Origin of the sequence: Furfurilactobacillus milii, assembly GCF_009864005.1 — a bacterium.
Classification (GTDB): Bacteria; Bacillota; Bacilli; order Lactobacillales; family Lactobacillaceae; genus Furfurilactobacillus; species Furfurilactobacillus rossiae_B.
Map to the genome: position 1 here is coordinate 182,079 of NZ_WEZQ01000005.1, position 57,671 is coordinate 239,749.

Sequence of the window (57,671 nt, forward strand, 5' to 3'; positions counted from 1 at the left end):
GTTGGTTGATAGCATTGCTGGACGATGAGGTTTTGCCGTTCAGTATTCTCGACATCAGCACAGGTCGAACTAGTCAAGGTCATCGTTTCCTTGGGCACGAGGTGGAAATTGCACGGCCGGCAGATTATGAAGAAGCCCTGACAAGTCAGTTTGTTATCGCAGACGCCGCCAAACGTAAGGCTAAAATTCGTCAACAAATTCAAGCGCTTGCGACGGAACATAACTGGACGATTGATATTGATGAGGACTTACTGGAAGAAGTTAACAACTTAGTTGAATGGCCAACGGCGTTTGCTGGTCACTTTGATGCTAAATACCTCACAATCCCGGATGAGGTTTTGATTACTTCAATGAAGGATCATCAACGTTTCTTCTACGTGCGTGACGAGAATGGCAAGTTGTTGCCAAACTTTGTTTCGGTACGTAACGGGAATGATCAGCACTTGGACAACGTGATTGCTGGGAATGAAAAAGTGCTAACTGCCCGTTTGGAAGATGCGATGTTCTTCTATGAGGAAGATCAAAAGCATGACATCGACTTTTATGTGAATAAGCTGAAGTCGGTTAGTTTCCACGACAAGATTGGTTCCATGACTGAACACATGAAGCGGACTGGCATTATTGCTAATTTGATTGGGCAACGTGTTGGCCTTAGCGAAACCGAGTTAGCAGATCTACAGCGAGCAAGTGAAATTTACAAGTTTGATTTGGTAACTGGTATGGTGGGCGAATTTGCCGAGTTACAGGGTGTTATGGGCGAAAAGTATGCCTTGTTGTTTGGCGAAAAACCAGCAGTTGCACAAGCTATTCGTGAACATTACATGCCTGTTTCAGCTGACGGTAGTTTGCCACAATCTAACGTTGGCGCAGCTTTGGCAATCGCCGACAAGTATGATAGTATCACCGCGTTCTTTGCAGCTGACATGATTCCTAATGGTTCTAACGACCCGTACGCTTTACGGCGTCAGGCGTTTGGTATTGTACGGATCCTGCGTGATCGGAAATGGCACTTACCGTTGTTGAAGATGGGGCAAGACTTTGAAATTGCGTTGTCCAATAAGCATGTTGAATTCAATCCAGAGCTAACGGCCAACTTAGCGTCTAGCCGCAAACGGATTCAGGAATTCATGAACGACCGGGTTCGTCAATGGTTTGCTGGCCAGCATGTTCGTCATGATATTGTGGATGCTGTCACGAACGCTGACACCACAGATGTTGTGAACATGTTGGATGATGCGGCTGCATTAGTGGCGCACGTGGATGACAGCAATTTCAAGGATGCTATTGAAGCCTTAACGCGGGTTGCACGATTAACGAAACAAGATCTGTTGGACGCACCATCACTACCGGTTGATCCTAAATTGTTTGAAAACGATGCAGAACAAAAACTGTATGACGGTGTTAATGATGTTAAGGCTCATTTCGATGACCGGACGCCAGAGCAAAACTACCAAGCATTGGCTAATTTGCAACCAGTTATCGATGCGTACTTTGAAGCCAATATGGTTATGGATGATAACGAAGCCATTCGGCGTAACCGTTTGAATCAACTCGCTCAACTTACGAAACTTACCATTCACCTTGGTGATCTTAAGCAATTGATCGTTAAATAAGTGGTTGTATGCATAGTGCGGATGTCCACGCTTCCGGTTGTCCACATTGATACGCTCGCCGTGGGACCGGTTCGAGCCTCCTGAAAACCGGAGTCTTTCACCTCGCCGCCAAGCCTCGTGAGACCTCGAGTCTCGGCGACCGTCCGTGATGTAAATTCGAGAAAACCATTCGAATTAACATCACTTTCACGGCTCGGTATCAATGTTGACGCCCTCCAGCTCACATAGCAGTTTCTGTTAGCGCTCAACTGACTAGCTATAAGACTCTTTGAGTAGGTAGTGAAGGCGAGCAGAGACAAAGTTTCGTGTCGGCAACACTTAATGGGGTGGGTTTACCCATTTAGTGTTGCGGGATGACTTATGAGACGAGGGTTTTCGGCTCATAATCAAGGTTGAAAACCGTGTCTTGTGCGGGTTGAGACCGGTCCCACGGAAACGGCGTCTCTGGTCGACGTAACGACATTCAGCACATTGACTTATGGTAATGAATTAGAGTTAACTGTTGTTTGATAATTTGAATAGTAGTTGATTGAACCGGAAAGAAATCGTCCTGTCAATCAGCTGCTATTTTTATTTAGAACGCTATTCGCGCTATACTAAACGTGAAAAATATTTAGTTTGAACAGTTTGATTGCGATTTGGGAGTGGTAAGCAATGGCATTACAGCTGAAACGAATTTACGAAGCACCATCTGCCAGCGATGGGCAACGAATTTTTGTCGATCGGTTGTGGGCACGTGGCATCAGTAAGGAACGGGCGGCATTAACCGACTGGGACAAGGAGATTGCGCCATCCGCAGAACTGCGTAAACAGTTTGGTCATGACCCTGAAAAGTTTCCGGCTTTTAAACGTGAATATGAACGGGAACTTGCAACTAATGAGATGACGAATGCCTTTATTGAAAAGATTCGGGCAGGATTAGCAGCCGGCAACGTGACGCTGTTGTTTGGTGCTAAGGATGAGGAGCATAATAATGCGGTCGTGCTCAAGGAATTCATTGAAGCGTACTTGACAAAATAATTTAATAACCGGGCACTAAAATACACGAATTCAAATATTGTACATTGCTGGCAAAGCGTGTATAATACTCATTGTGTGTAATTGGGCTCAATTTTAGTCGCATTTTTTGTCTCGCGAAACTTAACGTTCACGATGTCGGAAGGTGCGTCTTTTTACGCTCAACAGGCTAGGCTTCAGCACTGGAGGTGATGTTGTGGCAATGAGAATTCCAGAGGATGTCATCGAAAACGTTCGCAGTTCAGTGAATATTGCGGACGTAGTAGGTCAGTATGTACAGTTAAAGAAATCCGGTAAAAATTTGTTTGGCTTGTGTCCATTTCATGAAGAAAAGACACCGTCATTTTCGGTTAACGAAGAAAAGCAAATTTTCCACTGTTTTAGTTGTGGCCGTGGCGGTAACGTGTTTAAGTTCTTAATGGAACTGAATAACATCATTTTTCCCGAAGCAGTCCTTCAAGTAGCTGATGATGCCAACATCACCATTGCTGACGAGTATAAGCAGACAGAAAATAGCCCGGTTAATTCTGAGTTTGGACAGTTAATAGGTTTATACGAGGATGCTGCTAAACTTTATCATCATGTGTTAATGAACACGCAGGTTGGTGAAGAAGCACTGGATTATTTGCATAAACGTGGACTGGACGATGATACAATCAACACGTTTGACATTGGCTTTGCACCTGCTGAAGGACTATTGAAACCCTTCTTTGAAGAGCGGAACGTTGATTATCAAACGTTGCGTAGTTCTGGATTGTTCATTGAGAACCAGGACGGGCAATTGCGTGATCGTTTTAGTAATCGAGTGATGTTTACGATTCGTAACGCTAGTGGTAAGGTGATTGCATTTTCCGGTCGTTTGTTGCATAAGGATCCAGATGCGCCAAAATATTTGAATAGTCCAGAAACGAAGATCTTCCATAAGAGTGATACGTTGTTTAATTTTGACCTAGCTCGTCGTGAGATTCGTAAGGCGGATGCTGTCATTTTGTTTGAAGGGTTCATGGATGTTATTGCAGCTTATTCTGCCGGAGTAAAGAACGGTATTGCTTCCATGGGAACTAGCTTAACCACTGATCAGATTGGTATTTTGCAACGTGTGACTAATACGTTGTATGTGTCATATGACGGTGATGATGCGGGTCAAAACGCAACTCACCGGGCGCTGTCGCTAATTAGTGGTCAAAGCAATATGGATTTAGGTGTTGTGCAAATGCCTGAAGGCCTGGATCCAGATGAATACTTGCGAAAGTATGACGCTGAACACTTCCGGGCGGTGTACGAAGGTGCCAAGGAAACGCCCGTTGGCTTTGCGTTACGCTATTTAGCGCGTGGACGCAATCTTGATAATCAAAGTGATCAGTTGACTTACCTGAATGAAGTGTTGAAGATTGTCGCTGGTGTCCACTCGCCAGTTGAGCAGGATTTATATCTGAATCAACTGGTGGATCGCTTTGGTGTTGATAAGGCTAGTTTAAAAGAGCAACTGGCTGACATTCGTCAAACGCAGACGCCAACCGTTGTTCCTGGCGAACAGCCGGCCACACCGTTGCCGAGTACGCCGACACCAGTGAAGCAGCTAGTGCGTGAACCGGCGCACCTAGATCGCATTGAGCGTGCGGAACGATTATTGCTTCATCGCATGTTAATTGATCAGAGCGTTTGGCTACATGTCACGGCTAATCAGGATTTTCATTTCGTCCATGACCAGTATCAAACACTGTTTTTAATGGCTCAAGGATTCAAACAAACGCATGCTAATGTTCAGATTGCGGCGTTCTTGGATTATGTCAACGATGATGAGTTACAACATACATTGATTGATATCACAGAGCAGCCAAGTGTTGACCGGGAAGATATGACCGATGTTAATGATTGTATGCACATCATCATGAATCAAGCACCTATTGAGGAGCAAATTCGTCAGAAGAACATTGCCATGATTGAGGCCAAACGTTTGAATAATCATGACCTCCAAAATCAGCTGACCTTGGAATTAGTTAATTTGTACAAGCAAAAGCAGGCGATGAAAAATGCTTGATAATTCTATTAATCGGTGTAAACTTATTTATTTGTCGGATTGTGAATACTAAGGGGGACCTTGCATGTCTGAAAAGAAAACAACATCTACAAAAGATTTTGATGAAAAGAAGTACAAAACAGCAGTTAACGCATTAATTAAGAACCGTAAGAAGGCTAAAGAAGTCCGTTATGATGAATTGCAAACGGAACTGGTTAAGCCATTTGCGTTGGACGCCGACAAAATTGATGATTTAATGCAAAAAGTTGAGGATGCTGGTATCAGCATCGTCGATGAAAATGGTGACCCCTCTGAGCACGCCTTAAAGAACAAAAAGAGCAGTGTTACGACTAAGGAATTAAAGGCTAGTGATGCAGCACCATCCGGAGTTAAAATCAATGATCCGGTTCGGATGTACCTGAAGGAAATTGGTCGTGTTTCCCTGTTATCTGCCGATGAAGAAGTTGCCTTGGCTCTGCGAATTGAGCAGGGTGACGAATCAGCTAAGCAAGAGTTGGCTGAAGCTAACTTACGGCTGGTCGTCTCAATTGCTAAGCGATACGTTGGCCGTGGGATGCAGTTCCTTGATTTAATTCAAGAAGGTAATATGGGACTGATGAAGGCCGTTGAAAAGTTTGATTACCGCAAAGGATTTAAATTTTCAACGTATGCCACTTGGTGGATTCGTCAGGCCATTACCCGTGCGATTGCTGACCAGGCACGGACAATTCGGATTCCCGTTCACATGGTTGAAACAATCAACAAATTGATTCGGATTCAACGTCAATTACTTCAAGACTTAGGTCGTGAACCAATTCCTGAAGAAATTGGTGCTGAAATGGATATGCCAACGGAAAAAGTTCGTGAAATCTTGAAGATTGCGCAAGAACCCGTTTCTTTGGAAACACCAATTGGTGAAGAGGATGACTCTCACTTAGGTGATTTCATTGAAGATCAGGATGCAACTTCACCAGCTGACCACGCAGCTTATGAACTGCTGAAGGAACAGCTGGAAAGCGTTTTGGATACGTTAACTGACCGTGAGGAAAATGTGCTTCGTTTGCGTTTTGGTTTGGACGATGGCCGGACCCGAACTTTGGAAGAAGTTGGTAAGGTCTTTGGTGTTACGCGTGAACGAATTCGTCAGATTGAAGCGAAGGCCTTACGTAAGTTACGTCACCCAAGTCGTTCTAAGCAATTGAAAGATTTCTTGGAATAGTCAAGGCATCACTAAAATTAGTAGTATGGGCTAGTTGATTGTAATGAGCCTATTTCGCAAAGTTTGAATATAATTAGATTTGCAATGCATTCATGATCAATTTTTAAATTGACTATGGATGCTTTTTTTATAGTTTGAAAAATAGTCAGTAGGTTATCTGCCGATAAAGTTCTGTAAAAACTCTGCAACTGGCGTGAAGTGATTGGTATACTGGTAGTAAAGATAGCGGATGCACCGGTGACGATTGTTACGTCGTGAATCGCTTTTAGTTCTAATAATCGGTGCACAAGAGGAGGATACATGGACGCGGATCATTTATCAAAACGACTGGCTGCTGTGGCGGCCTACGTGCCTGCTAATTCACGCATGGCTGACATCGGCTCAGATCATGCTTACTTACCAGTTTATCTGGCTAAACGCCAACAAATTTCGTTTGCGGTGGCAGGAGAGGTCGTTGACGGACCGTTTGAAAATGCCAAAACAGAAATTGCCAATCAGAATCTGACCGAGCGGATTGATGCACGTCTGGGAGACGGGGTAACGGTGCTTAAACCCGACGATAACATTGACACGATTGTCATTGCGGGGATGGGTGGCACACTGATCAGTGACATTCTGGAGCGCGGTTGGCAACAACTGACTGGCAACGAATTACTCGTGTTACAGCCAAACGTTGGTGAATATCATTTACGCAAATGGCTGGCCGCCCACGCCTATCAAATTACGGCTGAGCAAATTTTAAAGGACGATGGGCACATTTATGAAATTATGGTGGCTCACAAGGTCAAGGCGCCGTTTTCACTAAACGAACTAGATGCACGCTTTGGACACTTTTTACTTGCTACGCCCAATGCTGCGTTTGTCGAAAAATGGCAACATGAGCAACAGCGGAACGCACACGTATTGGCGTCACTAAATCATGCGGCAAACGTACCCGTTGCTAAGCAACAAGAACTGCAACGTGAACAGCAACTAATTGAGGAGGTCCTACAAGATGCAAGCACAAACCTTAATTGATCAATTCGAAAAGTTTGCACCACTTCGTTATCGCGAAGCCGGTGATCCAACTGGTTTTCAAATCGGTAGTCGACAGGCAGAAATTCATAAAGTTTTGGTGACTTTAGATGTTCGGCCCGAGGTTGTTGATGAAGCGATTGCCGAGCACGCTGATTTCATTTTTGCCCATCATCCAGTTATGTTTCGACCTGCTAAAAATTTGGATTTTGATGCCGATCCACAGTTAGCGATGTACGGCAAAATTATTGCTAACCACATTACTGTGTACGCCGCTCATACCAACTTGGATAATGCTCCAGGCGGTATGAATGATTGGCTTGCTGAGCAATTGCAGCTGGAGCACGTTCAGTCATGGCTGCCTAATCCTGACGCGCCTGAGGTATCAATGGGTCGGGTCGGTGAGCTAGCAGAGCCGATGTCAATGCAAACATTCGCTGAGTATTGCAAAACGCAATTTAAAATCGGTGGGTTGCGGTTGATTTCACATGAACCAACCAAACAGGTTAGCAAAGTTGCCATTTTAGGTGGTGACGGTGGCAAGTTCTTCCGTGAGGCGCAGGCAACGGGAGCCGATGTCTATGTTACGGGCGATGTTTACTACCATACTGGGCATGACATGCTGGCATCCGGTTTGTCTGTGGTGGACCCAGGACATCACATTGAAGCTGTTTGCATTCCCAAGTTGGCATCCATGTTCCGTCAGTGGTCTACGCAATATCAATGGCATCTCGATGTCTTAGAATCAAAACCTAATACGGATCCCTTTACTTTTGTGTAAGCGCGCCGAATCAGGTAGACTTATTTTGAAACATGTTTGAACTTTATTTTAGAAAATAGGAGCGTGACAGTTGTGGCACAATATGAAACCTTGCTTTCGCGGTTTATCGGTTATGTAAAGGTCAATACGAGATCAGATCCAGATTCGACAACCATTCCTTCTTCGCCTAGGGAAGTAAACTTTTTAAAGTCGATTGCTGAGGAATTAACTGAGCTTGGACTATCGGATATCAAAACGGATCTTAACAGTGGTTATGTAACTGCAGTTCTGCCAGCTAATGATGACGGCAATACAGCACCAATTGGCTTTTTAGCACATATTGATACTGCGGATTTTAATGCAGAAAATATCACACCTAACATTGTTAAGAACTATGATGGTCAATCAGACATTAAACTTAGTGATGATGGTCAGTGGACATTAAAGCCTAGCGAATTTCCAGCATTGCACAATTACACCGGTGACACATTAATTACAACTGACGGTACAACACTTTTGGGCGCCGACGATAAAACTGGTGTGGCTGAAATTATGACGGCCATGGAGTACTTGCTTAATCATCCAGACGTTAAGCATGGTGAAATTCATGTTGGTTTTGGTCCAGATGAAGAAATCGGTACTGGTGCGGATCACTTTGATGCTAAGGGTTTCGGCGTTAAGTATGCCTACACGGTTGATGGCGGTCCATTAGGTGAATTGGAATACGAGACGTTTAATGCTGCACAGGCAGTCGTGACTATTCAAGGGAAGGATGTTCACACGGCTACTGCTAAAGGCGTTATGCAAAACGCACTTCAAATTGGTATTGATTTCCATAATCAATTACCTGCAAGTGACCGTCCAGAAAACACTGAGGGTCGGGAAGGCTTCTTCCACCTGTACAAAATGACTGGGACCGTTGATCAAGCCCAGTTAACCTACATTATTCGTGATCACGATCATCAGAAGTTTGAAGACCGTAAACAACAAATGCAAGATATTGCTGATAAGCTCAATGCTACCCTAGATGAACCGCGGGTTAAATTGGTGCTGACGGACCAGTATTACAATATGCGTGAAGTGCTTGAAAAGGACATGACACCGGTTGAACTGGCTAAAAAGGCCATGACTGATTTAGATATCGAACCTGTTATTTACCCGGTTCGTGGTGGAACAGATGGCTCCAAGATTTCATTCATGGGTGTGCCAACGCCGAACTTGTTTGCTGGTGGTGAGAACATGCACAGCCGTTATGAATATGTTTCTCTGCAGACTATGGAACGCGCTGTTGATGTAATTTTGAAGATTACTGAACTCAATCGGCAGGCTTAACAAGTGGTAGCCATTATTTGTGATACAAAATAAAAACGACCCCAACAGACACATCTGCTAGGATCGTTTTTATTATCTATCGTGTGCGATGCTGGTTAGCAACCTGCGACAACGATTATGATTGACTTGCTTCATCAGCATTAGCCGCTGGTTTGTCGGCCATCATGTGTGTTGCGACTGAAGTCACAAGGCAGACGATGGCGGCAACGATGCCAATTTCAAAAGCGTTATATTGCAGCAATTCTAGTTGCCCACCAATATAACCAATGACCTCGCCCCAGATGAAGCCCCAAAAGATTACAGTTAAGTAACGCATATTGTGACCACCTTTCATATCACTAGTAGTTTAACACTCTGACTACTGATTTCAATAAACTTTCATTCGCGAATACGGATAATTTTGACGGGTTTTGTTATAATATGAAAGACGAACAAACGTTTGAATATGAAACTTAATCGATTATTCAATGAAAGGGGGATGCTTGTGTCTTCGGAGACTGAAATTGAGGCAGCAACGGTACCGTTATCTCGCAAAATAAATGGTCTCGTGCCATTATCCGTTATCAGTAGTTATAGTCTATTGCAAAGCCCAACAAGAGTTACAGAACTCGTGCAAACGGCAAAACAGCGAGGGTATCAGGCAGTTGCACTGACTGACATTAATGTGTTGTATGGCGTTGTTGACTTTTTTAATGCTGCGCAAAAAGCTGGCATCAAACCATTAATTGGGCTGACTATCGAACTAACCAGCGAGGTTACTGAGCCAGCAACCAATGACCAGACGATGCCATCCACAAAGCAGAATGCACTGCCAACATTCCCATTAACTTTGATTGCTAAAAATGAACATGGATATCAAAATCTAATTCAAATTTCCTCAGCAAAGATGACCCGCGAAGAACGTGATCCATTAACAATTGACGACATCAGTGATTGGTTGTCAGACTTGGTCATTATTAATGGATTACAAAGTGAAATTGGCCGACTAGCCAGTACGGGACAACAAACAACGGCGGCCCAACTCATGACACTGTTGCAAAAAATTGCAAATGACACGGTATATCTGGGCGTGAGTGATCAACAATCAAGAGCGACAATCGACACGCTTCAACAATTTGCAGATCAGAATCATTGTCGATTGGTGGCTGTCAATGACGTTCGCTATTTGAATCCCGATGATAGTTTTAAGACTAGTGTGATGACGTCGATTAGCAGTGGTGAACAGATCACTAATTTAGGAGCTGTAAGTCAACAGACAGGTCCTTGGTATCTTCGTGAGTCTGTGCCGTTAGCCAATCACTATCATGAATTGGGACTGGATGAGGCCGTTCGGGAAACGAGTCAAATTGCTAACATCGCAACGGTTGACTTCACGTTTCAAGCCCCACAATTACCACATTTCAAGACGCCCAATCATGAACCAGCGGCAGATTATTTGCGACAACTTTGTGCAGCGGGCTTGACCAAACGTTTAGGCGAAGACAATCCACTGGCGGATCGGTATCAACAAAGATTGAACCACGAGCTGACTGTTATCCATCAGTTAGGCTTTGACGATTATTTTCTAATTGTCTGGGACGTGATGAACTATGCTCATGAACATCACATTACTACCGGTCCTGGCCGTGGCTCGGCGGCTGGGTCCTTGGTGGCTTATGTGCTAGCCATTACGGAAGTTGATCCGTTAACCTATGATCTACTGTTTGAACGATTTTTGAACGATCAGCGAGCTCAGATGCCCGATATTGATTTGGATATTCCAGACGACAAACGTGATGAACTGTTGCTGTATGTGCGTGATCGATATGGCGCCGATAAGGTTGGCCAGATCATTACGTTTGGTACCCTTGGCGCTAAGCAGGTCATTCGTGACGTTGGCCGTGTATTTGGTTTGTCCACTTTCCAAATGGCAGAATGGAGCAGGACGATTCCCGGTGGTTTAGGCGTGACGTTGGCCAGCGCACAACGTGATTCACAGCCATTACGTAACCTAATCGCGGACAGTGGTGTCAACTCGCTACTGTTTGAAACAGCCATGGCGTTGGAAGGCTTGCCACGGCACACGTCGACACATGCTGCCGGTGTTGTCTTAAGTGATCAGCCATTAACGGATATTGTCCCGGTTCAATCAGGTTCTGAAGGCCTGCTTGTAGCCCAGTTCCCTAAAAATACCGTTGAAGCACTTGGGTTGCTTAAGATGGATTTTCTTGGACTCCGCAATTTAACTATTTTAGCAAATACATTAGCAGAGATTGAAACAACGACGGGCAAGAAGCTTCAAGTTAACGATATTCCGTTAAACGATAGTGCCACACTGGCCTTGTTTCAAAAAGGCGATACAAATGGTGTCTTTCAGTTTGAATCAAGCGGCATTAAAAATGTCTTGCGTCAATTGCATCCGGAAACCTTTGAATTAGTCGTCGCGGTTAACGCGCTTTATCGACCCGGACCGATGGAAAACATCGATCACTTCATTGCCCGTAAAAAGGGCAATGAACCAGTCACATATCCGGCCCAGGCGTTGGAACCAATTTTGGGACCAACATTTGGTATCATTGTTTATCAAGAGCAGGTTATGCGAGTCGCCTCAGTTATGGGCGGTTTCTCACTGGGTAAGGCCGATATTCTTCGCCGTGCCATGAGTAAAAAAGATCATCATAAGATTGATGCACTACGTACCGAGTTTATTGAGGGTGCGGTGGCTAATAAATTTACGCAAGCCGTTGCTGTCCAGGTCTATGACTATATTGAAAATTTTGCATCTTATGGTTTTAACCGATCACATGCCGTTGCCTACAGCAAAATGGCGTTTGAACTCGCTTATCTAAAAGTGCATCATCCGGGTGCTTTTTTTACAGCACTACTTAATTCTGTACTGGGTAATCCAACAAAAACGAAATTATATTTGTTAGAGGCAAAACAACATGGCGTCAATGTAGCAGCGCCCAACGTTAACGTCAGTCAGACGGGATTCTCACTGGTAAACGGGCAAATCGTGTTTGGCCTTAGTGACATTAAAGGTGTGCGTCGAGATTTTGTTGGCAATATCTTGGCATTGCGGCAAAAAAACGGTGCATTTAAAGACTTAGAAACATTTGTCAACGCTATTGACCCACAGTTTCGGAAAACGGACGTCTTAACTGCCATGATCTATGCTGGTAGCTTTGACAGTTTTGGCTTAAACAGAGCTGAGCTGTTGGACCTGTTGCCACGTGTGATTTCTGGTGCTCAGGTCAGCATCGATCTGTTCGAATCCAACTTGGGGCTTAAACCTAAGGTTGAGCATCGCCATGATTTGTCTTTGAAAGAAAAATTAAGTCATGAGGCCGAAATACTTGGCGCTTATGTATCTGGTCACCCGGTAGAACAGTACACAGGGCTCAGCCAACAACTGAATGCAACACCAATTGTCGATGTCGCGGTTGGCCAGGTGACAACCGTTATTCTGTACACGAGTCGGATTCGTGAAATAAGAACTAAAAAGGGTGACCGAATGGCGTTTGTCAGCGGGAACGATCCATCTGGCGAATTGTCGATCACCGTCTTCCCACGACTTTATAAGGAAGTTAGCGAATGGTTAGCGCCAGAGCAGGTCGTCGTTGTGACTGGTAAAATTGATACGGGTCGCCAACTGGAGATTGTAGCGGATCGGCTTCAATTGGCCAAAACAGTTCAGGAGCAAGGTGTACATCAGCAATCCCGACAAAATGTGCAGCTGAGTGGTGAATCCAATACGCGGTCGAATCATCCTGCTCAAGCAGCAACGAAGCCACAAGCGCAAGCTGCGCCAATTGGCACTTGGTATTTACAACTGACCGAGGCAAACATTGCTGCTGGTGCAGAGAACAACTTTCGTCAGCAAATGGTCAGCTTACGCGGCAATAATCCGGTAATTTTGCATAATCAAGTTGATAACCGGACAGTCAAGCTGGCGTCAGCATTTAATTTAGCGGCCACGACACAAGCGCGAAATCAATTGATCGGGATTTTTGGTGACGGTAATGTCGTTTTTCGGCGAAATCAGACATAAATGTTTAAACTGTCTTCAACAAAATGAAAAACCGGTGTGGGTTTTCATGAATATTTATGAAAACTCATGAAAAGGGCGACAACGACATTTTAAAAGTGTTAAACTAATATCGTATTTAAGGGAACAATAACGTTCTCAAAAAAGCCACTCTGTGGCACAAACTCAAAGGGAGAGATTTTTGTTATGAAAAAAACTAAAATCGTTAGCACGCTTGGACCAGCCAGCTCAGACGTTGATACGATCGTTAAGCTGATTGAAGCAGGCGCCAACGTTTTCCGTTTTAACTTTTCTCACGGAGATCATGAAGAACACCTTGGCCGTTTAAACAACGTCCATGAAGCTGAAAAGATTACTGGCAAGACTGTTGGTATCATGCTTGATACTAAGGGTGCTGAAATCCGGACAACGGTTCAAAAAGATGGCAAGATCGAATACAAGACTGGTGACAAGGTTCGTATCTCAATGGACGACTCCATTGAAGGTACACACGACAAGATTGCCGTTACCTACCCTGGCTTATACGATGATGTTCATGTTGGTGGTCACGTACTGTTTGACGATGGTTTGATCGACATGAAGATTGACGAAAAAGACGATGCTAACAAAGAATTAGTAACCACTGTTCAAAACAATGGGATGCTTGGTTCTCGTAAGGGTGTTAACGCACCTGGTGTTTCCATCAACTTGCCTGGGATCACTGAAAAGGATTCCTCAGACATTCGTTTTGGTTTGGATCATGAAATCAACTTCATCGCCGCTTCATTCGTACGTAAAGCGCAAGATGTTCTGGACATTCGTGCTCTGCTTGAAGAAAAGAACATGCAACATGTTCAAATCTTCCCTAAGATCGAATCTCAAGAAGGTATCGACAACTTCGACGAAATTCTTGAAGTCTCAGATGGTTTGATGGTTGCCCGTGGTGACATGGGTGTTGAAATTCCTGCTGAAAATGTGCCATTAGTACAGAAGGAATTGATCCGTCGTTGTAACGAATTGGGCAAGCCAGTTATCACTGCTACCCAAATGTTGGATTCAATGCAAGAAAACCCACGTCCTACACGTGCCGAAGCATCTGACGTTGCTAACGCCGTATTTGATGGTACTGACGCAACCATGTTATCTGGTGAATCTGCTAACGGTGACTACCCAGTAGAATCTGTTGCAACGATGAACCGGATCGACATCAAGGCTGAAAATGACTTGAGTGTTGATGGTCATGCTGTTCACAACTTCGATACTTCAGATGTTACAGAAGCTGTTGCTGCTGCTGTTGCCCGTACTGCAAGTAACTTGCACGTGAAGACAATCGTTGCTGCTACTGCTTCAGGTCACACTGCACGGATGATCAGCAAGTACCGTCCAAACGCCGACATTCTTGCCGTTACGTTTGACGAACGCACTCAACGCGGTTTGATGATCAACTGGGGTGTTTACCCAGTTATCGACACTGCCCCAGCAAGCACTGATGACATGTTCGCATTAGCTAAGAAGCGTGTTGTTGAAGAAGGCTTAGCTGAAAAGGGTGACACGATCTTAGTTACTGCCGGTGTACCAGTTGGTACAAAGGGTACAACTAACATCATGCGTGTTATGCGGATCGACTAATTTTAAAAAGAATTCGTTTAAGGCTGCTGACGTTTGTCGGCGGCCTTTTTCTTTCTTAAATTGCAGGTCTTTCTGGGCGGATGTCGCTTGCGATTAAGCTTTCTGCTATAATAGACAAAATGAAATTACCGATTTGGAGGCAGTTATGCACGATTTATTAGGCCGTGTGATTGAAACAAAGGTCACTGATCAAAACGAAGATTACTACATCGTTCAATGTGAGGGATTTTCGTTTCAATTTGATAAAAAAGAAGCAGATCATCAGCTGGGGATAGGTGCTCAGGTTATGGGCTTTGCTTACGAAAATGAGGATCATGATTACCAGATTTCAACAACGATTCCAAAGTCACAGGTTGGTCACTATGCGTTTGGGACAGTTGTTCGGTCCGCACATGGCCTGGGCGTGTTTGTGGACGTTGGCTTGCCTAACAAAGATTTTGTCGTTTCGGTGGACGAATTACCGACGATTGACGGGTTGATGCCTCAAAAGGGTGATCGTTTGATGGTTAGCCTTGTCGTCGATGCTAAAAATCGTTTGTGGGCACACCTAGCTGATTCTGAGATTTTTACTGCTATCAGTCGCCGGGCGACAACTGCAGACAGAAATCATGACTTAACAGCAACAGTATACCGATTAAAATTAGCTGGCACTTTAGTTATAACTGACGATTATTATCTTGGGTTCGTTCATCCTTCAGAGCGTGATCACGAACCACGACTAGGGGAACAAGTACATGGCCGTGTTATTGGTGTGCGCCCTGATGGTGGACTGAACATCTCACTGAAGCCGCGTGCTTATCAGGCAATTAGTGAGGATGCTGCGCAACTATTGGCAACGCTTGGTCATGAAGCAAGTCATACGCTACCCTTTACAGATAAAAGTAACCCTGATGCCATCAAGGCGTATTTTGGGATTAGCAAGGGACAGTTCAAACGGGCCGTGGGTCATTTACTCAAAGCTCGTTACATTGAACAGACTGCAGATGGCATTACGTTAACGGAGACCGGTGTTAAAGCAGCAAATGAGCAATGAAAAAGAAATCCCAACCGCGATTTTGGACCCGATGGATGACTATTTGACCTATATTAAAGTTGAACGTGGTTTGTCCAAGAATAGCATTATTAGTTACAAACAGGATATTCAGGCATTTAGCCAGTTTATTGTGGCGCAAGGACTCACTAGTCTCAAGCAGGTGGATCGTTACGTGATCCTAAATTATCTGCAAATTGAAGATCAAGCTCATAAAGCGCGTAACACGGTTATTCACAGTGTTTCGAGTCTGCGGAAATACTTTTTGTTTTTGACGCGGGACGGGTACGTTGATGAAAATCCGATGTTGAAAATTGATTCACCAAAACGCGCTCGGCATTTGCCACAAGTTTTGACGGTTGAAGAAGTCGACCGGTTATTAGCTGTTCCGGATGTCAGCAAACCACTGGGAATTCGTGATCGTACCTTACTCGAAGTCATGTACGCAACTGGCATGCGAGTCAGTGAAGCGGTTAATCTGACTGGGAATAATTTACATTTAGATCTCGGGTTTATTCAAACTGTTGGTAAGGGTGACAAGGAACGTATCATTCCAATTGGTGATCTTGCGACAGAGTGGCTAACATCGTACATGAACACCGTGCGTCCGAAACTAGTTCATGGACAGCCAACAACGGCGATTTTTGTTAATGCTCACGGCCGCCAACTTACGCGTCAAGGTGTGTGGAAAAACCTAAAAGCGATGGTTAAAAGCGCTGGAATCAAGAAAGATGTGACACCGCATACGTTACGCCATTCGTTTGCCACACACATCTTGGAAAATGGCGCTGATTTAAGGGTGGTTCAGGAACTACTGGGCCATGCGGATATTTCAACGACACAGATTTATACTCATATTTCTAAGCAACGGTTAACAGAGGTTTATAAAAAAGCTCATCCGCGAGCATAACTCAATTAATAGCGGAATAAAGAAATGTTGGAAAGGGGACGAAGTCATGCTAGTTAAATACCGTGATGATTATGAAAAAACAACCATGGGATTGCTGTCCTTCTTGCCGGACTTTCACAACATGAAGCATCTAAAAGCAGAAATGGCTTGGTATACTGATGGCAGTGGTCGGCAAATGTATCTATGGCGAAACGACCACAACCAGTTTACTGGCGTCGTGGGGTTTGAATTGGAAGATCAGTTTGTACTCATTCGATTACTTGTTCTGTCACCTCAAGAACGTAATGATAGTACAAGAAAGGCCATTTTAGATGCCGTTGCAGAACTATTCCCTGAAAAACGGATCATGGGCACCATTGCTACTACGCCAATGATTATGCGGTGGAGGAATATTGATGGGCACTAATGCGACAGACACCCGTAAATCATGGCCTGGACAACGTGCTCACGATCGGGAGGCACAAGTCAATTTAGCGTTAGCAAACCAGCCAACGATTAAAATTGCTGACTTCGAGGGGCCGTTAGATTTATTATTGCATCTGATTCGCAGTTCAGAAATGGATATTTATGACATTCAAATCTCTGCAATCACATCGCAATATCTAAAATATTTACATCAAATGCAAAACATGAAGCTGGATGTCGCAGGCGAATACTTTGTCATGGCGGCGACGCTCATGACGATTAAAAGTAGAATGTTATTGCCTCGGGCGGCTGACGAGGATGAGGATGCTACTGACGATTCAGATCCGCGGTCGGAATTAGTAACTCAATTACTGGAGTATCGTCGTTATCAACAGGCGGCTGATGAATTACGCGATAAGGAGCAAGATCGTAAACAGCAATTTACTCGCGCTGCGAGTGGTGTGCCGGCAGATGTTCAATTGGGTTCTTTGGTTCCAGGGATTACGGTGGCGGATTTGCAAGCCGCATTTAAGCATATGTTGGCACAGCGACAAATTGCCAAACCTGTGTCTCGAACGGTGTCGGGCGACCAATTTACTATTCGCGAACAGATGCGAGTTATGTTAAATAAATTGGATCGTAAGCGACCGACCGCTTTTGAGGACTTGTTTTCTGAGCAACCACAAACTGATGAACTTGTGACAACATTTTTGGCCATGTTGGAACTAGCAAAAATGAATGCCGTCCGGTTCGACCAAAGTGTTGTTAACGGTCCGATTCAGGTCTTTGCTGGTGAACGGAGCAAGGATGATCTAGATAAAGAAGTATTAACGCCATTTGAGGATGAAAAAGAGTCATGACAAATATCGAACAAATTGAAGGACTTCTGTTTATTGCAGGTGACGAAGGCATTTCGGTTGCGGAAATGTCCCATGCAACAGGTTTCATGCGTGCGGCAATCAACACGATGTTGGATCAGATTGCCAAACGTCATGAGGAGAGTGTGGATGATCCACTCTGTTTGCTAGACAACGATGGTATCTACCGACTGGCTACAAAAAAAGAATTAGCCGGTGTGATCAAACGTTATTTTGAGGCACCCTTAGCAACTAATTTATCGCAAGCCTCATTGGAAGTTCTTGCTATCACCGCTTATCGCCAGCCAGTAACACGAATCGATATTGATGAGATTCGTGGGGTGTCCAGCACAGCAACACTGCAAAAATTGGTGCTTCGCAATCTTGTGGAAGCCCACGGGCGAAAAGATGAGCCAGGTCGCCCCATTTTATATAGAACAACAAATTATTTTTTAGACTATTTTGGCCTAAATGACATTAGTCAATTGCCGCCGTTACCGCAAGCAGAAACGTTAGATGAAGCTCAAGCAGAAACAGGAGATCTGTTCTTAGCGGCTTTTCAAGATCAATTGGCTGGTACAACAGAAGACAAAGAAAAACATGAGGATTAATAATGGCAGAAAGATTACAAAAAGTTATGGCTCGGGCCGGTGTCGCATCGCGGCGTAAGTCTGAAACATTGATTTCGACAGGACATGTTCAGGTTAATGGAACGGTTATTCGCGAATTAGGCACAAAAGTGACTGCGGATGATGCAATACAAGTGGATGGTGTTGCAATCCAGCAAGAGCAGTTTGTGTATTATTTGTTGTACAAACCGCGCAGTGTTGTATCCACTGCCCACGATGACAAGGGGCGTCGGACGGTAGTCGATTTATTGGACGATATTGATGAGCGAATTTATCCGGTTGGCCGTTTGGACTACGATACGTCCGGATTGCTGTTAATGACTAATGACGGTGAACTAGCCAATCAGTTAATGCACCCTAAGTTTAAAGTTGATAAAACGTATGTCGCTAAAGTAAAAGGCGTGCCGACAAACGATGCCTTAGAAAAACTGCGTCATGGTCTCGTTGTTGATGGTCATAAGACCTCGCCAGCTAAAAGTAAGCTGATTAGTGTTGATCACCGTAAAAACACAGCTATCGTTCAATTAACAATTCATGAAGGTCATAATCACCAAGTTAAAAACATGTTGACGGCCGTTGGCTTTCCAGTTGAAAAGTTGCGACGCGACAGTTATGGTCCTTTGACTCTTGATGGTCTGACGTCTGGTGATTATCGTGAATTGAAATCTGTTGAACTCGAAGCATTACGTGAATCGATTTCAAACAAGAAGGGTTTTCGCCGCTAACGCTTAGTCACATAATTACACGTGGAGAAGAAGATTATGTTGACCATTTTTGGTTATGTGTTAAACTTCACTTGTAAGTAATTACAAATTTAATACTTGGTTCGTCTTCAGGGCAGGGTGAAATTCCCGACCGGCGGTGATAGCCCGCGACTCTCCATTCAATGGAGATTGATCTTGGTGAAATTCCAAGGCCGACAGTAAAGTCTGGTATAAAGAAGATCGGCAATTATGAGTCTTATTTTGATGGATTCAACATGTCTGATCGTGTTCCCTTGAAGGAATGTGATGAGACTTTTTTTATTGCCATGCCAAAGAAGATGACCCATCTAAAATGGTGCTCAAGATGAAAACTGTGACAGTTCCATCGAGGGTACTTAAGGAGGAGTTTCAGATGGGCAGTACAGCATTACGACGGATGATCAGCGTCGCCGTGTTAGGCGCAGTTGCGGCGGTCATCATGTTTTTAGAGTTTCCGATTTTGCCGGGAGCAACATTTATGAAGCTGGATCTCAGCTTATTAATTATTTTGCTGGGAACAGTGATTTATGGGTTGGGCGATGGTGCATTGATTGCGCTAATCGCGGTGGTCTTACATTTATTGCTAAAGGGTATCAATCCTTTTAGCTTAATTGGTGACACGATTGCTTTTGTAGCCAATATGGCGTATGTGATTCCGATTTACTGGTTGTTAACGCGGTCAAACCGAAAGATCAGTTTTAAATTGTCAGTTGGAATTTCACTGAGTACGGTGTTGCTGACAATTATTATGGCATTGCTCAATGCATTTTTAATGTTTCCGTTATACATGAAGGTTGGTGGCTTACCGCAATCAACAAACATTCCAGCGTTGATTTGGACTGTAGTGGTGCCATTCAATCTAATCAAGGGCGTCATTATCGGCATTGCTTTTTGGATTGTTTATTGGCGAATGGCACCATGGTTAAGCAGACAACGACGTGCCATTAATAATAAATAATGAAATGAGTAAATGTAAAAGCAGCCATTTTAGCTTGGTTGCTTTTTTCTGTCGCTAGTAGTCAGCGGTCTTGTGTTAAACTGACATCACAGCATTGTAGGAGGGGTTGGCGTGAATCCAGAATTTTTAATCCGTTTATTATCAGCTTCACAACCACGTCGACCCAAAGTTATTTTTAACTGTTTGACCGGCAAGAGAACGGTGTCGGTGCTCTATTGGGCGCTCCGCTATGATTTGTTGTCATGGCTGAGTGTACTGCCATCGTTACAGTGGGACACGTTTAACGAAGCGGTAAATAAGTTAGTGAGGGAAAAACGAGTGACAGTTCAGTCGGACGGCCAATTATTGAGCAATGAGGCGCTGGAAAATCACGAACTGTCAGAACTCTTTCCGGCAAAACAGCGGCAAATGTATCGAATTATGCACGTTAAAATCGTGGCTGAAACTACTTTATTAGGCATTCAGGCTCTTTCACATACCATTTATCACGATATGGGGTATTTTCCTGTTAGTGTTAGTGAACGTGCCAGAGTACAGGTGCGGCGCTGGTTCAGAAGTAGTTCGTTTGATGAGAACCATTTACGTGACTTAACGCTGTCCTTGAACTGTTGGTTAACGACAATGCCGTCGCGGAACGCAGACGTCTTTTTGAGTCAACTGGCTGGGGAAAAGCATCCAGGGTATACCGTTCAACAGCTTTCACAAGCTTTGAAACTGCCGACATGGCAAATTGATTTAATTCAGGCGGCCAACTTGGCAGCATTTGTACAGTTTTGCCAAGCCGACACGCAGGGGTGGCGTAACTTATTAAGTCCGTTTATGGATCAGGCATTACCACGACCGGTGAAACAAACACTCAGTGCCGTTCAGCAGGGGACAACAAGAATAGTGATTGCACAACAACGGGGATTGAGGCCCAGTACAATTAATGAACATTTATTAACTGCCGCGATTTTATTACCGCTGGATCAGTTTCCGTATGAAAAATGCGTTGACGAGGCTACTCGTGAAAGTATCAAAAAACATCAACCTGTCAATATTGACAATTGGCAAGGTTCATTGGGTTCCACGCCGGCTCAGTTTTTTCAATATCGAATGACACAAATTTGGGAGACAAAGCAAAAATGAGTCGTGAACCACATAAAATTGACAATGACATCCAATTGCCACGTCATGTTAAGCCAAATGATCCACGTTTAAAATTATCAGAGACTGCTGTTGATTTAGCACGTGATCGGCAAGCGGCATTGCGTACTCATTTTGGTCTCAAGAAGTTTCGACCTGGACAGGCAGAAGCAATTGACAGTTTACAACAAGGACGAAATGTCCTGGCCATTCTGCCGACTGGGAGTGGCAAAACATTAATTTATGAATTGACAACTTATTTGATAAACCGTCCGTGTTTAATTGTGTCGCCGTTGTTATCATTAATGCAGGATCAAGTGGGACGATTGAATGAGCGCGGTGAACGGCGAGCAGTGGCATTGAACTCATTGCTGACTAAACCGGAAAAAGACAGTATCTTAAGTAGACTACAACAATATCGATTTATTTTTATTTCACCGGAGATGCTTCAAAATGAGGGTGTGATGGCGTCAATTCAGCATTGTAATATTGGGCTGCTGGTTATTGATGAGGCTCACTGTATCTCAACGTGGGGACCAGATTTTCGACCCGCCTATTTGAGCTTGGGCGACGTTCGAAGTCAACTGGGCAATCCATTAACCTGTGCGTTGACCGCTACCGCTGATGAACACGTTCAAACCGACATTTTGACACAGCTACGTTTAAGGCCAACAGCTGCGAGAAAAGCGTCGATGAATATGGTTACTGATGATGAGCAAAACGTTCAAGTCATCAGGCAGTCAGTAAATCGTCCCAATATTTTCCTAGCGATGCGTTCCGTTACTTCGCGAAAGGAGAAGGCTACCGAACTTATGGTCCTGATGGCAAAGATTGTTAAGCCTGGAATTATTTATTTTTCAAGTAAGGCACAAGCCGATGAATGGGCGCAACGGCTAAGCGACGCTGGTTATCCTGCGGCAAGCTACCATGCTGGCTTAGATGCTCAAACGCGATATACGGTCCAACAACAATTTATGGCCGACCAATTGCAAGTTGTTTGTGCAACGAGTGCGTTTGGGATGGGCATTGATAAAGATAACATTCGCTTTGTCATTCACTATCATTTACCAGGCAACTTAAATGATTACGTGCAAGAAATAGGACGGGCAGGCCGTGATGGGCAACAAAGTATTGCCATTTGTCTCATTGCGCCAGGCGACGAACAATTGCCAGCTGATTTGGCGACGCTTCCACTACCGAATGATCGTCAAGTCAAAACATTTTATGAAGCCAAACAACCGGCGTTACAAACAGATATGGACCAGTTACTTGACTATTACAAAAAGCATCATTTTAGTGAACAACAACTGATAGACCGTTTTAGCGTACTGCGTCAAGAGCGGCAGCTTGCATTACGCAAATTTATTAACTTTACGCGATCAACTGACTGTTTGCGCAAAACTCTGCTGAATGGTTTCAATGAAACTTCGGTGCCACATGACCACAGTTGCTGTGCGCCTATCGGAACGGAATTCTCATTGTCAGAATTGGGATTGTCACAGGATCAGCATGAATTGCAAAAAACAATGCAAATTCCAGGCTGGCGTCAGCAGTTTAAGGCACTTTTTAGCGAAAACTTTACTAATTCCAATGTTTGAATATGCTAGTATGTTAGACAGTGATAGGAAACAGGGAGGAAACGTCATGAGTCAAAATAACGATCCTCAAGGACAAAAGCCTTGGGACAAAAAGTTTTCGGAGGATAATGGTGAAGTATCTCGTACTGCTAACCGCAAGCGTAATAGCCATAATTCATTAATTACGGCATTGCTTGTCCTAGTTATCATTGCGTTAGCCGCAGTACCAACCTGGTATTATCTGGCTCACATGAATACGTTTAATCATCCTCAGAGCGCGGCCGTGTCGGTCTCCTCATCTAAGAAAAAAACGAGTAGTTCGTCTGTAAAAAAAAAGACAGCTTCCAGCAAGTCATCTTCTGTGAGCTCAGTTAGTGACAGTGCAAGTTCGACTGATACAACAGCGGTCAGTAGTGTCACAGATGACAGTAGTTCTGTAGCAACGACACAGTCCAGCGACAATACGGTTAGTTCAGATGACACTAGTTCATCTTCAAGCCAAAGCAGTTCTAGCAGCTCCGATAGTAGTAATAAATATGTCACGGTTGAAGCCGGTCAAGGCTTGTACCGCGTTGCTGTTAACAATGGGTTGTCCTTACAGCAACTGTTAACACTAAACGGACTCTCAAGTTCATCCCAAGTTGCACCTGGGCAAAAGCTCCGCGTTAAATAACAGTGAAATTAAGCTAAGAAATGTCTCATTTTGGTAATAACCTAAACTGAGACATTTTTTTGTGTTTCAACATTCGGTATAATGATAAGGTTCGAGAATGTGTATAGGAGAGGACAAGCATGAATGATTCTGCTGTAAATGGCATTCAAATTGCCATTGATGGCCCGGCTTCAGCTGGGAAAAGTACGGTTGCTAAACTCGTGGCCGCCAAATATGGATACGTTTACCTAGATACGGGTGCAATGTATCGGGCGATTACATGGGTTGCACTGCAACAGAATGTTCAACTAGACGATGAATCCGCAGTAATGGCTGTCGTCGATAAGACACCGATTCATTTTGCAGCTGGTTCGCCGGATCAACTCGTTTTTGCAGGTGATCAGGATGTTACAAAGGCAATTCGTAGTGAGAACGTTACTAATAACGTTTCAACAGTCGCTGCCTTACCGCAAGTGCGGGCTGCCTTAACTGCGCAAATGCAAAAGATTGCTGCGGCGGGTGGTATTGTGATGGACGGTCGTGATATCGGCACAACGGTCTTGCCACATGCACAGGTAAAGATTTTCTTGGTTGCCAGTGTTAAGGAACGCGCCCAGCGTCGTTATTTGGAAAATCAGAGTAAGGGCATTGAGGTTTCACTTGAAACACTGGAAGATGAAATTCAGGCTCGCGATTACAAAGATTCTCATCGGGAGACGTCACCATTGGTTCAGGCCAAGGATGCCCAGCGTTTAGATACGACTTCATTATCGGTTAAGCAAGTGGTCGAACAAATTTCAAAGACCATCGATCAATATTTAAATCATCAAGGTTAGGCTTATTACTGGTATTTCGTCGGTAATTCGATTATTATGTTAAATAGATATTGTCACTAGGAGGATTTTTTGATGAGCGAGAGCGAAGACAACAAAGAATTATTAGATGCGTTAAACAACGCGGGCCAAGTAAACATTGGCGATGTCGTTAAGGGTGAAGTATTGGCCATTGACGAAGACCGACAAGCAATTGTTGGTATCGGCGACACTGGAGTTGAAGGTGTCGTACCAGTAAAGGAATTAACTTCTGATTCAGATTCATTAAAAGTCGGTGACGTCCTGGATTTAGTTGTCATTTCACGAATTGGCAACGATAAAGAAGGCGGCAGTTACCTGTTATCACAACGTCGTTTGGAAGCCCGCAAGGCTTGGGACAACATTGAAAAGGAATACCAAAGCGGCGACAACTTGGATGCCACTGTTACACAAGTTGTTAAAGGTGGCTTAGTGGTTGATGCTGGTGTGCGTGGATTTGTTCCTGCATCAATGGTTTCTGACCACTACGTTGAAGATTTAAACCAATTCAAGGGTCAAAAATTGACGTTTAAGATTGTGGAAATCGAACCAAGCGAAAACCGTTTGATTTTGTCCCACCGTGCCATTGTTGAAGCAGAAAACAAGGCTAAACGTGAAGAGTTGTTTGCAACACTTGTTGCTGGTGATGTTGTCGAAGGTACAGTTGCACGGATGACTGACTTTGGTGCATTCGTTGACCTCGGTGGTGTGGATGGCTTAGTCCATGTTTCGGAAATCTCATACGAGCATGTTAACAAGCCAAGTGATGTCTTAAAGGTTGGTCAACAAATCAAGGTTAAGGTATTGAATGTTGACCCAGATCGTCAACGAATTTCATTATCCTTGAAGCAGACACAACCTGGTCCTTGGGATGACATCGAAGAAAAGGCTCCAGTTGGTGCCGTTCTTGACGGAACTGTTCGTCGTTTGACTGATTTTGGTGCATTTGTTGAAGTGTTCTCAGGTGTTGAAGGTTTAGTTCACATTTCACAAATCTCTCACGAACACATTGCTACACCAAATGATGTTTTGAAGGTTGGACAAGATGTTAAGGTTAAGGTTCTGAATGTTGACCCTGAGCAACAACGTCTTGGTTTATCCATCAAGGCATTGGAAGAAAAGCCAGCCAGTGAAAATAACCATGAAGAACACGAAGATCGTGGCGCTTCCCGTAATGATGTTCAAAATTACTCAAGCGATGATGATGGTGGTTTCACCATTGGCGATTTGACTGGTAACAATTTAAACAAGTAGGTTGAATTAAGCTACCATGGATTCCTCCGTTTTGGGGGAATCTTTTTTTATGGTAATGCGATGTCTCCCAGCGTGCGGATTGTTGCGAAATACGTGACAATTGCGTAAACTAGGACACGATATTGAACAAGAACAGGAGGAAAGCTATGGCTAATCCAACAGTGGCCATTGTTGGCCGACCAAACGTCGGAAAATCCACAATTTTTAACCGTTTAGTGGGTGACCGAATTTCCATTGTGGAAGATACGCCGGGAGTTACCCGTGATCGTATTTATTCATCTGCAGAGTGGCTCGGTCGTCACTTTAATTTGATTGATACTGGCGGGATTGATCTGTCAGATCAACCGTTTAGTGTGCAAATCACCGAACAGGCAGAAATTGCGATTGATGAAGCTGACGTAATCGTCTTTTTGGCGAGTGCGGTAGAAGGTGTCACCGACGAGGACGAACAGGTCGCAAAGATTTTATACAGAGCTGATAAGCCGGTCTTATTAGCCGTTAACAAGGCCGATAATCCAGAACAACGTCAACAAATTTATGATTTTTATACACTTGGATTTGGCGATCCATACCCAATTTCTGGTGCTCATGGGACCGGTTTAGGCGATTTATTGGATGCAGTGGTTAAAGAATTTCCAACCGATGCAGCTAACGATGAGGATGACAGTATCCGTTTCAGTTTGATTGGTCGGCCTAACGTCGGCAAATCATCCATTGTTAATGCTTTACTGGGTGAAGATCGGGTCATTGTTTCGGATGTTTCCGGTACTACTCGTGATGCCGTTAACACGAAGTTTACAGATCCCGATGGCGATGAGTTCACCATGGTTGATACCGCCGGGCTTCGTAAACGTGGTAAGGTTTATGAAAACACAGAACGGTATTCGGTCATGCGCGCGATGAGTGCCATTGACAAGAGTGACGTTGTGCTGGTCGTTTTGAATGCTGAAGAAGGTATCCGCGAGCAGGATAAACACGTTGCCGGTTACGCACATGAAGCTGGTCGTGCGATTATCATCGTTGTTAACAAGTGGGATACTTTAACCAAAGATGATTACACAATGGCTAACTTTGAAGCAGAGATTCGTGACCAGTTCCAGTATTTGGACTATGCACCAATCGTGTACGTATCTGCAAAGACGCATCAACGTTTGGACAAGTTGCCAGCCTTAATTAAGCAGGTTAACGACAACCATCGCAAACGGATTAAGTCTTCAACATTAAACGATGTGATTACTGACGCAATTGCAACAACACCAACACCGACACAAAATGGGCGTCGGTTACGTGTTTATTACGTCACTCAAGTTGCAATTCAGCCACCGACATTTGTCTTCTTTGTTAATGATCCGGAACTGATGCATTTCTCATATCAGCGTTTTTTGGAGAATCAAATTCGTAAGGCGTTCGACTTTACGGGGACGCCAATTCACCTAATTCCGCGTCAACGAAAGTAGTTGCATCAGTCAAATTAGAACGATTCAATCACTTTCATTATAAAAATGGCCAGAAACATTGATTTAACAAGGAAAAATGCACTTTTTTGCTTGTTCAAACGATGTCTGTGTGGTAAATTGAATGTTGAAATGATGCGGTTGACCGTTATTGTTTCGCCGTTTCTGGACCACTCAGAGATGGCTACTAGATGTTTACATAATTAAACGTCTAAGCCCAAATCCGGAGGTGAAATCTCACATGGCAAACAAGGCACAATTAGTTAACGATGTTGCAGCAGCAACTGGTTTAACCAAGAAATCAGCAACCGAGGCTGTTGATGCAGTTTTTGACTCAGTTCAAAAGAGCTTAGCTAAGGGCGACAAGGTGCAATTGATCGGCTTTGGTAACTTCGAAGTACGTTCACGCGCTGCTCGTAAGGGCCGTAACCCACAAACTGGGCAAGAAATCGAAATCCCAGCAAGCAAGGTACCTGCATTCAAGCCAGGTAAAGCTTTAAAGGATGCTGTTAAGTAATTTATTACTTGATGGATAAGGACTCGGAGAAATCCGGGTCCTTTTTCTTTTCCAAAACTAATTATCATAGTTTGTTCGAGATAGTGGTTACTCTGGCGCTTGCCGTTGTCAAAATCGAATGCTGCCAAGGGACGGTTCAAGCCTTCTGAAGTTCGAAGTCTTTCACCTCGCCGCAAGGCCTCGAAAACCACGAGTTTTTTCGATCGTCCCATGCTGCAAATCCGGCTTGGACCCGCCAGATTAACACCACCTTCATGGCTGCATTTAATTTTGACACCCTTATGTTCACATATCAGCCAACTCAAAAACTTAGTAAGTGTAACGTAACAAATCTAACTACTGCAGTGTCAGCAGACTTGATTGCTTTGCGGACGAGTGGAGTTGACCGGAAACAGAGTTCCGTGAGGGCATGACTAAGGGGCGATTTATGCCTGCTTAGTCCATGCAGGACGATCTTGGAGACTTCGGTCTGTGAAGGCTCAAAGTCGAGGTTGAAGACTGCAAAGCAGGCTGAGACCGGTCCCAGGGAACAGCGTTTCTGGTCGACGCAACGATATAACGCAACACTATCAGTGCGTTTGCTGGTGTTAAATGCCGGATAAGGGTACAATGATATGTCGATATTAAGAATTATGAGGAGGCCGAAACATGAGTGAGACGGATAGTTATTCGGTTCAAATGCTCGATGCTTTGCAAAGCGGTCAGGTAGATAAATCAAATAAATTATTTGCGTGGGCATTACGTAAAGATGATGACGACACTTTGTATAATTTGGCTGAACAATTATATGGCCTAGGTTTCAATAAAAAGGCGCAACGGATCTATGAAAAATTATTAAAAGAGTATCCAGATGAGGACGAACTGAGAACGAGCTTGGCCGACATTGCGATTGACGAGGGTGACACGGACGCTGCAACTAATTATTTGGATGCCGTCTCGCCAGATTCTGATGCGTATTTACAAAGCCTGTTAGTGGCGGCTGACCTATATCAATCAGAGGAATTATTTGAAGTTAGCGAACAAAAATTGTTAACGGCAGAAAAAATTGCCCCAGATGAACCGGTGGTGTTATTCGCACTTGGTGAATTTTATTTCATGATGCGTGAATATCAAAAATCAATAAACTATTATTTGAATTTGATCAAACGTGGTATTCCAAAGATGGAAGACGTGGATTTGGTTTCCCGCATCGGGGTCGCTTATGCTAATTCAGGTAAATTTGAACAGGCGGTTGGTTATCTTGAGCAGATTCATACGGCTGATATGACACCGGACGTCCGTTTTCAACTTGGCTTTGTGTATACGCAACTTAAGGATAATCAAAAGGCGATTCACACATTTGAGCAGTTGCATGACGAGGATCCTTCGTATTCGTCACTGTATCCGTATCTTGCCCGTGCACTGTCTGATGATAATCAAGTTGAGGCAGCCTATAAGGTCGCTCAAGAGGGCTTAGGTGTCGATGAGTATAACCAGGACCTCTTTGGGTTAGCGGCGAATTTGGCGCTTAAACTGCAGGAAAATGAAGCTGCTGAGGACTACCTCAAACGTGGTTTAGCACTGGATCCTGATAATCAGACGCTCATGATCCAGTTGAGCAACTTGTATGTTCAGGCTCATCATGATGTAGCAAATGTGGATTTGGCAACTCAGTACGTTCAACGTGATCAAGTTGATCCACAAGTGTATTGGAATTTGGCGGTCTCTTACGTTCGTTTGGAAAAGAATGAAGAGGCGCAAACTTACTATGATGCAGCACGGCCTTACTTTGAAGACAATCCTGACTTTTTAAAGCCGGCATTCTTCTTCTACCGTGAGCAGGGTCAGCCCGAAGTTGCGGTTAATTTGCTGCGGAACTATCTAAAGTTGCAACCGGAGGACGAAGAAATGGTTGCAGCATTAGAAGATTACGAAGACCAAGGTTACTAAAAATAATTTAAAAAGCGATTCATCGAATGATGACACCTCAGCAGGTGGTCTCATGTTGATGAATCGCTTTTCTTATGCCTGAATCTGTTGCTGTAGTTCTTGATAATAACGCAAACTTTGTGGCGTCAATCGTAACGCCTGTGCGAGCGTTTGATTGTCGTCATGACGATGGCGTTGCAGATATACAATAATAAAGGCTTGGTGTAACGCACGCGGCGAAAGTGAGAATCCCAAGCGCTCTTCATCAGCGTCCAAGTACTTATGCAGCGCGGGTAAAGTCAGCTGGGGGTGTTCTAGGTCGAGGCGTTGTTTTAAAAATAGATCCTGTGATTGTTGCTTTGTTTGCAATGGCGCAATAAAACGCTGGTAGGCACGAATAAATTGCCGCTCAAACGGTTTCCATTGTAATGTGGCGAATGTTTTGTAAAAATCTGGTTGTAAAAATTCAGCAGCTGTAAATCCCTGATTAATGAGTAACAAACTGAGTCGTGTGTAAAAGCTCAATTGACCGTCTTCGACGATTTCACCAAGTTCATCCAGCCACTTGACCGTCACCTTGGTAGGCTTTGCCAATGTTTTACCGTGCATCGTTAAAGTTGGCAATTCTTGCATGAGGTGATGTCCAAAAGCCCATTTAAAGTAATTATTTAGGTGAGACAGCAACTTGTTGTAGGTGTTGGGATTAATCGTGTGGTGTGCTAGGCGATAGCTCAAATAATCTTGAACATCGTGCTCGAAGATATTGGTTAATTTCGGTGCTGTCGCAAAGCCAGTATTATTTTGCATCAAGTAATCAAAAAGGGCTCGTAAATCCCCGTGATACTGATTGATAGTGGTTGTTGCTAAACCACTTTGCTTTAAATGAGCTTCAAATTCTGTTTGGTACGGATACGCTTGATTAGTCATAAATGTCCTTTAAATACATGAGAATTGAAATTTAGAAAAGTGAACGACGTTTGACCACTTTATATGAGAAGCCTTCACCGATGTTTTGTTGCACGGGTAAGATTGACATAAAGGCATGATCGTCAATCCGTTCTACAATTCGTCGCATCGTTTGGACCTCTCGCGGGCTGATAACACAGTAGAGCATCTTTCGTGGCGTATTCGTAAAGCCACCCTCGGCGTCCAGATAAGTTACCCCACGTTGGAGTTCAGCGATGATGGCTGCTGCAATTTCCTCATTTTTGTCGCTCATAATCATAATGGCGCGAGCTGCATAGGCACCAGATTGGGTGAAGTTAACAATCTGGGTGAACACAAACGAGCACAATAACGTGTACATCATGTGCACAACGTCAATGTAGACCAATGACGCTGATAGCACTACGACATCCTGAATCAGAAGGCTGCGTCCCATCGGCACGCCACTTTGTTTTTCAAAAATGCGGGCAATGATGTCGGTACCACCCAGTGTGCCACCGGAACGATAAACTAGACCACAGCCGAAGCCACCCATAATGCCGGCCAAGGCACCAGCTATGAACAGGTCGTGGTGAATATTGATGGCAATGGGCATCCGTTGCCACACCCACAGCCATACAGATAGCATGGAAATGCCGAAAACGGTGTATACAAACGAACGTCGACCCAATAAACGCCAGCCGATCAATAACAATGGCACGTTGATGGCAAACGTAGTGTAAGCAGGATTCAAATTAAATAATGCCCGTAATATTAATGAAATTCCGGCAACACCACCGTCAGCTAACCTGTTCACAATATTAACGTAAACTAACCCAAAAGCGTATAGTGCTGCGCCCAGTGCAATAAATATGAAGTCGCGTAACCGCATCGTTTCATCTTGTCTCATTATGGCCCCCAATGATCCGTGAATATTTTACTATCACTAAAGATAGCAGACCAATTGAAGTTTAGCCATAGTGTATCAACGCCATATTTCTGCTAGAATGGGTGATAAATAGTTAATGAGGGGATGGCATAACATGCGTTTAGCACAATTGCCGCAAGAATTTGTGGGTGCACAACCCATTTTGGCAACGCTCGAAGCCGCTGGTTATGAAGCCTACTTTGTGGGTGGTTCAGTGAGAGACACAATTTTAGGCAAACCAATTCACGATGTGGACATTGCCACTAGTGCGTACCCAGAAGAAGTAAAGGCGTTATTCAAACGGACGGTAGATACCGGTATCGAACACGGCACCGTCATGATTCTGGATCATGGAACTGGCTATGAAACAACAACCTTCCGGACAGAATCTGGTTACCAAGATTATCGCCGGCCAGATAAAGTGACATTTGTTCGCCACTTGGAAGATGACCTTAAACGCCGCGATTTCACGATTAATGCGCTGGCTCTGCGTCAAGATGGCGAAGTTATTGATTTGTTCGACGGATTAAGTGACCTGAAAGCTGGCATTATCCGTGCCGTTGGTGATCCGGAAGCACGCTTTGGTGAAGATGCACTACGCATGATGCGCGCCGTTCGTTTTGCTAGTCAATTGAACTTTAAGATTGAAGATAAAACGTTGGCAGCCATTCACACGCACGCGCATTTATTGAGTCAAATTGCGGTTGAACGGATTCATGATGAGTTTGTGCGGATGATGCTAGGGACAGCAGCATATCGTGGCCTGTCTATGATGATTCAAACGACATTGGCAGACTATTGTCCTGGTTTGGTGGGGCATACGATCGATTTGTCCACGATTGCGACGGTACCGGCATTAGCACCTAAAGATGAAGTTGAGGTTTGGGCGATGGTGGCATTTCATTTAGGGCTGTCATATCCAGACACGGTGGAGTTCTTGCAAGCATGGAAGACAGCCAATCATATCATCAAGGCGGCCAATCAGGCGCTTCATTTGGCATATGCACAGCAGTATCATGGTGTTACCAAACAATTGCTATTTGCGATGACGCCAGACACAATCGCTGCAGGCACCAATGTTGCTCGCATGAGTGGCTATGGTCCAGACGATCCAAACGAGTGGCTGCGCGTTTATAATGAGCTACCAATCAAGGATTCGCATGACCTTGCGCTGAGTGGCGCTGACTTAATCAAAAAAGCCGGTTTAACACCTGGTCCTGCAGTTGGTGAAACCCTGCAAAAAGTTCAAAATGCCGTTATTGATGGTGAAATTAATAATGAGGCCGCAGAATTGTTGAAATATGTTCAGGACAAGATCCTGGCAAAGAACGACACCTCAACGAAAAAATGAGATTGCATCTGGCGCAAGTTACCAGTGACAACTGTTAGAGATAGGACGGACAAAAAATAAATCATGCAGACATTACGAGCAGAGGCATTAACGAGTGTCTACGGTGAAAAAACACTTTTTGATAAGATTTCCTTCTTAATTGGTGAAAATGACCGGATTGGCCTGATTGGCACAAATGGTAGTGGCAAAACATCTCTTTTGAATACGATTGCTGGTGTTGACCCGCAGGACTCTGGCACAATTGAAACACCAAATGATTACCGGATCAGTTATCTCCGGCAGATTCCTGACTTGGATGATTCATTATCCGTTATGGAAGCGGTGTTCGCCGGTGCACAGCCAGTATTCGCAACCATTCGTGAATACGAGCAAGCATTGGCCAAATACAGTTTGCACCCGGAAGATGAAAAGGCGTTAGCTCGTTACACTCGGGCTGAAGCAAAAATGAATCAGGAAGATGCTTGGTTGGCCGAAAGTAACGTCAAAACCATTTTGACGCAATTGCATATTACCGACCTGGATCAACAGGTTAAAACATTGTCTGGTGGTCAGCGTAAACGGGTAGGTTTAGCGCAAGTGCTGATTCAAGCGCCGGATTTGTTGTTGCTGGATGAACCTACGAACCACTTGGATTTTGATTCCATTGACTGGCTGGAAAAGTATTTGGCCAGTTATCGTGGTGCTGTTCTTGTCGTGACACATGACCGTTACTTTTTAGATGCCGTGGCAACGCGGATTTTTGAACTGTCGTTTGGACAGCTTTACGAATATCAAGGTAATTATCAGGCGTTTGTTGGGCAGAAAGCGGAACGCGTTGAGCATGAAGTGGAGGCCGACCGCAAACAGTCGCAGCTCTATAAAAAAGAGCTCGCATGGATGCGCACATCCCCGCAAGCCCGTAGTACAAAACAGCAGGCGCGAGTGAACCACTTCAATGACTTGAAGGACAATCTCAATACCTTACAGGTTGACCAGGATGTTGACATTAACCTAGGTCAGCAACGGTTGGGTAAGAAAGTGATCATTGCCAAACACGTTAATTTACAACTTGGCGATCATAAACTATTGAATGACTTCAACTTATTGATTCAAGCTGGTGATCGGATTGGGATTACCGGGGTTAATGGGGCCGGCAAGACTAGTTTGCTAAACGTGTTGGCACAACGTTTGCCGGTTGATAGTGGCACGGTTACGATCGGCGAGACCGTCAAACTTGCCTACTACACACAGCAAACTGAGCCAATTCCAGGTGATAAACGAGTCATCAGCTACCTGAACGAAGTAGCGGAGACCGTGACCGATAAAGATGGTAATGAGATTAGCACGACTAACCTGTTGGAGCAGTTCCTGTTTCCACGGTTTATGCATGGTACGTTAATCCGTAAATTGTCCGGTGGTGAAAAACGGCGACTGTACCTGTTGAAGTTACTGATGGAGCAGCCAAACGTACTCTTCCTAGATGAACCGACCAATGACCTGGATATTGGAACGTTGACTGTCCTTGAAGATTACCTCAGCAAGTTTGCTGGCACCGTTATCACGGTCTCACATGATCGTTACTTCTTGGATAAGGTTGCTGACCAGTTACTTGTATTTGATGGGCATGGCAAAATTGATCATTTTATTGGTCAATTTAGCGATTACCTGCAACAGCAGGCACAGTCTGAGACACGTCAACATGAAGAAAAAACATCAACAAGTGAGTCATCTACTAAACAAGATGAAGCTGACATGACCGATGAACCCCAAACGAAGACTAAACATAAGTTAACTTATGCGGAACAAAAAGAATGGGATGTCATCGAAGGCAAAATCGATGATCTTGAGCAACAAAAATCAGCAATTAGTACTCAGATGAATGAGAACGGCGCCGACTATGGTAAATTGGCCGATTTGCAAAAACAGTTTGAAGAGACTGATTCGGAACTGACCAAAGCCATGGAACGCTGGGATTATTTAAGTCAGTTTGTTTCTGAATAAAAATGTTTTATTTTAATTATCATGACATTAACGCTTAGGCATCAGGTGAAAGGAAGCAAAGATATGCTGGAAGACGCGTATTTACAACTGGAACGATATGTTTATGAACATGGTACGGTTAAGTCGGATCGGACTGGCACAGGAACTAAGTCAACGTTCGGTTACCAAATGCGGTTTGATTTAAACGAGGGCTTTCCGTTATTGACGACCAAAAAAGTGCCGTTTGGGCTCATAAAAAGTGAGCTACTCTGGTTCTTGCATGGCGACACTAACATTCGGTTCTTGCTCGAACACAAGAATCATATTTGGGACGAATGGGCCTTTCAACGCTATATTGACAGTGCGGATTACAAGGGACCTGACATGACCGATTTTGGTCGCCGCAGCTTGGTCGACCCGGAATTTAATGAACGTTATCAAACAGAAAAAAAGCATTTTGACGATCAGATTTTGCATGATGATACGTTTGCTAAACAATATGGTGAGCTCGGTCTAGTGTACGGTGCGCAATGGCGCAAATGGAAGACGTCCACGGGTGAAACAATTGACCAACTAGGAAATGTCATCAATATGATCAAACAGCATCCAGATTCACGGCGGTTGATTGTGTCGGCATGGAATCCAGAAGATGTGCCAACCATGGCCTTGCCACCGTGTCATACACTGTTTCAATTCTATGTTGCAGATGGCAAGTTGTCCTGTCAGTTGTACCAACGTTCAGGTGATATCTTTTTAGGCGTGCCGTTTAACATTGCCAGTTACGCTTTGTTAACCTCGATGATCGCGAAAGAATGTCATTTACAAGTGGGTGAGTTCGTTCATACGCTTGGGGATGCACATATTTATCTCAATCATTTGGACCAGGTTAAGGAGCAGCTGTCCCGGACTCCGAGAAAAGCCCCAACATTATGGCTCAATGATGAAAAAGACAGTATCTTTGATTACGACATGCACGACATTAAGGTTAAGGATTACGATCCATTGCCAGCAATTAAGGCCCCCGTTGCCGTTTAGACGCATGACTAACTTTTGACAGGAAGTGACTGTGTTTTGCTTACATTAATTTGGGCTGAAGATCAGCATCATCTAATTGGTCGAAACGGCCAGTTACCATGGCATTTACCGGCCGATGCCCGTTACTTTCGTCAACAGACGACGGGCAACGCGGTAATTATGGGCAAACGGACGTTTGAGTCGTTAGGCAAACCGTTACCAAACCGAAAGAACCTTGTGTTGTCGTCAACTTTATCTGAACAGCCGGGAATTTTGTTGTTTCCCATTTTAGCTGAATTAGCTAATTGGATCACGCATCATCCAGATGATCAGTTGTTTGTGATTGGCGGTGTTCGTTTATATAAAGAACTGATGCCAATGGCAGATCGGTTGCTAGTTACAAAAATTGACGCGACGTTTGACGGTGATACTTATATGCCAGCAGTCAACTTAGATGATTGGACACTGCAATCCACTGAGAAGCATGAAGCTGACGATAAGAATCGGTGGCCGTACGCGTTTCTAACGTATGTTCGTCGTCCACACGCCTAACTAAATAAAAATGCTATGTAAGCGTCACACATCCGATTGATGGTGAATCTTACATAGCATTTTTTGTCGGCGCACTTAAGCGTAAAACAAGATCGAGAAATACATGAGGGCCGAACCAAACATAACAAATAGGTGCCAAATGACGTGACCAAACGGAATTTGTTTGAAACTGTAAATAATCGCGCCAACTGTGAATGCCACACCACCACTGACGAGCAACCAAAAACCGGTAAGCCCTAGGCCGTGATACAACTGGGGAAAGGCGAATAGACACATCCAACCCATGACGACGTAAATAACTGTAGAGACAATGTTGAACCGGCCTAACCAAATAGATTTGTAGACAATGCCGGCAATCGCCATGACCCAGATAACACTGAGAATGACCCATCCCCGAACGCCTCGAATAACCAATAGACTGTACGGCGTATACGTGCCAGCAATTAACAAGTAAATGGCACTGTGGTCAAACACCTGAAAGACGTGTTTCGCCTTTGTAAACACGAGGGCGTGAAACAAGGTCGACGATAGATAGAATAAGATTAAAATACTGCCATAGATCGTAAACGTCACGACTCGCAAAGAAGAACCAGTGTGGACGGCGCGAATAATTAAGATCACCAGACCTGCAATGGCCAGTCCAAATCCAATTCCGTGAGTGATCGCATTAAAAACTTCGTTGACGATGGTATATGTACGTGAATGCTGTTGCTGCATGTTAAAACTCCTAACAGTTCGGTGGGTTTCCGTAGTTGTTTGCGAAAGTATAAAATCGGCAAAGAAACCCGCTGTTTTATGAAATTAGTGGCAAAGTTTGTTATACTTGTAACACTTATTCATTCATGCTCTACATTGTAGCATGCTCATTCAAAACAGTGCAGAGTGGATTTTAGAAAGCGTGGGATTTCGAGCTATGGCTAATGTAAAAATTGTAACTGACTCATCAGCTGGTTTAACCGAGGATGAAATTAAAGAGCATCACATTAACATCGTCCCACTGTCAGTTATGATTGATGGTACCGTGTACGTGGAACGGGAAACCATCACCAATGAACAATTTATGGAAAAAATGATCGATGCAGATACGTTGCCTAAGACGAGTCAACCGCCTTTGGGAAAATTTGTCGACTTATTTGACGAACTAGGTAAGGATGGTTCAGAGGTTGTTTGCATTACGATGATGGAATCAATTTCGGGAACTGTTGATGCTGCGCGTCAGGCTGCACAACTAACGTCTACACACGTTAAAGTTGTAGATTCGCAAACGACCGACCGGGGCTTGGCTTTCCAAGTGTTGGCTGCTGCTGAGGCTGCAGAAAACGGAGCTACCCCTGATGAAATTGTGGCTAAAACGATTGAAGTTCGTGACCACTCACGTTTGTTCATGGGTGTGATTAAACTGGATAATCTAGTTGCAGGTGGTCGTATTAGCCGTGCTGCTGGGTTGGTATCTAATTTGTTGAACATCAAAATTGGTTTAGAAGTGATTAACGGCAAGATTGAAGTTACCACGAAAGGTCGTGGCATGAAGACCATTACCAAGTTTTTGGACATGGCCTATGGAGAGATGCAAAAGGCTGGTCATATTGCTAGTATCGGTGTTTCCCATGCTGGTGCGCCAGAAACAGCCGAAAAAATTGCTAGTCACGTTCATGAGCTGTTTCCTAACGTACCGGTCGTTGTTCGACAAACGGTGCCGATCATTGCAACGCATGCAGGTCAAGGTGCCTTTGCATTAATGTATTACACAGACTAAACAGCATCATCGAAATTATTAGTACTGTTTATCCAGGCCAGTTATTTCTTCTGGTCAACTAATTGTCAGTAAAACGAGTTGGTTGAGCCTGATTCCCGGTGGTTTCGGAAATTAGCCCTCAACTTTTTTATTAGTTAGCAAACGTCAAAAAATCAATTGATCATAAGATTGACTGATAGAAAGGAGCGATCAATGAAATTTTTTAAATGGTGGATTAGAGCTTTGCTAGTTGTTGCCATTGTGGTGGCACTTGGGGCAACCTGGTGGCTTTATCAAAGCAGTCATGAGACAATGCAACCGCAACGGCGTACACAACCAAGTCAGTTAGCACCTAACGTTAACAGAAAAGCGTCTTCAAAGGACAGTTCGAGTAGTAAGAGTTCGAGCAAGTCACATAAACAAACGACTAACAAGTCAAAAAGTAAGACGGCTGCCAAACGTAAAAAGGTAACCGTTGTGGCCCTCGGAGATTCTCTGACGCAGGGTGTCGGTGATCAGGCTAAGGACGGCGGCTACGTTGGTCAAATTAAAACGAAATTAACCGACAAAGATCAGTTAAACGTAACGACCCATAACTATGGAAAAGCCGGCGATCGTTCCGACCAAATTTTGAAGCGATTAAATCAGTCGGCAGCAATGCAAAAACAGGTTGCTAATGCAGATGCCATTACGATGACAGTCGGTGGTAACGACTTGATGCAAGGATTACAAACGGCTACTCTGTCTGGTAAATCCACTGTGACCCAGATGGATGCCGTCGTTGCAGCAACTCAACAGAAGTATGCCACAAAGCTCCTGAGTCTTCTGACGGCAGTTCGTAACTTAAATACAAATGCGCCAATCTTTTTATTCAGTATTTACAACCCGGTTTACGTTTATTTTGCCAACGTGGATCAACTAAATACTTATATCACCGGCTTTAACCAGGTCACAAAAACAACGGCTAACAATATCAGTAAATTATATTTCATGAATATTAACGAACGCCTTTCGTACGGTCAATATGATACTGTTGCAAAGCGGTCTGCTTTGGCTGCCAAGGATGCTAAGGCAAATAATAACAATAGTTTTGACGGTCAAAATGTCGAAAAGGCGCTAGTCGGCGGTTCTACTGGTGAATTGAATGATTATTTATCGTCGGCAGATCATTTCCACCCGAACCATTTGGGATATTCAAAAATGACTGCCACGCTGTATAAGACGATGCAGGATCATCAGTCCTGGATGCCCAAATAAATTTTTGACCATTTTCACCGCAACGGAGGTTCAATAAATCAGTATGCAAACAAGGCAGGATGTTAAACCAAAACACCAACGCAACTGGTGGAAAATCACTGCAATCACGTTAATTAGTCTCATTGTGATTGCCGGGATCTGGGTCGGTGTTGAAGCAACAAAGCCGATGCCGGAGCCTGCTGAGGTAACTCGCCCAGTGCAGCAATCAAATGCCACATTTCAGGTGCAGCTTAATACTAAACAGGTGAATGCACTTGCAGATTACTACATTAACAATACGAAAGATAATAAGTATCACTATCGTTTTGTGATTAATAAACACGCAATGCTATACGGGACAACCAAATTTCTAGGTGTTAAACTAACGTACGGATTGATTATGGATCCTAGTGTTACCAAATCTGGTAATGTTAAACTCCATGCCTCTAGAATGGCAATTGGACGGCTTCAACTGCCTGTACATTTCGTGATGGGATTTGTCGCTCGTCATTACAAATTTCCAAAGGGTGTCAGTGCCAACGCTAAAACAGACACGGTGCTATTGGATTTGCATAAGATGGGACCACGTCGTTCTTTAGCCATCCGAGCTGAAACATTAGACGTGAACAGCGGCACATACATTTTCAAAGCAGGTATTCCCAAGGCTCAGTTTGATAAAGAAGTTAAATAAGCAAGATGATACTTCCATCGGGCTTCAGCAATTAAACAGATCAAATGAAAGGAACACTATCATGCGACGTAGTTTTTACCAGTACCTAATGACGCAACGCAATGCAGAAAGTTATGAACCAGTTGCTCAATTTGCTAATAATGCATTTTTAGACCAAGCTTTTCCCAAACAGTCTCAGAACTTTGACGATGTGTCCCGCTACCTTGAATTAAATGGTAACTATCTGCAAAGTATGGATGTGTTCGACGAAGCCTGGCATATGTATCAGGAATCGGAATTATAGAGTGTACAATTAATACGAAAATAATTTATTCAAAATGAAAAGGTGCCGCTCAAGTTTGATAACTTTGAGTGGCACCTTTTTTTGATTTTGTGACCTGAATTGAATTCGAAATCTAAGCGTCTGTGTTGTTAATAGTGCGGTTTGCTTTTTCAATCAGCGAAACAAATTGTAAGACACTTTCCATTTGTTTGTCGGTTAGTCCACCCATTTTAAAAGGCAGATCGTCAGAAATACCGAGTAAATAATCTGAAGATGTATCCAGAATATCGCAAATTTTTACGAAGGTTTCTAGAGACGGATAGGATAATCCTTGCTCGTAAGCTGATACTGTTCCTTTGCTAACTACTAATCGTTTCGATAAGTCCATTTGTGTCATTCGTTTTGATTTCCGAACTGATTTGAGCCTTTGACCAAAAAAATCTATATGCATTAATTTTACCCTCCGTTCAGGGTAGCAAACAAATGTATGCAAAATAATGGTACTTAGTACAGCTTATATTGATATTTTTGATTTGATTTGCTAATATTACCGGTATAGCATGTCGCTATAATTAGTAGCTAACACCTAAGGGGAGAACAACATGGAAAATTTAGTAGCAAAGGCCAAGAAGAGACCTTCATTAGTAGCCGGTATTGTTGTCATTATTCTGGTTATTATCACTATTGTCGTAGTATCAAGGCCAAAAAGATTGAGTGGTACATATTCACATACAACAGATTTGCTTATCGCTAAAAGCACTGACCGTTTGACTTTCGAGGGAAATCAAGTCATAGAAAATGAAGGACAAGATTACGAGAATAAAGGGACTTATCAAATAAAAGGGGATCAATTGAAAATGACCATAAAGGGTAGCACACTGTCCGCAACTCTTTCATCCGATAAGAATTCATTTACTGTAAACTCGAGTTCAGGTCTTGAAGGATTACTTGCAGGCACAACTTACAAGAAAAATAATTAATGTTTTGGCTCTACAAGCTTCTATCCATTTTTAACTATTGTGACATGTGTTGAACAGAATTAAAGAACATCACTGAATACTTTAGTCAAGTCAGAAACTAGTGAGGAAAATAATGTCTGAAAACAATTTACCAGCAAACCTGAACTTATTTAACTATGCGGAAACACCTGATTTTGATAGCTGGGACAAAGGTGCGACTGCAAACGAAGAATACGAGCAGTCAATGAAAAGTAATAAAATGTGGCGCCGAATCCGGCCGTTTGCGATGTGGGCTGCAATCTTTTTTGGCATGGGTGCATTTGGCCAGTCTACAGTTTTGGGAATTTTAGTTTGGGTAATTGCAATACTTTTAGCAAAACGTAGCTTAGCTGGTCACATGCTGGATAACGCAGAAAATGACGCCAATGCAAAACTAAGAGAAATACAAGGTGAACACGCTGAATTATGTGCCAACAACGTTGCCAAAAAGTTAATGATCGGGCAATGGTCATGGTTTCGATCTGGTCGTGAAGCGTTAATTTATAGTGGTGAACGATTTGCATATTTGAATGCGGCTCAAGGTTCCTTAGTTGCTTACAACAATACGAATATAAAGGAGGTTACTCGTGAACGGTTACATACTGGTACACATACTGATTCAAGTTCGAACACTGTAGGCGGTGGTACAGAGATCGGTAATAGTGGCATTGCTGTTGGTGGCGCTAAGACAAATACATCATCTGATACTACCGACTTTTATGAGTGGCACTTCGATATTCTGACTGATTTTTTAACATATCCGAAAGTTTCTTTTGTTTTGGCAGACAGCCCTAATACGGAAGATTTGATTGGTGAAGCCTATGCTATCTTAAAACCTTAAAATATGGCAAATAATTAATCTACAAGCTTAACACTGACATGTTTAGTCCTTGAAAAGGCCTCAATTCTTTTCAAATTTAGTTGAAACAAAAAAGGAGTCTACCATGAAAAAGTCTATTGCTCTAGGCGTCATTTTTTTTAGCGCTCTTATGCTGAGTGCGTGCAGTAACAGCAGCTCAAAAAGCACCAATGAAAAATCGAATTCAATGTCTGAAGTAAAAAACAATTCAAAGTCTAGTTCGGTACAAAAAGTATCTTCCGACCCGGAGGAACAAAGTTCTAGTGAAGATAATTCTTCTAGTGAGTCCTCATCCTCTGACACAAACACCAAATCTAGCGAACTAGACTTTACCAGAATTACAGATGGCAATTTTAATGGGCTTTCCTATAACTGGCAGGAAGTGGCAGTTGCTGGAACAGGATTACATGGTGGTCAGGGTCTCCAGTGGTCTCAAGATCCAGCCGATTTAACTAATCATTTAAACATTAGGGACGACCAAATTAGTGATGGGTCAATCAGATTGGACAAGATTGGCATAGAACAGGATGGTAATGATCTCGACGTCGTTTATAGCGAGCAACATGGTGTTTTAACCGCAGCAATAAAAGATGATGAAGTTGAAGACGCTGTTCACAATGCAACTGTTAAATTTTATCCAAAGGATGTTTCAATCGATTCTCAGTTTAACAACGGCGTTAAAGATGATACTTCGACAGACAGAATTGTCTTTTGGACCAGCAATAATAGTTACACGGAAATTTTTGCACACAAGTAGATGTGAAACCTCGCTTTAAAGAACATTTTATTTGCTGAGTAGGGGGATTTTCATACTTTTTCTGTTTCGCCGACAATGCCATTTGTACAAACAATCAGAATCTCTAAAACTGTTCGTCATGTTGTATTAGATGAAAAAAACTTGATATTTAAATCTCACTAGGAGTGTATGATGAGTAAAAAGATTGCATTAGTGGTAACGATACTAAGCACATTTGTGCTCGCTTCTTGTTCCAATAATGACGTTAAGAGTAAGAGTGCTATACAGAATAGCTCTACTGTTAGTAGTTCCAAAGCGAGCCATTCTTCACATTCAACTACCACACAAAGGAAAAGCTATCCAAAAGCCAGCTCCCAAAGCAAAGTGTTGAAAGCAAATTACCAGAACTTTTTGTCAAATCTCAAGGATGTTTCTGTTGATTCTTATTACAAGGTGGCCCAAGCCTCTTATGATCCAGACTCAAGAACGCTACATTTACTCATGGCTGCAGGGCCAGAGTATGAACATGGTGATGAACTAAAAGATTCTATTGATCAAGCACTCAAAGCTGGCAACGAATTTATTAAAGAATATAGTCCGATGCCACAAGACACTAAGCCAATTTTGGTCCAGGCCGAAGACACAAACGGTAAGCCATATGGTCATTCAAGTAATCTTGGTTCATTTGAGTACGATGTAGATGTTACCAACTCAGAAAATGAGAATGAATAGAAATGGTAATGACTTCTAAAATTCGGCAATTTTTTCGCGACTATCAAGAATATGTTACTGTGGCAAGAATCGATTCAATTCGTGCTAATAATATGGCGCATTCGTAGGCGACCTTTTTTAAACAATAAAAATTTGTAAACTATTTTCAGACATCGAAGCCTAAGATTGTAGGATTAAGGAAAGAAAAATATGAAAACTAAAAAAATCTCGATTGTAATAATTGTTGTTATTGCCGTTGCAACAGTCGGTATGGGTATATACAATGCAATTTCGAAAGGATTGAACGCCACTTACACCAATATAAGAGGCGTTCAAAGAGCTGCAAGTGGCCTTGGCACGCAGAAAACAACAATCATACTCGATGGATTCAACTACACGGAAAAGATTGAAAATAAGTTTAAAAGTCCAGTAACAAAGCAAATAACCAGTCGTCAGTACCATGCTTATCATGGTACGTTCACAACGAGCAAAGATGCCAGTGGCACTACCATTAAATTCAAGGGTAGGATGAGCGACGAAAGCAAAACAGCAGTCATTAGCAACGATGGTGAAAAAATGTTAACTCAGTATGGACTTAAACTAAATCAGCAGAAATAAAAAGTGAATTCGTTAGAAATTTTCACATGGCTGATCTTTTGTCTTCCGCTTGTTAGAAATACCATTACGTGACTGCTTAAATGATATTTTCATGTACTTAGCGACAACATGATTAGCAAAAAGGCTTACTTATTGGTAAGCCTTTTTGCGTGGTGTTCCACTAACTGCAATGCTTCTATTAGAAAATCAGATAAAACAAATAGTGGAGTGATTTGAACCTGATATGAATATGAAAGGGTCAGTTCCACCAAAGAGATTATAGAAACGCAGCTAATATAATTACTTAGTTTAATTCAGAAATCTCATAAATCATTTTTTTATTCAATTTAGACGTGGAAAATTGAATCCCACTTATTTTTTCACCAAACCAAGTTCAATCAGTCGATTAGCAGCATCAATGACCGTTTGCTGTGGCTTATATTGCTGCCATCCGAGGTCATTTTCTGCGGCGGCCGCAGTATGGTGATAATGACGATTAAGCATTGGAACCAGTGATCGCAAACTAGGGATAAATTTGGCCAGCAGTCGTGTGGCCCAGTTTGGCAAAGCGCGGACGTGTAGATGAAGTGAAGGGAATGCGGATTGATAAATTTTGCCCACTTCTAACATGGTTAGTGTTTGCGATGAGCCAATATAACGTTTGCCAATTGCCTGTGGCTTTTCAAACGCCAAACGATGTAGGCGCGCCAAGTCGCGAACATCACTGATTTCCAAAGGTACTTTTGGCAGAGCTGGTTGACCCTTCAGCAATTGTAAAAGGATCCCGTTCGAACTTAGATTGCTGGTAATAACTGGGCCAAAAATTGCGCCTGGTAAGATTGTTGTTAGTTCGATATTATGATCTTGAGCAAATGTCCAAGCTGCTTGTTCAGCCTTCACTTTTGAAATTCGATAAGGATCTAGTTCAGGATTATTTAGATCCGTCCAGAAGCTTTCATCAAAGGTACCAGTGGCGGTGCTGAGTGGAGTTGCAGCGGCTTGTGAACTTGTCATGACCACGCGGGTGATGCCTGCGTTTTTCGCTGCTTGTAAAACGTTCAGGACGCCGCCCTTAGCGACACTGACTAGTTCTTCTGTTGATTCCGTGCCGTTTCCTAAGGGAGATGCGACGTGAATGACACCGTCAGCATTTTTCATTCCCATTTTCCAACCATCTATACTTGTTAAATCTGCCTTAAAGAAGGATAAATTAGCGAGCTCTTCCGCTGGTACATACTGGCTCATTGACTCACGGATACCATCCGCTTTTGTTAGTGAGCGTAAACTAGCGCTAACCGCATACTGGTGGTTTAACAGTTCAACAATGACCCAAGTTGCGACAAAACCCGATCCACCTGATACAACAATTTTTTTCATTTTAAAAAACCTCGTTATTTATTCTAGACAAATAATACGTCATATTGTCTAAAATGTAAACAAGTGTTATTATTTTTGTTGAGGTAAGGAATTATGATTAATAAAAGGGACTTAACGATTAAATTGAATCATGTCATCCTAATTGAGGGTTTTCAAAAAATGTCAATGGGCAAACTAGCATCAGCAATCGATGTTAGTCGTGCAACACTGTATTCGTATTTTGAAAATAAAGAAGAAATTGTTCAAGCTGTTGTGGCACGCTACCTTCAATTTATTTCTGATCGCCCAATACCTAACGCATTTACGCCAGACACATTTGCGACTGTTTGGTTGAACTCATTATTACTAATGGGATCAACGACAGATCGATTTAATAATGACTTACAGCATGGTTATCCTGACCTGGCGTATCAGTTAAGAGCTGCTGAGCACGATTATTTTCAGAGGTTGTTAAGCTACGTTGAACAGGCACAGCAAGAAGACTTTATTGAACCAACTTACGATCCAAATTTTGCCCTTTTTCAAGCAAATTCTTTAACGCAGTCAATCATTCAGCAGGTAAGAAGTAAGGCGATCACGTTGGATCTGGCAGAACGCTACTTAAAGGATGGCATTAATTTTAGCTTTGCAGGGCTATTGACTTCGACGGCAAAAGAGCATTTCGATATTCAGACTATTAAACCGTTTGAAGCAGTAATTCTGTCGGAATTTCGAAAAACTTATTCACTGATTGAATCCGAACCGTAAATGGATAAGCGCCTCAAAAAACGTTCGATACAGTTTCAGCAACTCATTGCATTGTCGTCTGTTACAACGGATTTAAACGGTGGCGAGATATATACAGGTTTATCATGATGAAATTAAAAGGAGGAATTTGATGGTAATTGGACCCTTGTCTGAATGGGTAATTGCGTTTGCAGAGATTTTAGCTGTTTGTGTTGCACTTTTTCTGCCTTACTATACGGCGCACAGAGCCTCAAAAGCACGACAAAAAAAGTTTGCGGCTAGTATCGTTCATTTGACTGAAGTGGCTGAAACAGGCGATGTAACCGCGAGAAAAGAACTGTCTGGCTTTTTGAATGTCGGTTTTCTAATCAGCAACAATAGCAAAGAACAAGAACTGATCACCACAGGGATGGAAATTTTGCGTTTGCTGGACAGCCCCATTACGCCGGCAGATAAAGAAGAAATCAAACGACTGTTAGCGGGCATTCAAAAGTTTATGTAGGATGACTTTTTATGCGAATTGGCGCGGATACTTAAATCAGCCGTCAATGTGTCGACTTGACTCTTTTACTGGAAACAATATCAGAATTGCTTTAATTTTCACACTCGTAATTTTAGCGTATTATCAATGAGAATGGTTATTCGTAAGATAACGAGTACTGCACAAGATAGAAAATGAACTTGAGTTTAGTTGATGGGGAGACGGGTCAATGTTTAGACAAATGGAATGTTTTGTCGCGGTGGTCGAGAATCACAGCTTTACTAAGGCAGCGGAACAATTAAACATGTCGCAGTCTGCCCTGTCTCAAAGAATTAAGGAGTTGTCAGAAACTAACCATCTTAATTTGATCGAACGAGAAGGCCGTGGCTTCAAAGTAACGGAAGCAGGGGAGTTTTTCTATCGCCATTGCCGAGGAATATTAGAAAATGTGACACAGCTAGTCGCAGAGACACAGGAAATCGAGCGGCAACAAAATGCTAGTTACACTCTTCGGTTGGGATATTTACGCAAGTTTGGCTCACAAGAATTTTTACAGGCGGTAGCTCATTTTTCTAAAGAATTTCCCAAGGTCAATGTTCGCATTCATAGTGGTTCCTACCAAGAACTCTTTGATTTAATCAGGGACGATCAGATTGATTTAAACTTCTCGGACCAACGGCATGCGCTCTCAAATGTTTATCGGAATGAATTTTTAACCAGTGCGTCTTACATGGTGGTCCTGGCTCCGACTATGTTTGCTAAACAAAGTGACGTGATTGACACAACTGAGCTGATAGATACGCCATGTATTTTGGTGGCTGGTGCAGACGAATTTGAGTCCGAACAGCAATACTATCGTGAAATCTTGGGAATCAGAAGTGAGTTTCGCATTGCCAAAAGCTTTGGCGAGGCACAAATGTTGGCCACTGCTGGGCAAGGTTATGTAGTTGTTAATAGTCGAACCGCTAGCTCAGTTGATACCAGTGTTAATAAAGTTGTTAAGTTGATTGATCATGGACGTGATTTAACCCAGCGGTATTACGCTTACTGGAAAGCAACAAATTCAGGATTTTATATTGAAACATTTGTCGAACTCTTAAAAGCACAATTTCAATAAAATGTTTGATTCTCACATCTCTCATTTGATGTGGGAATTTTTTTGTCTTTCGGCTGAAATGACTTGTCACGAGAGTGAATCCCTAATTAATCGGAAAAACCGATTAATTAGAGGCTGAATTCGAATTGGTTTAATAGGTGCAACCCACTAACATAGAGTCTGTAAATGAGAGAGGAAGTGATGCAGTGCTGCTTCTACTATTTCCAGTTCTAATGGGAGCTGGATTAGCAATGCAAACGGCTGTAAATTCAAAATTGCAGAGTTTTACACACTCAGCGTATTTGGCATCAGGTGTTTCATTCTTAATTGCTTGGCTTTTTTTACTACTACTGAGTATTGGAACTCACCAATCATTGACGATTCCAGTATCAGTTTTGATTCATAATCCGCTTTGGCTATGGTTGGGCGGTCTGTTCGGTGCCATTGCACTAACCGGAAATGTCATTCTTTTCCAGAAAATTGGCAGTTTGCAGACAACGGTTTTGCCAATCATGGGACAAATTATGATGAGCGTTTTGATCGATCAATTTGGATTATTCAAGTCACCAAACAATCCCATTATGGTGTCTAAAATATTCGGGTTAGTATTGATTGTAGCGGGCGTGGTAATGTCGTTAGGGGTATTGGATACCTGGCAGGGGAAAATTGAACAAGAAGCAATGGCGGCTGAAAAAAGGTCCTCAACAATCTGGTATCAACTTTTTGCGGTTGCCGCCGGTGGGATGATGGCAATGCAAACCGCAATCAATGGTACGCTCGGCGTCGTTTTAAAATCGCCAATTCATGCGGCGTTTGTTTCTTTTTCAATCGGAGTTTTCCTCTTACTATTGGTCAACGTCGTTATATCAACTCACTTTTCTGAGGTTCGTTTGGCTGTTCAGCAAGGCAAACATTATTGGTGGATTTGGATTGGCGGTATAATTGGGGCCCTTTATATCCTCGGGAGTTCATGGCTAGTACCACTTATTGGAACTGGACAGGTCGTCATTTTGGCGTTATTCGGCCAGTTATGTTTCAGCGCATTAATCGAACATTTTGGTCTGCTCGAGTCTGTTTCAGTCCGTGTCACACGGTCGAAAGCAATTGGCCTGACCGTGATGTTTATCGGTGTTTTAGTTGTTAAATTCGTAAAATTTTAAGGAGAAAATATCATGAAAAACGTGTTAATTCTCGGTGCATCTGGCACCATTGCTACTTTAGTTGAACAATTTTTGATTGACGAGCCCCAGGTTCGAATGACACTGCTTGTGCGACATCCAGAACGACTTGCCACGGAATTTCAGAATGATGCCCGTGTCCAAGTTGTTGTCGCTGACGTTGTTAAAGATTACGATGCTTTAGTTAATGCCATGCGCGACCAAGACATGGTATACGCTAATCTGTATGGTCAAAATCTCGGCCAACAGGCAAAGTCGGTGGTTAAGGCAATGAACGAAACTCATCTGAAACGGATTGTTTGGGTTTCTGCAAATGGCATTTACAATGAAATTCCTGGTAAATATGGTAAATGGAATGCCCAAATGCTTGGAAGTACACTAGACGCTTATGCTGCCGGGGCTAAAGCAATTGAGTCCTCAAAATTAGACTACACGATCGTGCGGCCAGCCTGGTTCTCAGACAAACCAGCGATAAATTACGAGTTAACTCAAAAAGGCCAGCCGTTCAAAGGCACTGAAGTTTCGAGACGTAGTGTTGCAGCTTATATTGCCTCAGTCATTCTTGACCCCAAACAGGCTGTTAAGCAATCTGTTGGTATTAATGAACCTGATACGGCTGGTGACAAGCCAAGTTTTTATTGATCCGTCAGTATTGAAGGGAAGTCTTTAGTTGAAAGTCATGATTTTGGGCGCATACGGTAAAATTGGTCGATTAATTGCCGAAAAGGCGCATCAGCAACAGTGGGAAGTAACAGCAGTCGTTCACAAGGTTCATCCCCGAATCAAACTTCAGGCAGAGGATTTGATTGTTAAAGATGTGACAAAACTGACAGTTCAAGATGTTGAAAATTTTGATATCGTTGTAGATGCAACGGGTGGCTGGCGTTCTGGCACGGCAAATGTCGTTTACGACAGTGTTGCCCATCTAACGCAGCTTTTAGACGATGGGCAAACGCGATACATTAAAATTGGCGGGGCTAATACGCTGTATATCAATCGCGATCACAGTAGTCAATTACAAACGTTACCGAGTTACTATCCTGCGAAGTATCAGTTTCTGTGTCGTGTTCACACTAAAGCACTGGCGCTTTTAAGAACTTACTCAAATATTCCGTGGACATACGTCACTCCGCCTGTGAATTTTATTCCCGCAGGCCCAGAAACAGGAACTTATCAGGTTGGAGCGGAGGAATTTAAGGCAAATCTGCAGGGGGACGATGGCATAAATGATTATATTAGTTACGCTGACTTTGCTAACGGCGTAATCGATTTGATTAAACAAAATAATTACGTGCGTCAACGCATTACACTTTTTAGTGGCGATTTACCTAAACAAGATAAATGAGGTGATTGGTTGAAAATAATGGTCATTGGTGCATTTGGACATGCGGGTTCGTTAATTATGCGTGAGGCCCTAAAACGTGGCCATCAAGTCATCGGCATTGCTCATCGACCACACAACGGGTTTGATCAAACCAATATTATGATTAAGGATATGCTCGATTTAAACCGGAATGATATTCAAGGAGTCGATGCCATCGTTGATGCGGTCGGCGCTTGGACACCAGCAACGGAGATGGTGCATTATCAAGGTTTGTTGCACATTATCGAGCTGATTAAAAGTACGCCGATTCATTATTTAAAAGTTGGTGGCGCCAACACATTGTATATTGATAAAGCACATCAACATACTTTACAAGAATTACCTTTTTACTATCCGGACTATATGCAAGATCTTTGTGCGGCTCACACAGAGGGGCTGAGAATATTACGTACTTTCTCAAACGTTAATTGGACCTATGTCACGCCAACGTTTAATTTCGATCCAACACGGCGAGCAACGGGAAATTATCGTGTAGCTGGTGAAGAATTCACGCCAGCCGCATCACTAAATCCTGATGATGGCCGTAATGATTACATTACCTATGCGGATTATGCAAAAGGGATGCTAGATATTATTGAAAATCGAAGTTATATTCGCCAACGAATTACTTTAGTTAGCGGTGACAATCCGGTCTTTACCCAACGTTACTGAAGGTAGGTAACTTCATGTAAAATCGTTAATGCGTTTCCTACTAAAATAAGCGTAAACAAGTCACTTATTGGCGTTCTAACAATAATTTTTGATTAAAGAATAAACCATATGTAAGTACTCGATTCAAATAAGCATAATCATTGTTCTAATGAATAATGGTTATGTTTTTTTAGTAGCACTGTTTTGTTTAAACCTTCATGCCTAAGGAACGTGGGCTGGGAGATAAAGCAGTCGTGATGCTGCAAACTTGAAGGACGCCGATAACAAGTTAATGGAGTAAAATACGTTTAACATGGAAGATATAAATCACATTTGTTGTGGGAACGGAGGAACATGTAAACGATGAAAAAAATCTTAATTGTTGAAACTAACGTCACGCGTTATCAAGGTACCAAGGATCCAACCGGCCTCTGGTTAGGTGAAGCCGCAGAATTCGTTGATGAAATGAACAAGGCAAAAATTGCTGTCGATTATGTTAGCCCCAAAGGCGGGTTCGTGCCTCTTGATCCACGAAGCATGAAGTATACTGATGAATCAATCATGGCTGTTTATGAATCTCCGGATTTTGTGCACCGCGCACTGACAAATACGCTTCGACCAAACGAAGTGAACCCAGATGATTATGTGGCAATCTATTACACCGGTGGTCATGGCGTAATGTGGGATTTTCCGAACAATGATGAGTTGCAACACTTGGCTTTGGCCATTTATGATCAGGGCGGATACGTCACTTCAGTTTGTCATGGAATTGCCGGATTGCTTAACATCAAGGACGATCAGGGACAGTACTTGATTGCAGGAAAGACGGTTACAGGTTTTACTCATGCTGAAGAAATTATTGCTGGCAAACAGTCAGTTGTGCCCTTTCTTAATCAAAAAGTGGCTGAAGAACGGGGCGCTTCATTTTCAAAAAAGCGTGCTTATAGTGAATACGCGGTCAAAGATGGTCGATTGCTAACTGGTCAAAATCCATTTTCCGTGAGAGCGGTGGCTAAATTGTTGCTTAAGGAGATTCAATAACGCATTTTACTGTCTCAGCGAGAATGTAATTAACAGATGAGAATAATGATCTAATAATCATGTCGTAAAAATTCTGAGATTTTTATTTAATTGCAAAGACACCTCATTCCATTTTTAGGGATGAGGTGTCTTTGCGCAAGTGTACGTTACATGCTTTTTTCTTGCATTAGCTAACTCTCAAATAATTTGTGGCACCTTTGCTAACATATTTTTCATGTGTTTGAGCTATCCATGTATCAAAAGCCTGCTGAAACTGAACTAATCGTTCTGGATCGGTTTTGGCGATTTGATAGAAGGGCAATTCAGAAAGGTGAAAGTTTTTGCCCCGCTCGATAGAAAGAAGCTGCGTTAACCAACGCTGATTGCTATTTGGTGATGTCATTTCATTTGCCTCCATGCGTAAGCGATTAAATAAATTATACGAATGTATGTTCGTGTAGTCAATATAGAAATTTAAAAACAAATTTTTCAAGGTTTTAGTCTGATATTTTGTAAACATTTGAGTCGATTTTAAAACGATCAAAATTATTGTAAACAAGTTGCTTTAGGCAGGCGGCATTTTGTTTAGTTGAAAAGCACTTACAGAGTTTATTGGTTAGTTGATTTATCAATAAAAAAGGGGAAATTGAATTTTGAAAATTAAAACTAATTTCTACTCTTTCGTGGAATTAATTTCACAACGTGCTATAATGACAGCGGTTACAAAATGTAGCAACAGTTTATAAGACGAGGAGTGCTGTATATGGAAACAAAGAACAGCCACGGGTTTGGCTTGATCAAGTTTCGTGGAAAAGAATTAGATAACGGATATACCAGTAAGATGCCGGTTGTTCAATTTGTCTTGGTGTCACTGTTATTTCCAATGTGGGGGGCCGCAGCCAGTTTAAACGATATTTTGATCACTCAGTTTAAATCAATTTTTCAATTAAGTAACTTGGCTTCGGCCTACGTTCAAAGTGCGTTTTCATTGGGATATTTTTTGATGGCAATTCCAGCATCATGGTTGATCAAAAAAACTTCATACAAGCTGACAATTATTATTGGCTTGTTACTGTATTTGATTGGCTGTGTGCTGTTCTTTCCAGCATCGGCTGCAGCAACTTACGGCTTTTTCTTAGCAGCACTGTTTGTTTTAGCAGCTGGTCTGACAGTTATTGAAACTGCTGCCGATACTGATTCAGCTCTGTTAGGACCAGAAAAGCAGCGAACCTTAAGGTTGAATATTTCACAAACATTTTTACCGTTTGGGTCAATTGCCGGGATTCTGCTTGGGAAGTACCTCATTTTCTCTGGTGGTGAGAATCTTGATGCACAACTCAGCAAGTTATCAGGGAGTGCTCGTGTTCGTTTTGGTGAAGCGGCTTTGCAAAAAACACTTCAGCCATACAAATACATCATTATGGTGATTGCGGTCATGATTATACTGTTCTTAATTACGCAATTTCCAAGTGGTAAGCCAAAGGCTAAAGCAAACGAAACGAAGCCTAAAGAAAATTTAGGTCAAACAGTAATAGCGTTATTGAAAAACCATAATTTTACTTACGGTATGTTTACATTGTTTATGTATGTTGGCCTGCAAGTTTCAATTTGGTCATTCACAATTCGTTTAGCATTAAATTTGGATCACTCGATCAATGAACGAACGTCGTCAAACTATGTCATCGTCAGTTATATTGCTTTCTTTGTTGGCCGAATCATTGCTGACTATCTGATGAGAAAAATTCCACACTTGAAGGTTTTACTTTGGTATTCAATTCTCGGCTTTATTGCGATCGGTTACATGATGATTGATAGAAGCTTCAATGGTGTTTATGTTGCCATTCTGGTTTCCGGCTTAATGGGGCCTGGGTATGCAACAATTTATACTGAAACGCTTGGTTTCATCAAAGACCCTCACCAAACTGAAACTGCCGGTGCCATGTTAGTAATGATGGTCGTTGGAGGCGGTGTTTGGCCAGCAATTCAAGGCTGGTTTGCTGACATTACTGGATCAATGACGATTTCATTTGCCGTTCATTTCTTAACTTTTGGCGCAATGATTGTCTATGCTTACCACTACATCAAGCATCCATTTGATGGTTTGGCTAAAGAAACGAAGGCAACAAAATGACAAAATTCAGATTGTACAGAGATAGTTTTAAAGAACAACCACGCGTGCTAATTGAAAACGACGAATTTACCATTTCTAGTTTTAAATATTCATCTGGTGTTGAAGCACTAAAAGTTCGTAATTCACGTGGTTATCTGACATTTTTACCATTTGAAGGACTAATGATCTGGGAAGCTGTGTTTGACGGGCTTGATTTGAAGATGAAAAACACTTTCAAACAGCCATATCCAGGTAAGCAAATTACTGATTCATACGGCCCATTTCAATTTCATTCAGGTCTATTGGCTAGTGGTAATCCCGGTCCTGAGGATGATCATTATGCACATGGTGAATTTCCACTTACGCCGATGGATTCATCTTTTGTCTATGTAGATGAAGATACCGTTACGATCAGTAGTCAGGTTGAATATGTTAAAGGCTTTGGTGATCATTACTTTGCCAACCCATCTGTGACATTAAAGAAAGGGAGCGCCTTGTTTGACATTAAAATGTTCGTTAAGAACCTTTCTGAGTGTCAAGAAATGCCTTTACAGTACCTAACGCATATTAACTATAAATTCGTTAAAGGTGCTAAGATCACTCAAAACATTCCGGACAGAGCCTTTGAATTACGAACTTCGATTCCAGATCACATTCACCCAACTAAAGAATGGTTGGCGTTCACCGATAAGGTTGCAAAATCAGGTGAGTTAATTAACGAACTTGATGATCCTAACCACTTTGACCCTGAAATTGTCTTTTTCGGAGATAAATTGAATGAATTCGTGGATGATGCAGTGTTTGAAATGACAATGGATGAGAAACATACCGCCAAGGTAGCGTTTAACACGAAACAATTTCCAGATGTAACACGTTGGTTAATGGCTAATCCTGACCTTCAGGTTGCTGCATTTGCGCTTCCGGCAACTAGTCGCACGGAGGGTCGGACGGCTGCAAAGAAAAAGGGCACCTTAATTATGCTCAAGCCACAAGAAAGTCGTAGCTTCAAAGTAACCACAGGGTTAGAAGACTAAACTAGTTTAGAAGAGGGTAGATTACCATGTCCAAGTATATATTGGGAATCGATATTGGTACTTCAGGAACCAAAGCAATTTTAATGACCACCAATGGTGAGATTGTTGCGCAAAAGAAAGACAACTACGCATTTATGACGCCACATCCGGGTTGGGCGGAATCTAACGCTGAAGATTGGCTCAATGCCGTCACAGCTGTGATTCGAAAATTATCGTCGCATGTTGATGATGCAGATATTGTCGCTATTGGAATCGATGGGTTGTACGGAGGTTCCGGGATTCCAGTTGATAAAAGTGGTTCAGTGTTAGGACCTGCCTTGATTTGGATGGACCGGCGAGCAACTGCTGAAACTGACCAAGTTAAGAAACTTGTTAGTGATAAAGAATTGATGGCCGTAACGGCTAATTTGGCTGATCCATATTACGGTTATACAAAACTCATGTGGTTAAAAAAGCACCAGCCTGATCTTTATCAACAAACTGACCAGTTTTTGCCACCTGAATCTTTTGTTATTCGCGAATTGACTGGTCAGACAAGTATTAATTACTCGGCGGCTGGAAACTTAGCCGGAGTATTTGATATTAATACAGACGAATGGTCAACCAAGCTTGCTGATAAATTAGGATTAAACATTTCTAAGTTGCCACAAAAGTTCGTCACGAGTACTGAAGTAGCCGGTAAGGTGACCGAAAAATGGGCTCAGCGGCTTGGAGTTAAAACCGGCACACCGGTATTCAACACCGGAGTCGATGTCGGCCCAGCAACCGTCGGAACGGGCGTTGTTAAACCTGGTAAGGTGACGGTTGCCCTAGGAACGTCAATGAACGCTGCTTTGGTTACTGAAAAACCGTTACGAGATAACGGTTTGATTATTTGGCCATACGCTTATAATCCAAAGGGGCTGTACTATAATTTTGCGGGTGCTAACACCGCTGGGGCAATTGTGGCCTGGTTCGTTAAGGAGTTTGAACGCGAATTAGATGAAAATGAGGGCCCGAAAAAGCTAGATATTCAAAGTGCCAACATTCCGGCCGGCAGTAACGGTCTCCTTGTCCTACCGTTTTTCATGGGCGAACGTAGCCCATTATGGAATTCAACAGTCCGAGGCACCATTTTAGGATTATCGCTTAAGACAACCAAGTATGAGTTGTATAATGCGTTTCAAGAAGCAATTGCGTATTCAGTCCGCCAGAGCATCGAGACTTTTGGCACTGATATTGGCGATGAGCTTACCTTAGTTGGCGGGGTCAGCAACTCCAAAAAGATGGTACAAATGATTGCAGACGTTACTGGAAAAACTGTACTTACAACCAAGTCAGGTGGTGAAGCTAATTTAGGTAGCGCAATCCTAGCGGGTATTGGTATCCATGCGGTTGACCCTAATGATGTTTCAAAGTGGATTAAAATCGATCAGCGAGTTGTCCCAAACATTAAGAAGAATGCATTGTATAATAAGTATTTCAAAATGTATCAGCTGGCGTATAATAATGTTAAGGATTTTTACAGAGACTTCTCAGCTATCAATAAGAAATAACCTTGTTTTTAGGAGGTCATTACAATAAGTACCCTTAACAAACGTAACCAAATGTTACGACTCGCTAGGTTGTATTATGTCGAAGGTATTAGTCAGAATCAGTTGGCTAAACGAGAAGGAATTTCTAAGGCAACAGTATCCAGAATGCTTTCATTAGCACGAGAAAACGGTTTTGTAACGATCACCGTGAATGACGGTCTTCGTGATGCTAACGTGTTGGCTAGTCAGCTACATGAGCTTTATCCAGAAGTTCAGTTCACTGTTGTTCCGACTTTCCAAAATAATCGAAGCACGATCCTTGATAAGGTTGCGCTGTCAACGGCTAATTACTTAGATGACTTAGTTAAAAATGGTGACATCATTGGTTTTGGCAGCAGTGAAGCACTAAAAATGATTGCCAACCATCTGACGTCCAAAAATGTGCGTGATGTTGTAGTCTTATCTTTAACGGGAATCATTGCCAATTCCGATTGTGAAGCGTTTGCATATGAAACGGGTGACAAACTGGCTCATGCCTATCAAACAAAGGCTAGTTTTCTGCCGCTACCGGTTGTCTTTGACGATGTCGCTGCAAAGGAACTCGTTGAAAAAGAAGTTCTTATTCGACATCTTGAAAAGCTTGGCCGCTTGGCAAACATTGCGCTAATTTCGCTAGACTCGATAGAAGATAGTCCATTCTTAAATCAGATGAATTACTTTAAGGATGAGCAAAAACAAGCACTCACTGAAGCAGCCGTTGGTGACGTGTTAGGTCACTTTATCGACGCCAATGGCGCTGTCGTTGATCCAGATTTAGATGAACGAGTGGTTACCACGTCTCTCAACAACCTTAAGCAGAAGGAACATTCTATTGCAGCGGTGCATAATGTTGAAACTGTTCCAACGCTTAAGGCTGCTTTGAATGCTGGTTATTGCAACCAAGTCTTTATCGACCAATATAGTGCACAAGTTTTATTGGATTCACATGCTTAGTTAAAAAATCACTGCCGTTATGTTGTTTTTAGGGTGGTAAGTTTTCAGTGTTTTACTGAGGACTTACCACCCAATTTTGATTAGAAATAAATCGT

General features: G+C 42.8%; 55 protein-coding genes, 1 pseudogene and 1 riboswitch (1 of these 57 only partly in view). Of the genes and pseudogenes, 49 read left to right on the top strand and 7 right to left on the bottom strand.

Annotated features, from left to right (window positions below):
- The 7 genes from glyS to pepT all read left to right on the top strand — a co-directional run.
- Positions 1 to 1,613: the 3' portion of a glycine--tRNA ligase subunit beta gene (gene glyS, locus GB993_RS03645; RefSeq protein WP_161003133.1), read on the top strand. Its footprint begins 478 nt before the window's first position; 1,613 of the gene's 2,091 nt are visible here — the last part of the coding sequence; the start codon falls outside the window, past its left edge; its stop codon occupies positions 1,611 to 1,613.
- Positions 1,614 to 2,267: 654 nt separating this feature from the next.
- On the top strand, positions 2,268 to 2,633 hold the full coding sequence (locus GB993_RS03650) for a DUF488 domain-containing protein (RefSeq protein ID WP_161003134.1): 366 nt from the start codon (positions 2,268 to 2,270) through the stop codon (positions 2,631 to 2,633).
- 193 nt (positions 2,634 to 2,826) lie between these two features.
- The gene (dnaG, locus tag GB993_RS03655) at positions 2,827 to 4,671 is read left to right on the top strand and encodes a DNA primase (RefSeq protein WP_161003135.1); all 1,845 of its coding nucleotides are present in this window, start codon (positions 2,827 to 2,829) and stop codon (positions 4,669 to 4,671) included.
- A gap of 64 nt (positions 4,672 to 4,735) precedes the next feature.
- Positions 4,736 to 5,869 (top strand): RNA polymerase sigma factor RpoD, encoded by a 1,134-nt coding sequence (rpoD, locus tag GB993_RS03660; protein ID WP_161003136.1) that lies wholly within the window; start codon positions 4,736 to 4,738, stop codon positions 5,867 to 5,869.
- Positions 5,870 to 6,169: 300 nt separating this feature from the next.
- Entirely contained in the window at positions 6,170 to 6,886 is a 717-nt protein-coding gene (locus GB993_RS03665; protein ID WP_161003137.1) for a tRNA (adenine(22)-N(1))-methyltransferase, read from the top strand.
- A complete protein-coding gene (locus GB993_RS03670; RefSeq protein WP_161001252.1) occupies positions 6,864 to 7,664 on the top strand; it encodes a Nif3-like dinuclear metal center hexameric protein in 801 nt (266 codons plus the stop codon). Before GB993_RS03665 ends, GB993_RS03670 begins: the two co-directional genes overlap by 23 nt.
- A gap of 72 nt (positions 7,665 to 7,736) precedes the next feature.
- Positions 7,737 to 8,975, top strand: a complete 1,239-nt coding sequence (pepT, locus tag GB993_RS03675; protein ID WP_161003138.1) for a peptidase T — start codon at positions 7,737 to 7,739, stop codon at positions 8,973 to 8,975.
- Between the two features lie 115 nt (positions 8,976 to 9,090).
- On the opposite strand, the gene GB993_RS03680 is transcribed toward pepT, so the two are convergent.
- The gene (locus tag GB993_RS03680) at positions 9,091 to 9,291 is read right to left on the bottom strand and encodes a YjzD family protein (protein WP_161003139.1); all 201 of its coding nucleotides are present in this window, start codon (positions 9,289 to 9,291) and stop codon (positions 9,091 to 9,093) included.
- A gap of 162 nt (positions 9,292 to 9,453) precedes the next feature.
- On the opposite strand from GB993_RS03680, the gene dnaE reads away from it, so the two are divergent.
- The 17 genes and pseudogenes from dnaE (at position 9,454) to GB993_RS03765 (ending at position 29,501) form a co-directional block, all read left to right on the top strand.
- Positions 9,454 to 13,005, top strand: coding sequence for a DNA polymerase III subunit alpha (gene dnaE / locus GB993_RS03685; protein ID WP_162854038.1), 3,552 nt, complete (start codon positions 9,454 to 9,456; stop codon positions 13,003 to 13,005).
- A 183-nt stretch (positions 13,006 to 13,188) separates the two neighbouring features.
- Positions 13,189 to 14,604 (top strand): annotated as a pseudogene (gene pyk, locus GB993_RS03690) (pyruvate kinase); the annotation flags it as partial.
- A 151-nt stretch (positions 14,605 to 14,755) separates the two neighbouring features.
- Positions 14,756 to 15,643 carry a CvfB family protein gene (locus GB993_RS03695; RefSeq protein WP_161003141.1) on the top strand — a complete coding sequence of 296 codons (888 nt, stop codon included), beginning with the start codon at positions 14,756 to 14,758 and terminating at the stop codon, positions 15,641 to 15,643.
- Positions 15,633 to 16,550 (top strand): site-specific tyrosine recombinase XerD, encoded by a 918-nt coding sequence (xerD, locus tag GB993_RS03700; RefSeq protein ID WP_162854039.1) that lies wholly within the window; start codon positions 15,633 to 15,635, stop codon positions 16,548 to 16,550. Before GB993_RS03695 ends, xerD begins: the two co-directional genes overlap by 11 nt.
- Before the next feature lie 46 nt (positions 16,551 to 16,596).
- On the top strand, positions 16,597 to 16,956 hold the full coding sequence (locus GB993_RS03705) for an N-acetyltransferase (RefSeq protein ID WP_161003142.1): 360 nt from the start codon (positions 16,597 to 16,599) through the stop codon (positions 16,954 to 16,956).
- Positions 16,946 to 17,815, top strand: coding sequence for a segregation and condensation protein A (locus GB993_RS03710; RefSeq protein ID WP_161003143.1), 870 nt, complete (start codon positions 16,946 to 16,948; stop codon positions 17,813 to 17,815). The genes GB993_RS03705 and GB993_RS03710 overlap by 11 nt, the downstream gene beginning before the upstream one ends.
- A complete protein-coding gene (gene scpB / locus GB993_RS03715; RefSeq protein ID WP_161001259.1) occupies positions 17,812 to 18,423 on the top strand; it encodes an SMC-Scp complex subunit ScpB in 612 nt (203 codons plus the stop codon). Before GB993_RS03710 ends, scpB begins: the two co-directional genes overlap by 4 nt.
- Positions 18,424 to 18,425: 2 nt before the next feature.
- Entirely contained in the window at positions 18,426 to 19,166 is a 741-nt protein-coding gene (locus tag GB993_RS03720) for a pseudouridine synthase (protein ID WP_161001260.1), read from the top strand.
- Between the two features lie 99 nt (positions 19,167 to 19,265).
- Positions 19,266 to 19,390: riboswitch (FMN riboswitch) on the top strand.
- Positions 19,391 to 19,557: 167 nt separating this feature from the next.
- A complete protein-coding gene (locus GB993_RS03725; RefSeq protein ID WP_161003144.1) occupies positions 19,558 to 20,142 on the top strand; it encodes an ECF transporter S component in 585 nt (194 codons plus the stop codon).
- Between the two features lie 111 nt (positions 20,143 to 20,253).
- Positions 20,254 to 21,270, top strand: a complete 1,017-nt coding sequence (locus GB993_RS13175; RefSeq protein ID WP_161003145.1) for a helix-turn-helix domain-containing protein — start codon at positions 20,254 to 20,256, stop codon at positions 21,268 to 21,270.
- On the top strand, positions 21,267 to 22,865 hold the full coding sequence (locus GB993_RS03735; RefSeq protein WP_161003146.1) for a RecQ family ATP-dependent DNA helicase: 1,599 nt from the start codon (positions 21,267 to 21,269) through the stop codon (positions 22,863 to 22,865). Before GB993_RS13175 ends, GB993_RS03735 begins: the two co-directional genes overlap by 4 nt.
- A gap of 46 nt (positions 22,866 to 22,911) precedes the next feature.
- Positions 22,912 to 23,517 carry a LysM peptidoglycan-binding domain-containing protein gene (locus GB993_RS03740; RefSeq protein ID WP_161003147.1) on the top strand — a complete coding sequence of 202 codons (606 nt, stop codon included), beginning with the start codon at positions 22,912 to 22,914 and terminating at the stop codon, positions 23,515 to 23,517.
- A gap of 119 nt (positions 23,518 to 23,636) precedes the next feature.
- The gene (cmk, locus tag GB993_RS03745; protein WP_161003148.1) at positions 23,637 to 24,332 is read left to right on the top strand and encodes a (d)CMP kinase; all 696 of its coding nucleotides are present in this window, start codon (positions 23,637 to 23,639) and stop codon (positions 24,330 to 24,332) included.
- A 72-nt stretch (positions 24,333 to 24,404) separates the two neighbouring features.
- Positions 24,405 to 25,601: a 30S ribosomal protein S1 gene (rpsA, locus tag GB993_RS03750; RefSeq protein WP_161003149.1), complete on the top strand. Its 1,197-nt coding sequence runs from the start codon at positions 24,405 to 24,407 to the stop codon at positions 25,599 to 25,601.
- A 146-nt stretch (positions 25,602 to 25,747) separates the two neighbouring features.
- Positions 25,748 to 27,058: a ribosome biogenesis GTPase Der gene (gene der / locus GB993_RS03755; RefSeq protein ID WP_161003150.1), complete on the top strand. Its 1,311-nt coding sequence runs from the start codon at positions 25,748 to 25,750 to the stop codon at positions 27,056 to 27,058.
- A gap of 238 nt (positions 27,059 to 27,296) precedes the next feature.
- Positions 27,297 to 27,572 (top strand): HU family DNA-binding protein, encoded by a 276-nt coding sequence (locus GB993_RS03760; protein WP_017261921.1) that lies wholly within the window; start codon positions 27,297 to 27,299, stop codon positions 27,570 to 27,572.
- A gap of 648 nt (positions 27,573 to 28,220) precedes the next feature.
- Complete coding sequence (locus tag GB993_RS03765; RefSeq protein WP_161003151.1) at positions 28,221 to 29,501, top strand: tetratricopeptide repeat protein; 1,281 nt, start codon at positions 28,221 to 28,223, stop codon at positions 29,499 to 29,501.
- 72 nt (positions 29,502 to 29,573) lie between these two features.
- Here GB993_RS03765 and GB993_RS03770 read toward each other — a convergent pair whose 3' ends face one another.
- Both GB993_RS03770 and GB993_RS03775 read right to left on the bottom strand, forming a co-directional pair.
- A complete protein-coding gene (locus GB993_RS03770; protein ID WP_161003152.1) occupies positions 29,574 to 30,407 on the bottom strand; it encodes a site-specific integrase in 834 nt (277 codons plus the stop codon).
- A gap of 31 nt (positions 30,408 to 30,438) precedes the next feature.
- Positions 30,439 to 31,314 (bottom strand): YitT family protein, encoded by an 876-nt coding sequence (locus GB993_RS03775; RefSeq protein ID WP_161003153.1) that lies wholly within the window; start codon positions 31,312 to 31,314, stop codon positions 30,439 to 30,441.
- 133 nt (positions 31,315 to 31,447) lie between these two features.
- On the opposite strand from GB993_RS03775, the gene GB993_RS03780 reads away from it, so the two are divergent.
- The 4 genes from GB993_RS03780 (at position 31,448) to GB993_RS03795 (ending at position 36,208) form a co-directional block, all read left to right on the top strand.
- The gene (locus GB993_RS03780; protein ID WP_161003154.1) at positions 31,448 to 32,683 is read left to right on the top strand and encodes a CCA tRNA nucleotidyltransferase; all 1,236 of its coding nucleotides are present in this window, start codon (positions 31,448 to 31,450) and stop codon (positions 32,681 to 32,683) included.
- Positions 32,684 to 32,746: 63 nt separating this feature from the next.
- Positions 32,747 to 34,663 carry an ABC-F family ATP-binding cassette domain-containing protein gene (locus GB993_RS03785; RefSeq protein ID WP_161003155.1) on the top strand — a complete coding sequence of 639 codons (1,917 nt, stop codon included), beginning with the start codon at positions 32,747 to 32,749 and terminating at the stop codon, positions 34,661 to 34,663.
- Between the two features lie 63 nt (positions 34,664 to 34,726).
- Positions 34,727 to 35,677: a thymidylate synthase gene (locus GB993_RS03790; protein ID WP_161003156.1), complete on the top strand. Its 951-nt coding sequence runs from the start codon at positions 34,727 to 34,729 to the stop codon at positions 35,675 to 35,677.
- Positions 35,678 to 35,713: 36 nt separating this feature from the next.
- Positions 35,714 to 36,208, top strand: coding sequence for a dihydrofolate reductase (locus tag GB993_RS03795; protein WP_161003157.1), 495 nt, complete (start codon positions 35,714 to 35,716; stop codon positions 36,206 to 36,208).
- 75 nt (positions 36,209 to 36,283) lie between these two features.
- Here the strand turns inward: GB993_RS03795 and trhA are convergent, their stop codons facing one another.
- Positions 36,284 to 36,925 (bottom strand): PAQR family membrane homeostasis protein TrhA, encoded by a 642-nt coding sequence (gene trhA, locus GB993_RS03800; protein WP_161003158.1) that lies wholly within the window; start codon positions 36,923 to 36,925, stop codon positions 36,284 to 36,286.
- A 196-nt stretch (positions 36,926 to 37,121) separates the two neighbouring features.
- Here trhA and GB993_RS03805 point away from each other — a divergent pair, with 196 nt between their 5' ends.
- The 4 genes from GB993_RS03805 (at position 37,122) to GB993_RS03820 (ending at position 40,153) form a co-directional block, all read left to right on the top strand.
- Entirely contained in the window at positions 37,122 to 37,964 is an 843-nt protein-coding gene (locus GB993_RS03805) for a DegV family protein (protein ID WP_161003159.1), read from the top strand.
- A 192-nt stretch (positions 37,965 to 38,156) separates the two neighbouring features.
- Positions 38,157 to 39,200, top strand: coding sequence for an SGNH/GDSL hydrolase family protein (locus tag GB993_RS03810; protein ID WP_161003160.1), 1,044 nt, complete (start codon positions 38,157 to 38,159; stop codon positions 39,198 to 39,200).
- Between the two features lie 43 nt (positions 39,201 to 39,243).
- Positions 39,244 to 39,870 carry a YpmS family protein gene (locus GB993_RS03815; protein WP_161003161.1) on the top strand — a complete coding sequence of 209 codons (627 nt, stop codon included), beginning with the start codon at positions 39,244 to 39,246 and terminating at the stop codon, positions 39,868 to 39,870.
- Positions 39,871 to 39,931: 61 nt separating this feature from the next.
- On the top strand, positions 39,932 to 40,153 hold the full coding sequence (locus tag GB993_RS03820) for a YozE family protein (protein ID WP_017261909.1): 222 nt from the start codon (positions 39,932 to 39,934) through the stop codon (positions 40,151 to 40,153).
- Between the two features lie 112 nt (positions 40,154 to 40,265).
- On the opposite strand, the gene GB993_RS03825 is transcribed toward GB993_RS03820, so the two are convergent.
- Positions 40,266 to 40,583, bottom strand: coding sequence for a helix-turn-helix domain-containing protein (locus tag GB993_RS03825; RefSeq protein WP_161003162.1), 318 nt, complete (start codon positions 40,581 to 40,583; stop codon positions 40,266 to 40,268).
- A gap of 151 nt (positions 40,584 to 40,734) precedes the next feature.
- On the opposite strand from GB993_RS03825, the gene GB993_RS03830 reads away from it, so the two are divergent.
- The 5 genes from GB993_RS03830 (at position 40,735) to GB993_RS03850 (ending at position 44,054) form a co-directional block, all read left to right on the top strand.
- Positions 40,735 to 41,112, top strand: coding sequence for a hypothetical protein (locus GB993_RS03830; protein WP_161003163.1), 378 nt, complete (start codon positions 40,735 to 40,737; stop codon positions 41,110 to 41,112).
- Between the two features lie 112 nt (positions 41,113 to 41,224).
- The gene (locus GB993_RS03835; RefSeq protein WP_161003164.1) at positions 41,225 to 41,971 is read left to right on the top strand and encodes a hypothetical protein; all 747 of its coding nucleotides are present in this window, start codon (positions 41,225 to 41,227) and stop codon (positions 41,969 to 41,971) included.
- Positions 41,972 to 42,176: 205 nt separating this feature from the next.
- Complete coding sequence (locus GB993_RS03840; RefSeq protein WP_161003165.1) at positions 42,177 to 42,746, top strand: hypothetical protein; 570 nt, start codon at positions 42,177 to 42,179, stop codon at positions 42,744 to 42,746.
- Between the two features lie 171 nt (positions 42,747 to 42,917).
- Positions 42,918 to 43,457 (top strand): hypothetical protein, encoded by a 540-nt coding sequence (locus tag GB993_RS03845; protein ID WP_161003166.1) that lies wholly within the window; start codon positions 42,918 to 42,920, stop codon positions 43,455 to 43,457.
- A gap of 189 nt (positions 43,458 to 43,646) precedes the next feature.
- Positions 43,647 to 44,054 (top strand): hypothetical protein, encoded by a 408-nt coding sequence (locus GB993_RS03850; RefSeq protein WP_161003167.1) that lies wholly within the window; start codon positions 43,647 to 43,649, stop codon positions 44,052 to 44,054.
- A 351-nt stretch (positions 44,055 to 44,405) separates the two neighbouring features.
- Here GB993_RS03850 and GB993_RS03855 read toward each other — a convergent pair whose 3' ends face one another.
- Positions 44,406 to 45,410: an NAD-dependent epimerase/dehydratase family protein gene (locus GB993_RS03855; RefSeq protein ID WP_161003168.1), complete on the bottom strand. Its 1,005-nt coding sequence runs from the start codon at positions 45,408 to 45,410 to the stop codon at positions 44,406 to 44,408.
- A gap of 93 nt (positions 45,411 to 45,503) precedes the next feature.
- Here GB993_RS03855 and GB993_RS03860 point away from each other — a divergent pair, with 93 nt between their 5' ends.
- The 8 genes from GB993_RS03860 to GB993_RS03895 all read left to right on the top strand — a co-directional run bounded on the left by GB993_RS03860 (position 45,504) and on the right by GB993_RS03895 (position 51,946).
- Positions 45,504 to 46,157 (top strand): TetR/AcrR family transcriptional regulator, encoded by a 654-nt coding sequence (locus GB993_RS03860; RefSeq protein ID WP_161003169.1) that lies wholly within the window; start codon positions 45,504 to 45,506, stop codon positions 46,155 to 46,157.
- A gap of 130 nt (positions 46,158 to 46,287) precedes the next feature.
- Positions 46,288 to 46,638 carry a hypothetical protein gene (locus GB993_RS03865; protein WP_161003170.1) on the top strand — a complete coding sequence of 117 codons (351 nt, stop codon included), beginning with the start codon at positions 46,288 to 46,290 and terminating at the stop codon, positions 46,636 to 46,638.
- A gap of 208 nt (positions 46,639 to 46,846) precedes the next feature.
- Entirely contained in the window at positions 46,847 to 47,734 is an 888-nt protein-coding gene (locus tag GB993_RS03870; RefSeq protein WP_161003171.1) for a LysR family transcriptional regulator, read from the top strand.
- A 185-nt stretch (positions 47,735 to 47,919) separates the two neighbouring features.
- Complete coding sequence (locus tag GB993_RS03875) at positions 47,920 to 48,873, top strand: DMT family transporter (RefSeq protein WP_347877342.1); 954 nt, start codon at positions 47,920 to 47,922, stop codon at positions 48,871 to 48,873.
- A gap of 12 nt (positions 48,874 to 48,885) precedes the next feature.
- Positions 48,886 to 49,533, top strand: coding sequence for an NAD(P)H-binding protein (locus GB993_RS03880; protein WP_161003172.1), 648 nt, complete (start codon positions 48,886 to 48,888; stop codon positions 49,531 to 49,533).
- A 37-nt stretch (positions 49,534 to 49,570) separates the two neighbouring features.
- Positions 49,571 to 50,236 (top strand): NAD(P)-dependent oxidoreductase, encoded by a 666-nt coding sequence (locus tag GB993_RS03885; protein ID WP_238331595.1) that lies wholly within the window; start codon positions 49,571 to 49,573, stop codon positions 50,234 to 50,236.
- A gap of 18 nt (positions 50,237 to 50,254) precedes the next feature.
- Positions 50,255 to 50,926: an NAD(P)-dependent oxidoreductase gene (locus GB993_RS03890; protein ID WP_238331596.1), complete on the top strand. Its 672-nt coding sequence runs from the start codon at positions 50,255 to 50,257 to the stop codon at positions 50,924 to 50,926.
- Positions 50,927 to 51,268: 342 nt separating this feature from the next.
- On the top strand, positions 51,269 to 51,946 hold the full coding sequence (locus GB993_RS03895; RefSeq protein WP_161003175.1) for a type 1 glutamine amidotransferase domain-containing protein: 678 nt from the start codon (positions 51,269 to 51,271) through the stop codon (positions 51,944 to 51,946).
- Between the two features lie 166 nt (positions 51,947 to 52,112).
- Here GB993_RS03895 and GB993_RS03900 read toward each other — a convergent pair whose 3' ends face one another.
- Positions 52,113 to 52,328, bottom strand: coding sequence for a hypothetical protein (locus GB993_RS03900; protein WP_017261897.1), 216 nt, complete (start codon positions 52,326 to 52,328; stop codon positions 52,113 to 52,115).
- Positions 52,329 to 52,688: 360 nt separating this feature from the next.
- Between GB993_RS03900 and GB993_RS03905 the strand changes: the two genes are divergently transcribed.
- The 4 genes from GB993_RS03905 to GB993_RS03920 all read left to right on the top strand — a co-directional run bounded on the left by GB993_RS03905 (position 52,689) and on the right by GB993_RS03920 (position 57,576).
- A complete protein-coding gene (locus GB993_RS03905) occupies positions 52,689 to 54,056 on the top strand; it encodes a sugar MFS transporter (protein WP_161003176.1) in 1,368 nt (455 codons plus the stop codon).
- Positions 54,053 to 55,069: a DUF4432 family protein gene (locus GB993_RS03910; RefSeq protein ID WP_161003177.1), complete on the top strand. Its 1,017-nt coding sequence runs from the start codon at positions 54,053 to 54,055 to the stop codon at positions 55,067 to 55,069. The genes GB993_RS03905 and GB993_RS03910 overlap by 4 nt, the downstream gene beginning before the upstream one ends.
- A gap of 26 nt (positions 55,070 to 55,095) precedes the next feature.
- Positions 55,096 to 56,604, top strand: a complete 1,509-nt coding sequence (locus GB993_RS03915) for an FGGY-family carbohydrate kinase (RefSeq protein WP_161003178.1) — start codon at positions 55,096 to 55,098, stop codon at positions 56,602 to 56,604.
- 69 nt (positions 56,605 to 56,673) lie between these two features.
- A complete protein-coding gene (locus tag GB993_RS03920; protein WP_161003179.1) occupies positions 56,674 to 57,576 on the top strand; it encodes a sugar-binding transcriptional regulator in 903 nt (300 codons plus the stop codon).
- The last annotated feature ends 95 nt before the right edge of the window (positions 57,577 to 57,671 follow it).

What these genes read in the sequence shown, in the direction of transcription:
- GB993_RS03650 (WP_161003134.1), top strand. Translation starts at nt 2,268, where the DNA reads ATGGCATTACAGCTGAAACGAATTTACGAAGCACCATCTGCCAGCGAT.
- rpoD (WP_161003136.1), top strand. Translation starts at nt 4,736, where the DNA reads ATGTCTGAAAAGAAAACAACATCTACAAAAGATTTTGATGAAAAGAAG.
- GB993_RS03665 (WP_161003137.1), top strand. Translation starts at nt 6,170, where the DNA reads ATGGACGCGGATCATTTATCAAAACGACTGGCTGCTGTGGCGGCCTAC.
- GB993_RS03670 (WP_161001252.1), top strand. Translation starts at nt 6,864, where the DNA reads ATGCAAGCACAAACCTTAATTGATCAATTCGAAAAGTTTGCACCACTT.
- GB993_RS03680 (WP_161003139.1), bottom strand. Translation starts at nt 9,291, where the DNA reads ATGCGTTACTTAACTGTAATCTTTTGGGGCTTCATCTGGGGCGAGGTC.
- dnaE (WP_162854038.1), top strand. Translation starts at nt 9,454, where the DNA reads ATGCTTGTGTCTTCGGAGACTGAAATTGAGGCAGCAACGGTACCGTTA.
- GB993_RS03695 (WP_161003141.1), top strand. Translation starts at nt 14,756, where the DNA reads ATGCACGATTTATTAGGCCGTGTGATTGAAACAAAGGTCACTGATCAA.
- xerD (WP_162854039.1), top strand. Translation starts at nt 15,633, where the DNA reads ATGAGCAATGAAAAAGAAATCCCAACCGCGATTTTGGACCCGATGGAT.
- GB993_RS03705 (WP_161003142.1), top strand. Translation starts at nt 16,597, where the DNA reads ATGCTAGTTAAATACCGTGATGATTATGAAAAAACAACCATGGGATTG.
- GB993_RS03710 (WP_161003143.1), top strand. Translation starts at nt 16,946, where the DNA reads ATGGGCACTAATGCGACAGACACCCGTAAATCATGGCCTGGACAACGT.
- scpB (WP_161001259.1), top strand. Translation starts at nt 17,812, where the DNA reads ATGACAAATATCGAACAAATTGAAGGACTTCTGTTTATTGCAGGTGAC.
- GB993_RS03720 (WP_161001260.1), top strand. Translation starts at nt 18,426, where the DNA reads ATGGCAGAAAGATTACAAAAAGTTATGGCTCGGGCCGGTGTCGCATCG.
- GB993_RS03725 (WP_161003144.1), top strand. Translation starts at nt 19,558, where the DNA reads ATGGGCAGTACAGCATTACGACGGATGATCAGCGTCGCCGTGTTAGGC.
- GB993_RS03735 (WP_161003146.1), top strand. Translation starts at nt 21,267, where the DNA reads ATGAGTCGTGAACCACATAAAATTGACAATGACATCCAATTGCCACGT.
- GB993_RS03740 (WP_161003147.1), top strand. Translation starts at nt 22,912, where the DNA reads ATGAGTCAAAATAACGATCCTCAAGGACAAAAGCCTTGGGACAAAAAG.
- cmk (WP_161003148.1), top strand. Translation starts at nt 23,637, where the DNA reads ATGAATGATTCTGCTGTAAATGGCATTCAAATTGCCATTGATGGCCCG.
- rpsA (WP_161003149.1), top strand. Translation starts at nt 24,405, where the DNA reads ATGAGCGAGAGCGAAGACAACAAAGAATTATTAGATGCGTTAAACAAC.
- der (WP_161003150.1), top strand. Translation starts at nt 25,748, where the DNA reads ATGGCTAATCCAACAGTGGCCATTGTTGGCCGACCAAACGTCGGAAAA.
- GB993_RS03760 (WP_017261921.1), top strand. Translation starts at nt 27,297, where the DNA reads ATGGCAAACAAGGCACAATTAGTTAACGATGTTGCAGCAGCAACTGGT.
- GB993_RS03765 (WP_161003151.1), top strand. Translation starts at nt 28,221, where the DNA reads ATGAGTGAGACGGATAGTTATTCGGTTCAAATGCTCGATGCTTTGCAA.
- GB993_RS03770 (WP_161003152.1), bottom strand. Translation starts at nt 30,407, where the DNA reads ATGACTAATCAAGCGTATCCGTACCAAACAGAATTTGAAGCTCATTTA.
- GB993_RS03775 (WP_161003153.1), bottom strand. Translation starts at nt 31,314, where the DNA reads ATGAGACAAGATGAAACGATGCGGTTACGCGACTTCATATTTATTGCA.
- GB993_RS03780 (WP_161003154.1), top strand. Translation starts at nt 31,448, where the DNA reads ATGCGTTTAGCACAATTGCCGCAAGAATTTGTGGGTGCACAACCCATT.
- GB993_RS03785 (WP_161003155.1), top strand. Translation starts at nt 32,747, where the DNA reads ATGCAGACATTACGAGCAGAGGCATTAACGAGTGTCTACGGTGAAAAA.
- GB993_RS03790 (WP_161003156.1), top strand. Translation starts at nt 34,727, where the DNA reads ATGCTGGAAGACGCGTATTTACAACTGGAACGATATGTTTATGAACAT.
- trhA (WP_161003158.1), bottom strand. Translation starts at nt 36,925, where the DNA reads ATGCAGCAACAGCATTCACGTACATATACCATCGTCAACGAAGTTTTT.
- GB993_RS03805 (WP_161003159.1), top strand. Translation starts at nt 37,122, where the DNA reads ATGGCTAATGTAAAAATTGTAACTGACTCATCAGCTGGTTTAACCGAG.
- GB993_RS03810 (WP_161003160.1), top strand. Translation starts at nt 38,157, where the DNA reads ATGAAATTTTTTAAATGGTGGATTAGAGCTTTGCTAGTTGTTGCCATT.
- GB993_RS03815 (WP_161003161.1), top strand. Translation starts at nt 39,244, where the DNA reads ATGCAAACAAGGCAGGATGTTAAACCAAAACACCAACGCAACTGGTGG.
- GB993_RS03820 (WP_017261909.1), top strand. Translation starts at nt 39,932, where the DNA reads ATGCGACGTAGTTTTTACCAGTACCTAATGACGCAACGCAATGCAGAA.
- GB993_RS03825 (WP_161003162.1), bottom strand. Translation starts at nt 40,583, where the DNA reads ATGCATATAGATTTTTTTGGTCAAAGGCTCAAATCAGTTCGGAAATCA.
- GB993_RS03830 (WP_161003163.1), top strand. Translation starts at nt 40,735, where the DNA reads ATGGAAAATTTAGTAGCAAAGGCCAAGAAGAGACCTTCATTAGTAGCC.
- GB993_RS03835 (WP_161003164.1), top strand. Translation starts at nt 41,225, where the DNA reads ATGTCTGAAAACAATTTACCAGCAAACCTGAACTTATTTAACTATGCG.
- GB993_RS03840 (WP_161003165.1), top strand. Translation starts at nt 42,177, where the DNA reads ATGTCTGAAGTAAAAAACAATTCAAAGTCTAGTTCGGTACAAAAAGTA.
- GB993_RS03845 (WP_161003166.1), top strand. Translation starts at nt 42,918, where the DNA reads ATGAGTAAAAAGATTGCATTAGTGGTAACGATACTAAGCACATTTGTG.
- GB993_RS03850 (WP_161003167.1), top strand. Translation starts at nt 43,647, where the DNA reads ATGAAAACTAAAAAAATCTCGATTGTAATAATTGTTGTTATTGCCGTT.
- GB993_RS03855 (WP_161003168.1), bottom strand. Translation starts at nt 45,410, where the DNA reads ATGAAAAAAATTGTTGTATCAGGTGGATCGGGTTTTGTCGCAACTTGG.
- GB993_RS03860 (WP_161003169.1), top strand. Translation starts at nt 45,504, where the DNA reads ATGATTAATAAAAGGGACTTAACGATTAAATTGAATCATGTCATCCTA.
- GB993_RS03865 (WP_161003170.1), top strand. Translation starts at nt 46,288, where the DNA reads ATGGTAATTGGACCCTTGTCTGAATGGGTAATTGCGTTTGCAGAGATT.
- GB993_RS03870 (WP_161003171.1), top strand. Translation starts at nt 46,847, where the DNA reads ATGTTTAGACAAATGGAATGTTTTGTCGCGGTGGTCGAGAATCACAGC.
- GB993_RS03880 (WP_161003172.1), top strand. Translation starts at nt 48,886, where the DNA reads ATGAAAAACGTGTTAATTCTCGGTGCATCTGGCACCATTGCTACTTTA.
- GB993_RS03885 (WP_238331595.1), top strand. Translation starts at nt 49,571, where the DNA reads ATGATTTTGGGCGCATACGGTAAAATTGGTCGATTAATTGCCGAAAAG.
- GB993_RS03890 (WP_238331596.1), top strand. Translation starts at nt 50,255, where the DNA reads ATGGTCATTGGTGCATTTGGACATGCGGGTTCGTTAATTATGCGTGAG.
- GB993_RS03895 (WP_161003175.1), top strand. Translation starts at nt 51,269, where the DNA reads ATGAAAAAAATCTTAATTGTTGAAACTAACGTCACGCGTTATCAAGGT.
- GB993_RS03900 (WP_017261897.1), bottom strand. Translation starts at nt 52,328, where the DNA reads ATGACATCACCAAATAGCAATCAGCGTTGGTTAACGCAGCTTCTTTCT.
- GB993_RS03905 (WP_161003176.1), top strand. Translation starts at nt 52,689, where the DNA reads ATGGAAACAAAGAACAGCCACGGGTTTGGCTTGATCAAGTTTCGTGGA.
- GB993_RS03910 (WP_161003177.1), top strand. Translation starts at nt 54,053, where the DNA reads ATGACAAAATTCAGATTGTACAGAGATAGTTTTAAAGAACAACCACGC.
- GB993_RS03915 (WP_161003178.1), top strand. Translation starts at nt 55,096, where the DNA reads ATGTCCAAGTATATATTGGGAATCGATATTGGTACTTCAGGAACCAAA.